General features: G+C 70.2%; 49 protein-coding genes (2 of these 49 only partly in view). 12 read left to right on the top strand and 37 right to left on the bottom strand.

The window, feature by feature from the left end; genetic code table 11:
• On the bottom strand, positions 1-1146 hold the 5' portion of the coding sequence (locus tag ID574_RS21110) for an acetyl-CoA C-acetyltransferase (protein WP_188190646.1). Its footprint begins 42 nt before the window's first position; only the first 1146 of its 1188 coding nucleotides appear in the window; it begins with the start codon at positions 1144-1146; its stop codon lies beyond the left edge, outside the window.
• Between the two features lie 85 nt (positions 1147-1231).
• Between ID574_RS21110 and mce the strand changes: the two genes are divergently transcribed.
• From mce to ID574_RS21095, 3 genes are all read left to right on the top strand, one after another.
• Complete coding sequence (gene mce, locus ID574_RS21105) at positions 1232-1657, top strand: methylmalonyl-CoA epimerase (protein ID WP_188190645.1); 426 nt, start codon at positions 1232-1234, stop codon at positions 1655-1657.
• Positions 1658-1849: 192 nt separating this feature from the next.
• Entirely contained in the window at positions 1850-3157 is a 1308-nt protein-coding gene (locus ID574_RS21100) for a DivIVA domain-containing protein (protein ID WP_188190644.1), read from the top strand.
• A 141-nt stretch (positions 3158-3298) separates the two neighbouring features.
• On the top strand, positions 3299-4558 hold the full coding sequence (locus ID574_RS21095; protein WP_223166917.1) for an AI-2E family transporter: 1260 nt from the start codon (positions 3299-3301) through the stop codon (positions 4556-4558).
• Here ID574_RS21095 and ID574_RS21090 read toward each other — a convergent pair.
• The 6 genes from ID574_RS21090 to ID574_RS21065 form a co-directional block, all read right to left on the bottom strand.
• A complete protein-coding gene (locus ID574_RS21090) occupies positions 4543-5337 on the bottom strand; it encodes an alpha/beta fold hydrolase (protein WP_188190643.1) in 795 nt (264 codons plus the stop codon). The genes ID574_RS21095 and ID574_RS21090 overlap by 16 nt on opposite strands.
• 314 nt (positions 5338-5651) lie before the next feature.
• Positions 5652-6410, bottom strand: a complete 759-nt coding sequence (locus tag ID574_RS21085) for an SDR family NAD(P)-dependent oxidoreductase (protein WP_188190642.1) — start codon at positions 6408-6410, stop codon at positions 5652-5654.
• Positions 6411-6595: 185 nt separating this feature from the next.
• The gene (locus ID574_RS61660; RefSeq protein ID WP_188190641.1) at positions 6596-12847 is read right to left on the bottom strand and encodes an RHS repeat domain-containing protein; all 6252 of its coding nucleotides are present in this window, start codon (positions 12845-12847) and stop codon (positions 6596-6598) included.
• 33 nt (positions 12848-12880) lie between these two features.
• On the bottom strand, positions 12881-16180 hold the full coding sequence (locus tag ID574_RS61655; RefSeq protein WP_188190640.1) for a LamG-like jellyroll fold domain-containing protein: 3300 nt from the start codon (positions 16178-16180) through the stop codon (positions 12881-12883).
• Positions 16181-16354: 174 nt separating this feature from the next.
• The gene (locus tag ID574_RS21070) at positions 16355-17059 is read right to left on the bottom strand and encodes an alpha/beta hydrolase (RefSeq protein WP_188190639.1); all 705 of its coding nucleotides are present in this window, start codon (positions 17057-17059) and stop codon (positions 16355-16357) included.
• Positions 17060-17070: 11 nt separating this feature from the next.
• A complete protein-coding gene (locus tag ID574_RS21065) occupies positions 17071-17361 on the bottom strand; it encodes an ATP/GTP-binding protein (RefSeq protein ID WP_188190638.1) in 291 nt (96 codons plus the stop codon).
• A 68-nt stretch (positions 17362-17429) separates the two neighbouring features.
• On the opposite strand from ID574_RS21065, the gene nucS reads away from it, so the two are divergent.
• The 3 genes from nucS to ID574_RS21050 all read left to right on the top strand — a co-directional run bounded on the left by nucS (position 17430) and on the right by ID574_RS21050 (position 20653).
• Positions 17430-18092, top strand: coding sequence for an endonuclease NucS (nucS, locus tag ID574_RS21060; RefSeq protein ID WP_188190637.1), 663 nt, complete (start codon positions 17430-17432; stop codon positions 18090-18092).
• A gap of 392 nt (positions 18093-18484) precedes the next feature.
• Positions 18485-19957 (top strand): aldehyde dehydrogenase family protein, encoded by a 1473-nt coding sequence (locus ID574_RS21055; RefSeq protein ID WP_188190636.1) that lies wholly within the window; start codon positions 18485-18487, stop codon positions 19955-19957.
• Between the two features lie 144 nt (positions 19958-20101).
• Complete coding sequence (locus tag ID574_RS21050) at positions 20102-20653, top strand: TetR/AcrR family transcriptional regulator (RefSeq protein WP_223166916.1); 552 nt, start codon at positions 20102-20104, stop codon at positions 20651-20653.
• Positions 20654-20792: 139 nt separating this feature from the next.
• Here ID574_RS21050 and ID574_RS21045 read toward each other — a convergent pair whose 3' ends face one another.
• The 4 genes from ID574_RS21045 to ID574_RS21030 are packed head-to-tail and all read right to left on the bottom strand — an operon-like array spanning position 20793 to position 24331.
• Positions 20793-21110, bottom strand: a complete 318-nt coding sequence (locus ID574_RS21045) for an STAS domain-containing protein (protein ID WP_188190634.1) — start codon at positions 21108-21110, stop codon at positions 20793-20795.
• A 51-nt stretch (positions 21111-21161) separates the two neighbouring features.
• Positions 21162-22328: a sensor histidine kinase gene (locus ID574_RS21040; RefSeq protein WP_188190633.1), complete on the bottom strand. Its 1167-nt coding sequence runs from the start codon at positions 22326-22328 to the stop codon at positions 21162-21164.
• Complete coding sequence (locus ID574_RS21035) at positions 22329-23438, bottom strand: ABC transporter permease (RefSeq protein ID WP_188190632.1); 1110 nt, start codon at positions 23436-23438, stop codon at positions 22329-22331.
• Complete coding sequence (locus ID574_RS21030) at positions 23435-24331, bottom strand: ABC transporter ATP-binding protein (RefSeq protein WP_188190631.1); 897 nt, start codon at positions 24329-24331, stop codon at positions 23435-23437. Before ID574_RS21030 ends, ID574_RS21035 begins: the two co-directional genes overlap by 4 nt.
• 130 nt (positions 24332-24461) lie before the next feature.
• Here ID574_RS21030 and ID574_RS21025 point away from each other — a divergent pair, with 130 nt between their 5' ends.
• Complete coding sequence (locus ID574_RS21025; protein ID WP_188190630.1) at positions 24462-25052, top strand: cob(I)yrinic acid a,c-diamide adenosyltransferase; 591 nt, start codon at positions 24462-24464, stop codon at positions 25050-25052.
• A gap of 241 nt (positions 25053-25293) precedes the next feature.
• On the opposite strand, the gene ID574_RS21020 is transcribed toward ID574_RS21025, so the two are convergent.
• The 19 genes from ID574_RS21020 to rpmE all read right to left on the bottom strand — a co-directional run bounded on the left by ID574_RS21020 (position 25294) and on the right by rpmE (position 41722).
• On the bottom strand, positions 25294-25674 hold the full coding sequence (locus tag ID574_RS21020) for a DUF2550 domain-containing protein (protein WP_188190629.1): 381 nt from the start codon (positions 25672-25674) through the stop codon (positions 25294-25296).
• A gap of 22 nt (positions 25675-25696) precedes the next feature.
• Positions 25697-26098 (bottom strand): F0F1 ATP synthase subunit epsilon, encoded by a 402-nt coding sequence (locus ID574_RS21015; protein ID WP_188190628.1) that lies wholly within the window; start codon positions 26096-26098, stop codon positions 25697-25699.
• Positions 26099-26164: 66 nt separating this feature from the next.
• Positions 26165-27613 carry a F0F1 ATP synthase subunit beta gene (atpD, locus tag ID574_RS21010; RefSeq protein ID WP_188190627.1) on the bottom strand — a complete coding sequence of 483 codons (1449 nt, stop codon included), beginning with the start codon at positions 27611-27613 and terminating at the stop codon, positions 26165-26167.
• Between the two features lies 1 nt (position 27614).
• The gene (locus ID574_RS21005; RefSeq protein WP_188190626.1) at positions 27615-28517 is read right to left on the bottom strand and encodes a F0F1 ATP synthase subunit gamma; all 903 of its coding nucleotides are present in this window, start codon (positions 28515-28517) and stop codon (positions 27615-27617) included.
• 3 nt (positions 28518-28520) lie between these two features.
• Positions 28521-30170 (bottom strand): F0F1 ATP synthase subunit alpha, encoded by a 1650-nt coding sequence (gene atpA / locus ID574_RS21000; protein ID WP_188190625.1) that lies wholly within the window; start codon positions 30168-30170, stop codon positions 28521-28523.
• A gap of 25 nt (positions 30171-30195) precedes the next feature.
• Positions 30196-31005, bottom strand: coding sequence for a F0F1 ATP synthase subunit delta (locus ID574_RS20995; protein WP_188190624.1), 810 nt, complete (start codon positions 31003-31005; stop codon positions 30196-30198).
• Entirely contained in the window at positions 31005-31562 is a 558-nt protein-coding gene (locus ID574_RS20990; RefSeq protein ID WP_188190623.1) for a F0F1 ATP synthase subunit B, read from the bottom strand. The genes ID574_RS20995 and ID574_RS20990 overlap by 1 nt, the downstream gene beginning before the upstream one ends.
• Positions 31563-31591: 29 nt before the next feature.
• Entirely contained in the window at positions 31592-31822 is a 231-nt protein-coding gene (gene atpE / locus ID574_RS20985) for an ATP synthase F0 subunit C (protein ID WP_188190622.1), read from the bottom strand.
• A gap of 73 nt (positions 31823-31895) precedes the next feature.
• Positions 31896-32693 (bottom strand): F0F1 ATP synthase subunit A, encoded by a 798-nt coding sequence (gene atpB, locus ID574_RS20980; protein WP_188190621.1) that lies wholly within the window; start codon positions 32691-32693, stop codon positions 31896-31898.
• A 67-nt stretch (positions 32694-32760) separates the two neighbouring features.
• Positions 32761-32976, bottom strand: a complete 216-nt coding sequence (locus ID574_RS20975; RefSeq protein WP_223166915.1) for an AtpZ/AtpI family protein — start codon at positions 32974-32976, stop codon at positions 32761-32763.
• 64 nt (positions 32977-33040) lie between these two features.
• On the bottom strand, positions 33041-33463 hold the full coding sequence (locus ID574_RS20970; protein ID WP_188190620.1) for a Cg1360 family ATP-synthase-associated protein: 423 nt from the start codon (positions 33461-33463) through the stop codon (positions 33041-33043).
• Between the two features lie 140 nt (positions 33464-33603).
• On the bottom strand, positions 33604-34887 hold the full coding sequence (locus tag ID574_RS20965; RefSeq protein WP_188190619.1) for a glycosyltransferase family 4 protein: 1284 nt from the start codon (positions 34885-34887) through the stop codon (positions 33604-33606).
• Positions 34888-34944: 57 nt separating this feature from the next.
• Entirely contained in the window at positions 34945-36210 is a 1266-nt protein-coding gene (gene glyA / locus ID574_RS20960; protein ID WP_188190618.1) for a serine hydroxymethyltransferase, read from the bottom strand.
• A 50-nt stretch (positions 36211-36260) separates the two neighbouring features.
• A complete protein-coding gene (locus tag ID574_RS20955; protein WP_188190617.1) occupies positions 36261-36647 on the bottom strand; it encodes a hypothetical protein in 387 nt (128 codons plus the stop codon).
• Positions 36647-38743, bottom strand: coding sequence for a hypothetical protein (locus tag ID574_RS20950; RefSeq protein ID WP_188190616.1), 2097 nt, complete (start codon positions 38741-38743; stop codon positions 36647-36649). The genes ID574_RS20955 and ID574_RS20950 overlap by 1 nt, the downstream gene beginning before the upstream one ends.
• A 108-nt stretch (positions 38744-38851) precedes the next feature.
• The gene (locus tag ID574_RS20945; protein ID WP_188190615.1) at positions 38852-39499 is read right to left on the bottom strand and encodes an L-threonylcarbamoyladenylate synthase; all 648 of its coding nucleotides are present in this window, start codon (positions 39497-39499) and stop codon (positions 38852-38854) included.
• Positions 39500-39509: 10 nt separating this feature from the next.
• Entirely contained in the window at positions 39510-40364 is an 855-nt protein-coding gene (gene prmC, locus ID574_RS20940; protein WP_188190614.1) for a peptide chain release factor N(5)-glutamine methyltransferase, read from the bottom strand.
• Entirely contained in the window at positions 40361-41413 is a 1053-nt protein-coding gene (prfA, locus tag ID574_RS20935) for a peptide chain release factor 1 (protein ID WP_188190612.1), read from the bottom strand. Before prfA ends, prmC begins: the two co-directional genes overlap by 4 nt.
• Before the next feature lie 90 nt (positions 41414-41503).
• Entirely contained in the window at positions 41504-41722 is a 219-nt protein-coding gene (rpmE, locus tag ID574_RS20930) for a 50S ribosomal protein L31 (RefSeq protein ID WP_188190611.1), read from the bottom strand.
• Between the two features lie 196 nt (positions 41723-41918).
• Between rpmE and ID574_RS20925 the strand changes: the two genes are divergently transcribed.
• Positions 41919-42965, top strand: a complete 1047-nt coding sequence (locus tag ID574_RS20925) for a hypothetical protein (RefSeq protein WP_188190610.1) — start codon at positions 41919-41921, stop codon at positions 42963-42965.
• Between the two features lie 346 nt (positions 42966-43311).
• Here the strand turns inward: ID574_RS20925 and ID574_RS20920 are convergent, their stop codons facing one another.
• The 5 genes from ID574_RS20920 to thrC all read right to left on the bottom strand — a co-directional run bounded on the left by ID574_RS20920 (position 43312) and on the right by thrC (position 49854).
• Positions 43312-43947, bottom strand: a complete 636-nt coding sequence (locus ID574_RS20920) for a response regulator (protein WP_188190609.1) — start codon at positions 43945-43947, stop codon at positions 43312-43314.
• A 10-nt stretch (positions 43948-43957) separates the two neighbouring features.
• Positions 43958-45220, bottom strand: a complete 1263-nt coding sequence (locus tag ID574_RS20915) for a sensor histidine kinase (RefSeq protein WP_223166914.1) — start codon at positions 45218-45220, stop codon at positions 43958-43960.
• Positions 45221-45431: 211 nt separating this feature from the next.
• Positions 45432-47405 carry a transcription termination factor Rho gene (rho, locus tag ID574_RS20910; RefSeq protein ID WP_188190608.1) on the bottom strand — a complete coding sequence of 658 codons (1974 nt, stop codon included), beginning with the start codon at positions 47403-47405 and terminating at the stop codon, positions 45432-45434.
• 457 nt (positions 47406-47862) lie between these two features.
• Positions 47863-48768: a homoserine kinase gene (gene thrB, locus ID574_RS20905; protein WP_188190607.1), complete on the bottom strand. Its 906-nt coding sequence runs from the start codon at positions 48766-48768 to the stop codon at positions 47863-47865.
• Positions 48769-48795: 27 nt separating this feature from the next.
• On the bottom strand, positions 48796-49854 hold the full coding sequence (thrC, locus tag ID574_RS20900; protein WP_188190606.1) for a threonine synthase: 1059 nt from the start codon (positions 49852-49854) through the stop codon (positions 48796-48798).
• A 156-nt stretch (positions 49855-50010) separates the two neighbouring features.
• On the opposite strand from thrC, the gene ID574_RS20895 reads away from it, so the two are divergent.
• Positions 50011-51483, top strand: coding sequence for a glycosyltransferase family 2 protein (locus tag ID574_RS20895; RefSeq protein ID WP_188190605.1), 1473 nt, complete (start codon positions 50011-50013; stop codon positions 51481-51483).
• A 216-nt stretch (positions 51484-51699) separates the two neighbouring features.
• Here ID574_RS20895 and ID574_RS20890 read toward each other — a convergent pair whose 3' ends face one another.
• Together ID574_RS20890 and ID574_RS20885 are read right to left on the bottom strand one after the other, a co-directional pair.
• Positions 51700-53352, bottom strand: a complete 1653-nt coding sequence (locus ID574_RS20890; RefSeq protein WP_188190604.1) for a glycosyltransferase family 2 protein — start codon at positions 53350-53352, stop codon at positions 51700-51702.
• A complete protein-coding gene (locus ID574_RS20885) occupies positions 53349-54422 on the bottom strand; it encodes a glycosyltransferase family protein (RefSeq protein WP_188190603.1) in 1074 nt (357 codons plus the stop codon). The genes ID574_RS20890 and ID574_RS20885 overlap by 4 nt, the downstream gene beginning before the upstream one ends.
• A 248-nt stretch (positions 54423-54670) precedes the next feature.
• Here ID574_RS20885 and ID574_RS20880 point away from each other — a divergent pair, with 248 nt between their 5' ends.
• The 3 genes in view from ID574_RS20880 to ID574_RS20870 are tightly spaced (each overlapping or abutting the next) and all read left to right on the top strand, a layout consistent with a single transcriptional unit that may run on beyond the window.
• Positions 54671-55108: a hypothetical protein gene (locus tag ID574_RS20880; protein ID WP_188190602.1), complete on the top strand. Its 438-nt coding sequence runs from the start codon at positions 54671-54673 to the stop codon at positions 55106-55108.
• Positions 55105-56613 carry a glycosyltransferase family 2 protein gene (locus ID574_RS20875; protein ID WP_188190601.1) on the top strand — a complete coding sequence of 503 codons (1509 nt, stop codon included), beginning with the start codon at positions 55105-55107 and terminating at the stop codon, positions 56611-56613. Before ID574_RS20880 ends, ID574_RS20875 begins: the two co-directional genes overlap by 4 nt.
• On the top strand, positions 56610-57671 hold the start of the coding sequence (locus ID574_RS20870) for a glycosyltransferase (RefSeq protein ID WP_188190600.1). 1167 nt of this gene lie beyond the right edge of the window; the window shows 1062 of its 2229 coding nt (coding positions 1-1062); its start codon is at positions 56610-56612; its stop codon lies beyond the right edge, outside the window. The genes ID574_RS20875 and ID574_RS20870 overlap by 4 nt, the downstream gene beginning before the upstream one ends.

Here is a 57671-nt window from a genome sequence, read left to right as displayed (position 1 = left end):
GCCGCCGCCGCAGAGGCCGGCTGCGCCCAGACCGCCGCCCCTGCGCTTCAGCTCATGGGCCAGCGTCAGCACGATCCTGGCGCCCGACGCGCCGATCGGGTGGCCCAGGGCGATGCCGCCACCGTTGACGTTCACCTTCTCCAAGGGCACGCCGAGTTCCTTGGCCGACTGCAGGACCACGCTGGCGAACGCCTCGTTGATCTCGATCAGGTCGAGGTCGTCGGCGGTCACGCCCTGCTTGGCCATCGCCTGCTTGATGGCGTTGGCCGGCTGCGACTGCAGCGACGCGTCCGGGCCGGCCACGTTGCCGTGCCTGCCGATCTCCGCCAGCCACTCCAGGCCCAGCTCCTCGGCCTTCGCCTTGGACATGACGACCACGGCGCAGGCGCCGTCGGAGATCTGGGAGGCCGAGCCGGCCGTGATCGTGCCGTCGGCGGCGAAGGCCGGGCGGAGCTTGGCCAGCGTCTCCACGGTGGTGTCGCCGCGTACGCCCTCGTCCTCCTTGACGACCACGGGCTCACCGCGCCGCTGCGGGATCTCCACCGGGACGATCTCGTCGTCGAAGACACCGTTCTTGATCGCGGCGGCGGCGAGCTGGTGGGAGCGGGCCGACAGGGCGTCCTGCTCCTCGCGGCCGATGCCGAGCCTGGCGTTGTAGCGCTCGGTCGACTCCCCCATCGCGCACTGGTCGAAGGCGCAGAACAGGCCGTCGTGGGCCATCGAGTCGATCACGTCGGAGCCGCCGTACTTGACGCCCTTGCGCAGCCCGGGAAGCAGGTGGGGGGCGTTGGTCATGGACTCCATGCCGCCGGCCACCACGATGTCGAACTCGCCGGCCCGGATGAGCTGGTCGGCCAGGGCGATCGCGTCGAGGCCCGACAGGCAGACCTTGTTGATGGTGATGGAGGGCACGGTCATCGGGATGCCGGCCTTGACGGCGGCCTGGCGCGAGGGGATCTGGCCGGCGCCGGCCTGCAGGACCTGGCCCATGATCACGTACTCGACCGCCTCCGGCGCCACTCCGGCCCGCTTCAGCGCGGCCTTGATGGCGATGCCGCCCAGCTCGACGGCCGACTGACCGGACAGGGCTCCCAGCAGCTTGCCGATGGGGGTGCGAGCTCCGGCGACGATGACGGAACCTGACATGACAACGGCCTCCTGTGCTCGCGCGTCGGTACTTTGACACGATACCCACGAGTAGAACGCCGTCCGCTATGGAGGTAGGCCACACATGTTCATGCGGATCGACCACATCGGTATCGCGTGCAGGAACCTCGAAGAGAAGATCGCCTTCTTCTCCGAGACGTTCGAGCTCACCGTCGTGGCCAGGGAGGTCAACGAGGAACAAGGCGTTAAAGAGGCCATGCTGCACATCGCCGACGGCGAAGGCGGGGGCTCCTACATTCAGCTTCTGGAACCTCTCTCCGAAGACTCACCTGTGGGAAAATTCCTCGCCAAGCGCGGCGAAGGCGTTCATCATGTTGCATTCGGTGTACGCGACGTCACCGAAAGCATGGCTAAGATCGGCGAGAAGGGTGTGAGGCTCCTGGACGAGCATCCCAGGCACGGGTCGATGGGCTCGCAGATCGCCTTCCTGCATCCCAAGGATGTGGGGGGAATGCTGACGGAGTTGGTCCAGGCGGCCAAGCCCCTGTAAATCGCCACAAAAGGTTCAAATGTAACTAGTCACGCAGAAACTTGGACGGGGCTTCGCAGCTGGCGGCAGCGGAGTACGCTTGACCTTCCACCGGACATGGAGCCTGCCGCGAGGCACAGGCTCCTGGCTCGGATGCCCCGAACCCCCCGTCCGGCCCGTGTAGCCGTCTCGACAACCCAGGATCGAGCCTCCATGCAGTCCGACATCGACGCCCAGCTCAACAACTTCTTCGAGGACGCCCCAGCACGCGAGTTCGACGTGGTGCTCCGTGGCTACGACCGTCATCAGGTCCACGATCACCTCAAGCAACTCGACCAAGAGCTGCGCCAGGCGCGCGAGCAAGTCGCCAGCCTGCAGCGCGATCTGTCCGACTCCCAGCGGCAGCTGCAGGAGCAGGAGCGCCCGACCTATTCCGGTCTCGGCGCCCGCATCGAGCAGCTGCTCCGCCTCGCCGAGGAGCAGGCCACGGAGCTGGTGCAGGCCGCCAGGTCCGAGGCGAACGAGATCAAGGCCGCCGCCAAGGTCGAGGCCGCCGACGTGCGCGCCGCCGCCGAGGCCGAGGCCGCCGAGAAGCGGGCGCAGGCCACGCGCGAGAGCGACGAGATGCGCACCGCCGCCGAGCGCGACGCCGACGAGATCCGCTCGACCGCTCGCCGCGAGGCCGACGAGCTCACCAACACCACCGAGCGCGAGGTCGCCAAGCTGCGGGCCACGGCCGACCACGAGGTGGCGGAGAAGCGGGCCGACGCCGAGCGCGAGATCGCCAAGCTCCGCACGACCACCGAGCGCGAGGTCGCCCAGCTGCGGGCCTCGACCAAGCGCGAGCGCGACGAGGTGCTGACCACCGCCAAGCGGCAGGCCGACGAGATGCGCGCGCAGGCTCAGCGGGTGCTGGAGGAGTCCGAGGCCAAGCGGGCGCAGGACGAGGCGGAGTTCGAGATCCAGCTGGCCGCCCGCCGCGAGGAGGCCGAGCGCCAGGAGGCCGAGCGTCACGCCACCGCCCAGGCCGCCACGCAGAAGCTGGTCGCCGAGGCCGAGCAGCGCGCCGCCACGGCCGAGTCCCGGGCCACCAAGGCGACCCAGCAGGCCGAGCAGACCCGCCGCGAGGCCGACCTGCACGCCAAGCAGCTCGTCGCCAACGCCCGCAAGAGCGCCGAGACCATCGTGGCCGACGCCAAGTCCAGCGCCGAGACGATCGTCACCGAGGCGAAGAACGAGGCCGAGCGCACCCGCGCGACGATGCAGCGCCAGGTCGACGAGCTCACCCGCCAGCGCGACAGCATCACCAGCCACCTCGCGCAGCTGCGCCAGCTGCTCGGTGGCGCCGCCCTGCCGGGCATGGACCCCGAGCCCGCGGTCACGGCGGCCCCGCCGAAGCCCGCGCTCGCCGCGCCCGCGCCCGCACCCGTGGTCGAGCCGCCCGCCCCGGCCCCGGCCGCGACGCCCGCTCCCAAGGTCGAGGCCAAGGCCGAGGACGACGCGGAGTGGTGGCAGGAGTAGACACCGGCTTCACGGGGGCTGAATGACGGCTGGGAGAGAGCCTGGCGACCGGATGGTCGCTAGGCTCTCTCCTTGTCGTCGGGCGGGTACGCACCGGAGCGCCGCCCGCCGAGTTCGTCGCCGACCATCCTGGGGGTTGCCTTGTCCACAGAAGCCGAGTCCACGGCCGCCGGACGAGATCGGGAGGAGCCGACGACCGAGGCGCGGGAAGAGCCCGGGACCGAGGCGCGGGAAGAGCCCGGGACCGAGGCGCGGGAAGAGCCCGGGACCGAGGCGCGGGAGGAGACGGCGGCCGCGGTCCCGGAGTCCCGGGGCGAGGCGGTGCCGGTCGAGTCCGAGGAGGACTCCGAGACCAGGCCGTACGGATTGCCGGGGAAGCCGCTCGCTCGGGGCCCGTTCCTGTTCGGGCTGGTCGGCGGGCTCGGGGTGCTGACGGCGATCGCGCTCGCGCAGATGGTCGTCAACTCGCTGAGCACGATCATCCTGGTCGTGGTGGCCATGTTCCTGGCCGTCGGCCTCAACCCGGCCGTCGAGGCGTTACAGCGCCGCGGACTGGCCAGGCGGGGCGCGATCTCGATCGTGTTCGCCGGGGTCATCGTGGCGTTCGTGCTGTTCGGCCTGGCAGTGGTGCCGCCGGTGGGCCAGCAGTTGTCGGAGTTCGTCGCGGCGGTGCCGGGGCTGCTCAACGAGCTCAGCAAACATCCGACGGTGCAGCAGCTCGACGCCGAATACAAGATCGTCTCGCAGCTCACGGCGTTCGTGACCGGCACGCTGGGGCCGTCGCTGGCCAGCGGGATCATGGGCGCGGGGCTGGTGGTGCTGGACGGTGTGTTCACCACCGTGACGCTGCTGGTGCTCATGCTCTACTTCCTCGGCTCGCTGCACACGATCAAGGACTACCTGCTCAAGCTCGTCCCGGCCTCGCGCCGGGCGCGCACCGGCGCGATCAGCGAGCAGATCCTCACCGGCATCGGCGGCTACGTCGCGGGCAACGTGCTGATCTCGGTCATCGCGGGCGTGCTGACGTGGATCTTCCTGTCGATCGCCGGCGTCCGGTACGCGCTCGCGCTCGCCCTGGTCGTCGCGCTGACAGACCTGATCCCGCTGGTGGGCGCCACGATCGGCGCGGTGCTGGTGACCGGCGTGGCGCTGCTGCAGTCGCTGCCCGCGGGCCTCGCCTGCGCGATCTTCTTCGTGATCTACCAGCAGGTCGAGAACTACCTCATCTACCCCAGGGTGATGAAGCGCTCGGTGGACGTGACACCCGCCGTGACGGTGATCGCCGCCTTGTTCGGCGGCGCGTTGCTGGGCATCGTCGGCGCGTTGCTGGCCATCCCGGTGGCCGCGGCGATCGCGTTGATCATCCGCGAGGTCGTCATCCCGCGTCAGGCGCGGGTCTGACGCACTCCGCCCAGCTCCGTACGGAGAAACTCGGCCACCGCCGCGTTGAACGCCTCCGGCTGCTCGACCGCGCTCAGGTGGCCGGCCTTCGGGATGATCTCCAGCCGGCCTCCGGGCACGGCGCGCGCCATCGCCTCGGCGTCGGCGGGCGGCGACAGCTCGTCCTCCTCGCCCACGACGACCAGCAGCGGCACCTTCAGCGCGGCGAGCGTGTCGAACGAGTCCGGACGCGCGGCCATGGCCCGCTGCGCCCAGGCGACGGCGCCCGGCGGCGCGGACTGCACCAGCCCTTTGACGCGGCCGAACACCATGGCGCGCCGCTCCTTGGTCGTGGGCCCGATGAGCGCCGGCAGCACCTCGCTGACCAGCACGTCGCTCCCTTCGGACAGCACGGCCTGCGCGATGCGCTCCCTGTTCTCCCTCGCCGGAGCCGGGTCGGGGCCGGCCTTGGTGTCGGCCAGGATGGCGCCGAGCAACCGGTCGGGGTGCCGGCGGCAGAACGCCATGGTGACGTAGCCGCCCATGGACAGCCCGCCGACCACCGCCCTGTCGATGCCCTCGTCGTCGAGCAGCCTGGCGACGTCGTCGGCCATGAGGTCGAGCGACGGTTCGTCCTCGCCCAGCCGGGAGCCGCCGAAGCCGCGCAGGTCGGGGGTGATGACCCGGCACGCCTTGGCCAGCCCTTCCCGCTGGGCCAGCCACATGGCCGACGACAGCGGAAACGCGTGAAGCAGCACAACCGGGAGTCCGGTCCCGGCCGATCTCGTGTAGAGCTGCACGGATCACACGGTAACCCGGTTCCCGGCGACAATCACTCAATGTCGTATGCCGATATACCCCCATAACGCGGACCGCTACTGCGCGCAGTCTTTCTCCGGCGCAATCTCCGACATGCCGGGATCCGTCTTCCTCCGGCGCGCCACTGTCGTCAGCGCCGTCCCGCCGCCACCGCACCGCGCCTTGCCGGGTCCGGTGGCTGGAACGGCTGGCCGGCCTGGGTCAAGACCGCCGCGGCAGACCGCGCGAGCTGAGCGGCACGACAGGGCGGGCGAGCCGGGACGGCATGGCCAGAGGGCGCGGTCAGGTGGCGCGGTCAGGTGGCGGTGGCTCCGCCATCGACGAACAGCACCTGCCCCGTCATGTACGCCGACGCCTCGCTGGCCAGGAACACCGCCGGCTGGGCCATCTCCTCCACGGTCCCCCACCGCCGCATCGGCACGGTGGCGACCGTGGCGGCGTTCGACGCCTCGTCCTCCCACAGGTTGCGGTTGAGCTCGGTGGCCGTCCAGCCGGGGCACAGCGCGTTCACCCGCACCCCGGACAGTGCCCACTCCACGGCGAGCGTCTTGGTGAGCGCCACCAGCCCGGCCTTCGCCGCGGCGTACGGAGCGAGGAAGGGCGCTCCGAGCGCCGCCACCGAGGCCACGTTGATGACCACGCCCGAGCCTCGCCCCAGCAGGTGCGGGGCCACCGCGTGGCAGACGACCATGGCGGAGTCGAGGTTGAGCCGCATGAGCTTGTCCCAGCCGGACAGCCGCAGGTCCTTGAACTCGACGAGGAAGTTCGACCCGCCGGCGTTGTTGACCACGATGTCGAGGTGGCCGAGCCCGTCGACGGCCGCCGCCACGGCGCCGCTGGCGGCGTCGCGGTCGGTGAGGTCGGCGGGGATGACCACGGCGCGCCGCCCCAGGGCCTCGACCTGCTTGCCCACCTCGGCGAGCGCGTCGGCGGATCGGGAGACGAGTGCGACGTCGGCGCCCGCCTCGGCGTACGCGAGTGCGATGGCCCGCCCGATGCCCCTCGACGCCCCCGTGACCAGGGCCTGCTTCCCGCTGAGACCGAACGCGCTCACTGCTGCCTCCTCCGCATCGGAACCGAACAAGATTCTATGGAGAGAGCGCGCGGGAACGCCACCGGGGCGACGGAGCTCCCGCACCGAACGGTGATCTTGGTCGACACCGTTCGGGCAGGAGCTCCGTTTTCTCTTTCGACTAACCTTGACTACGCCGTATCACGCTTGACCACACGGCATGGGTGTTAGTTGGGGGGGACCGCCGGCGGCCTGAAGATCTCCCAGATGCGATAGACGCGCGCCCACCCCTTCGAACGCGGAGCCTCCGACACGTATGGCTTGGAGGCCGGGCCGTGTGCGGTGCCCTGCCACGCGATGCCTTCCGTCTCGGTCCGGGCGCTCCTCGTGTACGCCCCGGTGGGCTGGGTCCTTCCCAACTGCTCGTCGATCGAGCGTCTCTGCGCGTCGGTCAGCCCGCGCGACTGAGGCCGGCCGGTGTTCGGGGGATTTCGCTGTGCCTTGGGCGGCGACTGCCGTTGGACCGCCCTGCGGCTGGTCGGACGGACGGCGGGCCGGTGCCTGACCGTGGCCTTGGAGGGCCTGCTCGCACGCCTGGTCACCGCCCTGCGCGCAGCTTCGGCTCGCCGCCTGGCCGCCGCGGCCCGGCGCGCTGCCGCTGCGGCTCGTCGCCTGGCCGCCGCGGCGGCCGCCCGCTGCCTGGCCAGCGCGGCCTTCTTCCTGGCCTGTTGCGCCGCCCTCTTCCTGGCCGCTTCCGCGGCTCTCTTCCTCGCCGCCTCAGCCGCCTTCTTCCTGGCCGCTTCGGCGGCTCTCCGCCTGGCCGCTTCCAGGGCACGCTTTCTGGCCGCTTCGGCGGCCCTGCGCCTGGCCGCGGCGAGCGCCGCCCGCCTGGCCGCGGCCTGCGCCGCCCGCCTGGCCGCGGCCTGAGCCAGCCGCCGGGCGATCGCCCGCGCCGCCAGCCTGGCCGCGATGCCCACGGCGAACCAGAACAGCTGCCCGTCGGGGTCGCTCATGGTGACCGGGCTGTTGTTGGCGTAGGCGTAGGCGTTGAGCTGCTGCGGATCGCCCTCGTCGATGATCGGGTCGACCGACAGGAAGCGGCCGTTCCCGGCGTCGTACTCGCGGGCGCCGAGGTGGACGAGCCCGGTGGTCGCGTCCTTGGTGCCGCCGACGAATCCGCGTTGTCCCGGCCACCAGGGTGGTGGTGTCCCGCGGTCCTCGCCGAACGGGGTCTGCCTGCGGATGGCCACGTCTCCGGTGCCGGCGTTCACCATGGCCTGCGCGGTGCCCTGGTGATCGTTGGCCATGAAGAAGACCTGGTTGTCCGGCGTGCGGACCGCGATGGCCTCGCCGCCGATGGTGTAGTAGCGGGTCTGCTCGACGACGTCCTTGGCATAGTCGAAGCGCAGTTCCATGTCGTCGATGTAGAGGGTGGCGTCGGTGGGGGTCTTGCGGAGCAGGCGGTCGCCGTCCGCGTCATAGATGAACGAGGTCGTCTTGCCGGCCTCGGTCACCGACTCCAGGTTGCCCTCGGCGTCCCAGACCAGGCTCTGGTCGGAGGTGCCGACCTTGCGCCGGGTGGTGTTGCCCGCAGCGTCGTAGGCGAACACGTCGGCTCCGACGGCCTGCAGCGCGTGCGGCTGCTTGCCGCCCGCCGCCGGGTAGGTGTAGTCGCGCACGGTCTCGGCCGCGCCGCCCCAGGCGTGCTTGGTCTCCTTGGTCCGGTTGCCGGTGACGTCATAGGCGTAGCTGACCGCGTACGGGGCCACGCCGCCGATCTTGTCGGACTGCGGGGCCCCGCCGGCGCAGTCGTCGGTGGCCGTCCACGCCGAGGTCAGCCGGCGCAGGTGGTCGTGCTTGAAGCACTGCGTGTCCTGGGCGGCCCTGTCAGCAATCTTGGTGATGTTGCCGACCGCGTCGTAGGTGTAATTGAGGTCCAGATCACTGGCGGCAGCACCTGCCCGGTCCAGCCGCATCGCCGTCAGCCTGCGGGTGCCCTCGTCGTGGGTGTAGGTGAGCCAGGTCTTCTTGGTGCCCTCGCCCAGCTCGTACTGGAGGGTCTCGCCCAGCTTGGAGTAGCGGGTCGCGCTCACGTACGCCGACAGCCCGGTGACCTTGGTCGGCTGGCTGAGCCCGTCGTAGGTGTAGACGACCGACTCGGCCGCCAGCCCGCCCGCGGCCGGGAAGCTGATGGACTGGACCTGGTCGTCGAGCGTGTAGCGGGTGTTGAGCTGGTAGGAGCCGGCGAGCTTGCCCTCCCTCGCCGGGATGGTGATCGTCTGGCGCAGGGTGCGGTAGTCGGCGTCGATGGCGTTGATCTCGGCCGTGTACGCCTGCCCGTCCACGTACCGGATGCTGGCGTTGAGCTCTCCCTTGGCCAGCGCGTCGTACTTCCACTCGGCCAGCAGCGGGCCACTCGCCGAGCCTTCGCGCATCTGCGTCTTGCGACCCAGGGCGTCGTAGCCGTACCACAGGGTCTTGCCGCGGGCGTCGGTGGTGGTGACGATCTCGTCCGCGTCGTTGTACGTGGTGGTCGTGACGCCCTTGTCCGGGTCTTCGGTCTTGATCTCCCGTCCGCGCAGGTCGTAGTGGTGACGCCACACGTTGCCCGCCGGATCGGTCACCGTGGACAGGCGCCCTGCGTGGTCGTAGGTGTACTTGGTGGACTCGTACTCGCCGGTCGGGGTGGCGCCCTTGTACTGGCGCAGCTCGATCAGCCGGTCCTGCGCGTCACCGATCCTGGTCGTCGCCGTACCGCCCGGCGGCGGTGTGACGTGGACCCGGTCGCCCTCCTCCTTGGCCGTCACCCGGTACTTCTCCACGCCCTTCACCTTGAGGATCTGGGCGTTGACCTCACCCGCGCCGTCGAACAACGACACGACCTGGTTGGGGACGGCGGCGTCGGCCACCGCCAGCAGCTCGGTGGACGGTGTGCCCGTGGCGAAGTAGCCGGTGTTGGCCTTGTACTCCTCGCCCTGGGAGTTGTGGAAGGTGTCGGTGATCGTGCGGCCGTCACGCAGGGCGGGATCGGTCGTCTGATCGTCCCTGGGCGCGGGTTCCTGGGTCTGGCGCTCGCGCATCAGGCCGTCGTACAGCTCGTGGCTGGTGGTGTAGCCGCCGTCCGCGTTCAACGTCTTGGTGGTGACGACGCTGGGGCCGTCGGTACGGACGGTGTAGGAATACTCGGTGCTGGGCGACTGCCCGGCCGCCTTGCTGCGGTCGGGCTGCCAGACCTTGATCAGGCGGCCGAGCGCGTCGTACTCCATGTCGACGCGGCGGTTGTTGGCGTCGATCTCGGCGATGGGCTCGCCCCAGGCCGGTTCGAGCAGGGTGCGCTCGACGTGGCCGAGCTGGTTCGTCTCCGTGGTCTCCGTCGCCGGGGCGCCGGCGGCCGGGCTGTAGGTGGTGACGGACTTGGTGCCGACCGGGTCGGTCTCGCTGGTCTCCCGGCCGTAGGCGTCGTAGGTGTGGGTCCTGTCGGTGATCGTCGCGCCGTCCGCCGAGACGAGCTCCTGGACCGCGGTCACGTCGCCCTTGGTCGGGGGCTGGCCGTTCGCCTGGCCGTCGTACTGGATCTTCTCGTCCGAGATCACCTCACCGGCGGCCAGCGTGGAGACCGCGGTGCCGCAGCCGGCGGCGACCTTCTGGACCCTGCTGGGGTAGTCGAGCATCCAGGAGGTGTCATTGCGGGCGTAGCTGTAGCGGACGCACTCGTCGTCATCGGCGCTGGCCAGGTCGCCCTTCTCGTGGACCTGGAGGAGCAGGCCCTTGGCGTCGTACGCGCGCTCTTCGCCGGTACGCCGCCACTCGCCCCCGGCCAGCGCGGTGCGGGTGACCATGGACTTGGGCTGGACCACGTGCGCGGCCTTGGTGACGCCGCCCTGCGTGGACTCGGCCGTCTTGACCGACCACGGCTCCTGCGCGGTCGCGGTCAGGACCGCACCGCCGTCACCGTCGAAGAGGATCTCCTCCCGCTCGAACCCGGCCAGTTGGTCGAGGTCGTCCAGCTTGACGCCCTCGGAGTCCTCCACCTGCGCGCTGCGCTTGGAGCCGTCGGCCAGCTTGTCGCCGTGCATGCCGCGGAAGAACCGGAACTCCGTCAGCGTGCGTTTGCCGTCCTGCCCGTCGCCCTCGCGGACGCGAACCCGGCCGTAGCCGCGGTAGTCGGCCCAGGTGCGGTGCTCGGGCTTGACCAGGATGTTGTCGGCGTAGTGCCAGCCGGCGCCATCCAGGTACTCGTAGTCGGTGACCACGTTCGGGGAGCCGGCGACCCGGTCCACCTCGATGGTCTGGGTGACCAGGTACTTGTGGAACCAGTCGGTGACCTCGGCCTCGTTCGGCGGGGCCCAGCGCTGCGGGAAGCAGCGCCTGGTGTTCTTGTCGGCCGTGGGGACGTCGCCCGGCTTGCAGTCGGCCGCCGAGTAGTTGATCCGCAGCTCACCGCCGGACTCGTTGTTGATCGCCTGCACCCGCCACTTGACCAGCGGGGCACGCCCCTCAAGGGCGTCCACCCGGTTGGGCAGCTGCACGCCGGTGAACTTCACCGGGGGCAGCGTGATCGTGCCGCCCACGTGACCGGTCTGCTGAATCGAGGCCAGCCACAGCGCCGGGCTCATGCCGTCACCCGAAGCGGGGAACTGGTGCGCCAGCGCCCACGAGTCCACCGCGCAGTACTGCGCACCCGAACATTTGGCGGTGTCGGTGTTGAGGATCTGAGTGGTGACCTTGGCCAGGCGCTTGCGGGTGAAGAACGTCGGAGCCAGGCGGTCGGTGCACTTCACGCCCGCGTCGCAGATCTGGTCGAACGGCACGTCCGGCCAGTGACTCGCGGTCTCCTTCTTGAGCTGGTCAGGGGCGCAGGTCACGGTGCCGCTGGGCAGACAGCGCTCGGCGACGTCGAAGACCACGCGGGCCGCGGGGGCCTTGGTGAACAGCTCGTTCTTCAGGTAGCCGTAGTCGATCCGGGTGAGGTACGCGCCGCGCACGTACGCGGTGCCCAGCTCCGGCTTCATGTTGCGGCCGTAGTGGTTGGTCTCGCGCTCGTACCAGTAGGTGGTGGCGTTGCCGTGGGTGTCCACCTCGTAGTCGAGGTTCCACCGGTAGCCCTGCTGGCACCAGGCGTTGGCCGGGGTGGCGTTGTAGCAGGGTTCGCCGCTGTTGTTGCCGAACACCGGCACCGTCTGCACCGACTTGGTCTCCGGCTTGCCGGTCGCCCAGCCGGGCAGCCGGTTCTGGCCGAAGGTGTACTGGGTGCCGTCGGGGGTGGTGACGCGCCAGTACTCGCCGTTGTTGTCCCCGTTCGTGGCGCCGGTCAGCGCCTCGATCCTGGTGCCGTCGTCCCGCTTGGGCCGCCACTGCTTCGTGGTGGCGTCCTTGACCAGCTCGACCGACGAGTCGCCCAGGGACATGGTGGCGTTGTCCTGGTCCCAGCACAGATCGCCGGTCTTCTTGCCGTCGATCATGCAGGACTTGTAACGGCGCTCGATGTAGCCGCCGGGGTTCAGCTCGAAGCCCTCCCCCGCCCATGACGCCTGGTTGTTGGTGGAGGCGGTGCGCCCGTCCACGCTCTGGGAGGAGTAGCCCAGCGACACGCCCGGCTCCTCACCACCCAGCGCCGGAGGCATGCGCAGCTCATAGCCCCAGGTGAAGTCGCCCGACTGAGGGCCCACACTCCAGTCGGACGAAGCCGCCAGAGAGGTGGCGGCATGGTCGCCCGACGGGCCGGACGGCGCCGCGGTCAGCGCGTACAGGCCGCCCGTCTCGACCTCGGCGGTCACCGTGCCGCTCTTGACGTTGTTGTCGCTCTTCACCGGCTGCGGCTGAGCGCAGCCGGCCGCGCCGGTGAGCGCGCACTCCTCCAGCTTCACCATGCGCAGCCGGGAGCCGTAGTCACCGCCGTAGGCGTACCGGAAGCTGGAGTAGTCCACCTCCAGGCGGGTTTTGGCCGGCTTGGCCTCAGCCGCCGTGGCCACGCCCTTCCCCGGCATGACCCGCATGGCCAGGCCGAGCAGGTCGGTGTCGAGCAGCTCGACACTGATCGGGGCCGTCGCCTGCGCCGCCTTGGCCGGGCCCGGCGCCAGCTTCACAGGAAAGCCGGCCGCCAGGGTGGACACGGAGCCGGAGCCGCCCAGCTCCGCCTTCTGCGGCTTGGGCCAGGTGACGGCCGGCGCCGCCTTCCACGCCTGCTTGGCGGCGGGATCCGCCAGCGGCGGCTTGACGGGGACCTTCCCGCCCGTCACCGGCGTTTCCTTCTGCACGGCCGGTGCGGGGCGCGGGGCCGCGTAGGCGGGCATGGCGTACACCATGGGCACGACGAGGACGATCGACAGCGCCGTCGCCAGCCGCCGGGGCCAGGGGGATTCGGGTTTGGGAGGGAGCGGGTCGTTCCAGGACGGGTCGGGGAGGTCGGGGGGTTCGTCGGGTGGCTGAAAACGATTCCAGCGGGATTCGGGCAGGTCTAACTCGTCCGGCAGGTCCATGAACCTCTCCCAGTCGGGGGTGCTGGTCAGGAATTACTGGGCTGCTAGCTGTGCGATCTGCTCGGCGCTCAGGACGCCGTCGTACGTGCGGACGTCGTCGACGGTCCCCGGCCAGTAGCCGGTGAGGGCGCCCGCGGTTTTGGTGCGGCCTAGGTGAAGCGGGCCTCCCGCGCTCCATTTGCTGACGTGGTCGGTGACGGTGGTGGTGGACAGGCGGCCGTTGACGTAGATGCGGAGCTGGCCGGCGAGGGGGTCGTACACGCCGGCCAGGTGAGTCCATTCGAGCGGGTTCGGGATGGCGTCGGAGCGGGTCCGTACGAGAGTGGCCGCGTCGGTGTCGTCGGCGGCCATCCCGAACACCCACCTCTGCTGGGCCTTGTCGAAGCCGAGCTGGAACCCGGCGGCCCTGCTGCCGACCTGGGCCACCGCGGCGGTGTCGGCCGTCGGCAGGTAGTCGAGCTGGGTCCAGAGGGCGACCGTGAAGCCGGTGGCCGTGGACACGGCCGGCTTGGGGGTCTGGGCGGCGCCGCTGGCGCCGTCGAGCGCGAGCGCGCCCTCCAGCCAGCCCGGTGTCCAGGAGGCGGCGCCGGCGAGCGTGGCGGCCGTGGCCCGGCCGGATGAGTCGGCGGCGGTGGTGCCGGACTCCTCGTCCAGCGTCCAGTGGCCGACCAGCGTGGCCGCGCTGTTGACCAGGTCGGCGACCTCGTCGGCGAACATGGCCCGGCCGTAGACGCGCACGTCGTCGACGTCACCCGTCCAGAACTCGGCCGCCGCGCCCGCGACCTTGCCGCGGCCGATCGTCAGAGGGCCGGTGGCGTTCCACGGCTGGGTGAAGGCCACCGTGGACTCCAGGTGGCCGTTGACGTAGAGGGAGAGGGTGCCGGCCGCCGCGTCGTACACGCCTGTGAGGTGGGTCCATTCGTTCAGGCGCGGCGCGGCGGCCGACAGGGCGCGCGCGGACGTGGCAGCGTCCGCGTCGGCGCCGGTGCGGGTCAGGGCCCAGCGGTTGTCGGGCTTGGAGTATTGCAGCGCGAACGCCCCCGTCCTGGCGCCCTCCTGGGTGACGAGGGTGGCCGTGCCGGTGGTGGCGGTCAGGCGGGCCCAGGCGGTGACGGTGAAGTTGCGGGTGGTGTCCACGACGGGGCCGGAGGTCTGGGCGTGGGCGTTGGCCAGTCGCAGTGCCCCGCCGGTCTTGCCCGTCGTCCACGTGGCTCCGTGCAGCGTGGCGGGGTGGGCGTTCGCGGTGTCGGCGGCCACGGTGCCCTGGCCCTCGTCCAGCGTCCAGTGGCCGCTCGCGGGCCGGCCGGCGTTGACGTTGAAGACGTAGGTGCGGATGGGGCCGAGCTGGCCGGCGCGGTCCTTGCTGCGTACCGACAGGACGTTGGGACCGTCGTGGCGCGGCGTGAGCTGGACGGTCGCGGTGCCGTCGGGGCCGGGTGCGACCTCGGTGGCGGGCGTCGTGTCGAGCCCGTAGAGGTAGGCGGCCACGTCGGTGACGCCGTTGGGGGCGAACGTGAACGAGCCCGCCAGGCCCACGCCGTCGCTCCAGGCGTTCTCCGCGAACTGGGGCGAGCCGACCTCCGGCTCCCTGCCGGGGGCGGTGGCGTCCACGGTCGCCTCGCACCAGGGGCTCCACGCGCTGCTGGCCCTGCCGTCCTCGGCCCGCACCCGCCAGCGGATCAGCGCGCCGTCGGCGTACGCGCCCGCCGGGATGGCCGCGGAGAACGCGGTGCCGCTCGACCCCAGGGCGGTGACGTACTCGCCCAGCTTCACCCCGGCGGCCGACCACCACTCGAACCGGCCCTTGACCGAGTTGTCGGCGTCCTTCAGCCTGGCCCACACCTTCGGCGTGGTGCTGCTGATGATCGGCCGCGTGTCGCCGGAGGCGCAGGCGCCGCCCGGGTCGGACCACGCGTCGGCGGCGAGGGGCGCGGTGGGGATGGAGTTGTACTCGATGACCACGCTCGGGTTGTTCCTGAACTTCTTCCAGGCCCAGAGGTCGGTCTCGCTGGTGGCGTAGAGGCCGATGGTCATGGTCGGCCATTTCTTGGCGGCGGCGTCGGCGGCCCACGACGTGACGTCGAACTCCACGCCGCCGGGCAGGCAGGACGAGCTGTAGCCCTTGGCCACGTTCACCGTGGAGAGCAACCTGGTCTTCGACGGCGGATTGCTCCAGGTGGTGCTCTTGTTGATCGCGCTGGTCCCCCAGGCCTCCACCTTGCGGGCGTCGCACGAGTACGACCACGTCTCGTACGTGCGCAGCGTCGCCTTGATGATCTGTTTGCCGTGGATGGCCGAGCCGGTGCCCATCTGGAAGAACGAGCGGTTCGTCTGGGTTGAGCTGATTTTGCCGACGCGGGCGACGTCGCTGGAGTTGAGGTAGTTGGAGTTGGGCCAGTTCTTCCAGATCGCCGTCCACGCGGCACGCGAGGCCGAGAAGTACGGGTCCAGATAGACGGGGAACTTCGTCTCAGGGTCGGCCAGCATCTTCCGGTCCGGCTTGAGCCGCAGGTGCCTGCCCGCGAGCTCCACGCCCATCGCGGATTCGCGGGCCTCCGGTGAGCGGCCTTCCCTGAGCGCCTTCGGGCTGGTGATGCCCTCGGAGTCCCACATCTTCGGGGTGGGCGCGATGAAGAGCGTTCCTCCGCTCTCGTCGACGGCCTCCAGGTTGCCGGCCTTGTCCGTCTTCACCGACAGCCCCCGGGTGGCGAGCGGGTAGGTCAGCTCGGTCAGGCCCGCCGCGGCGGCCCGCGACTTGACCACCAGGACGTGGGAGAAGCCGTCCACGTCGGCGGTGACCTGGAGGTCCACGCCCGGCATGACCTCGGGGTAGGTCGCGGTGTCGCCGTTGAGCACCGGCTTGGGCAGTGCGCCCGTCCAGCCCAGCTCCAGGGCCTTGGCGCCGCGCGACAGGCGGGCCAGCGGGGCGTCGCCGCCGCCGGAGAACGTCAGCCCCGCCGCCGTGGCGACGGGCTCGACCGCGCCGTCCGGGCGCAGGCGGAGCGTGGTGTCCACGGGGACCCATCGGCCGTCCTTGCGGACGCGTACCGGGCGGACGTGCTGCTCCATCGTGTAGGTGCCGTCGGGCTTGACGAAGACCTGCCGGGTCTCGCTCCGCATCGACTCGACCTCGACGGGCCGCTGCTCGCGCTTGGCCAGGGCGAGCGCGTCCTGCTCGGGCTTCGTGGGTTTCTCCGGTGCGGCCGCCACCGCCGGGGGTTTCTCCGGTGCGGCCCCCACCGTCGGGGGTTCCGCGACGGCGGCCGGGGTCGTAGGGATCGTCAGGATCGGGAGCGCCAGCGCCGCCGCACCCAGTACACGCACAACCCGCATCTTTCCTCGCCGACGGTTGAGCTGAGGTTACGCGCGGGACGGAGGACCGCCCGGCGTCTCCACGATCTTCGGTTGACGATCGGATTCTCACTCTGTGTCAGGGGTCAGGTCCAGACTTCTGCTCATTCTGCTCAAAGATTTCCTTCAACGCCCCGATTCACGCGGAGGTATCCGTCAGGTCTCCGTCGGCAGCGGCCACGCGGCCGGATTGACCCGCTTGACGATCTCGTCGAGCGCGATGCGCACGTACGGCTCCCCCACCCACAGGTGCTTGGCGCCGTTCACCCCGATGACCTCCGCCTGCGGCACCCGGGCGAAGCGCCGGCGGGCCTCCTCCGGCCGCAGGTAGTCGTCGAACTCCGGCACCAGCGCCACGAGCGGCCGCCCGAACCGCGCCCACGCGTCGAGGTCGTCGTCCGTCGCCCTGTGCAGCGGCGGCGAGAGCAGGATCGCGCCCTCGACCAGCGGGTCGTGGGCCCACTTGAGCGTCAGCTCGGTGCCGAACGACCAGCCGACCACCCAGACGCGCGGCAGGTCGTGGTATTCGGCGTACTCCAGCGCGGCCGCGACGTCGTACCGCTCGCCCTCGCCGCCGTCGAACGTGCCCTCCGAGGTGCCCCGCTCCGACGACGTGCCCCGGGTGTTGAAGCGCAGCACGGCCAGGTCGGCGAGGGCGGGCAGGCGGTTGGCGGCCTTCTTGTAGACGTGGCTGTCCATGAAGCCGCCGTGGGTGGGCAGGGGATGCAGGGTCACCAGCGTCGCCACGGGGGGACGGTCGAGCGGCAAGGCCAGCTCGCCGACGAGGGTCAGGCCGTCGCCCGTATGCAGCTCGATCGGCTCCCGCCGGGCAGGCAGCACGGTCGCAGCGCGAATCTCCACCTTGGATCCTCTCAATAACGGCTGCGGCCGGGGCCGCGGTCGAGTCTCTTACGCCAGCACGCCTGATGCCAGTGGCGGCGCTCCTCGTCTCCTCCGGCCCAGTTGGGCCAGGCGACGAGGTGCGGCTGGCCGCGGCGGATCTCCTGGTCGCAGCCGGGGCAGCGGTAGTCCTTCGTCGAGGACGCGCCGGTGAGCATGCGGACCTTCCACTCGCCGTCCGGCCATTCCTCCACCTTGTCCAGGCCGGTCGGGAAGCCGAAGGGGCGGGAGGACTCCCTGCGGCGGGCCCGTCGAGGGCTCATCCCGTGCTGTCTCCAGACCCTTCGAACGCCATGCGTCCAGTTTTCCAGAGCCGCTAAGGTGGGTCGTCATGCGGCTGGTCATCGCGCGATGCAGCGTGGATTACGTAGGACGGCTCACGGCACACCTGCCGATGGCGCCGAGGCTCGTGCTCATCAAGGCGGACGGCAGCGTGAGCATCCACGCCGACGACCGCGCCTTCAAGCCGCTCAACTGGATGAATCCGCCGTGCAAGCTCAAGGAGGACGGCGACACCTGGACGGTCACCCACGGCAAGACCGGCGAGAAGCTGGTTCTGACCATGGCCGAGATCCTCCACGACTCCAGCCACGAGCTCGGCGTCGACCCGGGGCTGATCAAGGACGGCGTGGAGGCCCACCTCCAGGAGCTGCTCGCCGAGCACATCACGACGCTGGGCGAGGGCTACTCGCTCATTCGGCGGGAGTACATGACGGCGATCGGGCCGGTTGACATCCTGTGCCGCGACGCGATGGGCGCGACCGTGGCGGTGGAGATCAAGCGCCGGGGCGAGATCGACGGCGTCGAGCAGCTCACCCGCTACCTGGAGCTGCTCAACCGCGATCCGCTGCTGGCCCCCGTCCGGGGTGTCTTCGCCGCCCAGGAGATCAAGCCGCAGGCACGAGTGCTCGCCACGGACAGAGGCATCGACTGCGTCACCCTCGACTACGACGCCCTCCGCGGCATCGAGCCCGAAAATCCCACCCTCTTTTGATCCTTTACGCGGTGCCGTGGTCTCCCACCCGCCATACTCCGGCTGAGGGCCCTCCAGGGGAACGGCCTCTGACCCTTCACCGGTGACCCGCCGTTACGCGAGCCCAGCTTGACCGATTACCCGGTTTGGGTCGCAGTTGCCCGGCGCCGCCCGCCTCCAACGCTCGCTCGGCCCCCGTCACCGCCTGACCCGACACCCGCTGCCCGCCCAGCACCTTACGCACCGGCACCCCATCCGCTCCGGGCACCCCTCACCCTTCCGGCGCCGGGTCGGCGGGAAGTGGGACGGTGGGGATCGGCGCGATGGGGGCGGTGACCAGCCATGGCACACGGGCACGACGCACGATGCACGCGCGCCTGGTAAGCGCTGGCTTACCGGTTTATCGTGGCGACATGACGACGCTGACGTTCGACTCGCTCAATCCGGCCACCGGCGAGGTCATAGGCAGTCATCCCAAACAAGGGCCTGAGGCCGTGCGGGATGCCGTGGGGCGGGCCGAGGAGGCCGCTGCCTGGTGGGCCGGGCTGGGGCACGCGGAGCGGAGGCGCCGGCTGCTCGACTACAAGGCCGTCATCGCCCAGCACCTCAAAGAGCTGGCCGAACTGGTTCACCAGGAGACCGGCAAAACGGTGGGCGACGCCACGCTGGAGATCGTGCTGGCGATCACCCACATCGACTGGGCGGCCCGCAACGCACAGAAGGTCCTCGGGCGGCGCCGCGTCTCGACCGGCATGATCGGCCTCAACCTGGCCGCCACGCTCGAATACCTCCCGCTCGGCGTCGTCGCCGTGATCGGTCCGTGGAACTACCCGCTCTTCACCCCCATGGGCTCCATCGCGTACGCGCTCGCCGCCGGCAACGCGGTCGTGTTCAAGCCGAGCGAGCTCACCCCGGGCGTGGGCGTGCGGATGGCGGAGCTGTTCGCCGAGTCGGTCCCCGAACACCCGGTGTTCCAGACGGTGACGGGCCTGGGCGAGACGGGTGCGGCGCTGGCGGGTGACCCCCGGGTCGGGAAGGTCGCGTTCACCGGCTCGACCGCCACGGCCAAGCGCGTCATGGCGGCCTGCGCCGAGAACCTCACGCCGATCGTGGCCGAGTGCGGCGGCAAGGACGCGTTCATCGTGGACGCCGACGCCGACGTGGCGAGGGCCGCCGACGCCTGCCTGTGGGGCGCGATGTCCAACGCCGGGCAGACGTGCGCGGGCGTCGAACGCGTCTACGTCGTGGACGCCGTCTATGAAAGTTTCATGCGCGAGCTGTCCGAGCGCGTGGCGAAGGTGCGGGCCGGCGAGGACTACGGTCCGATCACGATGCCGGGTCAGGTGGACATCATCAAGCGGCACATCGACGACGCCGCCAAGTCGGGGAAGGTCGTCGCGGGCGGCCCCGACGCGGTGCGGGCGCCGTACGTCGACCCGGTGATCGTGGAGGACGTGCCCGAGGACTCCCCCGCCGTGCGCGAGGAGACGTTCGGGCCGACGATCACCGTCCGCCGCACCCGCGACGCTCAGGAGGCGCTGGAGCTGGCCAACGCGTCCGCGTATGGCCTGGGTGGAACGGTTTTCTCCAGGAACGTACGCCGGGCGATGGAGATGGCCCGCATGATGCGTACCGGGATGACCGCCATCAACTCGGTCATCTCGTTCGCCGGCGTCCCGGCTCTGCCGTTCGGCGGCGTGGGCGATTCCGGGTTCGGGCGCATCCACGGAGCCGACGGCCTGCGCGAGTTCGCCCGGCCCAAGGCGATCTCCCGGCAGCGCTTCGCCATGCCCGGGATGAACCTGACCTCGTTCGCGAGAGGACCGGCGGAAGTTGAGCGACTGATCAGACTTGTCACGTTCTTGCACGGCCGACGTAAAAGATAATCTTCTTGCCCTTTCCCAAATCCGATCATCCGTCCATAATTGTGTGCTCTGGGGGCCACGATCATGTTGGACGGGTGGAATGTGAACCGGTCTTACCGGGGAATGTCGGCTGAACAAAGGCTGGCGGACAGACGCGAGCGGCTGATGACGGCCGCGTACACGCTATACGCGAAGCCGGGTTTCGCGGCGACGACGATCGAAAGGCTGTGCTCGGAGGCGCGGATCTCCAACCGCGCCTTCTACGAATGTTTCGGCGGGCGCGAGGAGCTCCTTCAGGCGTTGCACGAGCGCTGCGTGGAGGAAAGCCTGGCCGTGGTGGCCAAAGCGGTGCAGGAAGCGCCGAACACGCTCGAGGGAAGGATCCAGGCGGGGATTCGCGCCTATATCGAGTTCACCACGGCCGATTGGCGCAGAGCGCGCATCATGCACGTGGAGGTACGCAGGTCAGGGGATGTCCTGACGATGTCGCGGCAACGCGCCGTAGACGCCTTCGCCCGCCTCATCCAGGAGGCCTCCGCCGATTTCCTGCAGGTCGCGCCGCTGAATCGGCGACTGCTGGCACTCGGCGTCATTGGCGCGTTACAGGAGTTGCTCATCGAATGGCTGCTGGCGGACGAGCAACCGGACATCGACGAGCTCGTGGACGCGGCGGCGCACATCTTCATGCGCAGCCTGGGCAGCCCCGAGCCGGCGTGACGACCCACCCGGCAGATAAATCGGCATTTCGCGTATTGAGTGTCATAGCTCACAGATCCGCGCCGACCATAATCTCTATTTTGTCTAAGTCAGGAAAGAGCGGGCGACGGCTGATCGTCGCCCGCTCCGATATGTCACCTCAGGCCACCGCTGCTGCCGGAACCTCCACGTGCAGCACCCGATTCAGCCGGGTCACCGCCAGGATCCGCATGATCCGCGGTGGCACCCCCCGAAGAACGAGGCGGCGTTGCACGCCCAGCGCGCGCCGATGCGCCCCCACGAGCACGCCGAGACCGGTCGCGTCGATCATCTCCAGCTTGGAGAGATCGAGGATCAGGTCGCCCTGGCCTGAGTCGAGGGCCTTGTGCAGCCGCTCGCGCACCCCCGCCGACGTGCCGGCGTCGAGCCTGGCTCCGATCCGCACCACCTGAGCCCTCGGATTGCCGCGGACGCGCATGCCACCTCCTCAATCACGCACACAGTGAGGTGAACCCCCTGCATGACACTCCTACCCACGGATCGGCAATGACACGACAGCCGTGAGCACGAACTCTCCGTCGTCCGTCGGATGGGCGCTCAGCTTGCCCCCCACTGCGGCCACCCGCTCATTCATGCCGGCCAGGCCGCTCCCCAGGTCGGCGACCTGCCGCCGGGCCACCCCGTCGTTGCGTACGCGCAGCTCCGCCTCCTCCTCGGTGAAGCGGATGGTGATATCGCAGAACGTCGCTGTGCTGTGCTTGAGCACGTTGGTGACCGCCTCGCGGACCGCGTAGGCGAACACGGGGGCCACCCCGTCGGGCAGGTCGCGATAGGGCAGGTGCACCTCGCAGCGGACGCCGGCCGCTTCGAGCACTCCCTTTACGCTGTTGAGCTCCGCGGCCAGGTCGAGCTCGCGATAGCCGCGCACGGCCTCGCGCAGCTCGCGCAGCGCCGTCCTGGTCAGCGTGTTGATCTCGGACATCTCGGCCTTGGCCGCCGCCGGGTCGACGTCAGACAGGCGCACGGCCAGCTCGGTCTTCACCGCGATGGCGGACAGCTGGTGCCCCACGAGGTCGTGGAGGTCCCTGGCGAAGCGCAGCCGCTCCTCGGCCAGCGCCAGCCGCGTGTGCGCCTCACGCCCCTCGTGGGCCTGGACGGCCAGTTGCCAGATCCACATCCAGACCCGGCCGGACGGCGGCAGGATGGCGCACCAGATCCCGTAGAGCGCCACATAGTAGCTCACCGCCCCGAGGGGGGTCAGGTCGATGGCGCTGACGCTGAGCCCGGCCAGCACCCCGAGCAAGCCGAGCCCCACCGACGCCACGAACGTCCCGAGCGCCTGCAGGAAGGCCGTACGCCGGGAAACCCCGAGCGTGGCCACGGACAACCAGCACATGAGTACGAAGCCCCAGCTGAACGGCTCGGCCCCGCCCATGCCTGCCGCGACCACGGCGAGCACCCCCGCCACAACCACCTGCCGGGTGGGATAGCGGCTGTCCAGCACGGCGCTGACGATCCGCACGGAGAGCCCGCTGAAGGCCAGCACAGCGATCAGCGCGAGCACGACGCGCCACGTCTGGAGCTTCCCCGCGCTGATCCCGATCGCGGTGCCCATGGCGATGAGGAGCCACATCACCGCGAAGCCGGAAAGCAGCATCACCCACGTGAGGCGTCGTGCCCGCTGGATCTCGTTCATCTACTTGGCGCGCAGCACTTCAACCAGCTTGAGCCGGGCGCCCGTCCGCAGCACCGCCCGCTCGTACACCTTGGCCCCGAAGGCCAGCACCGCCAGCACGGCCACGACCATGGCGGCCATGGAGGCGCCCACCTGCCACAGCGGCACCTCGGTCGCGGCCATCCGCACCGGCATGACCATCGACGAGAACGGCGGCACGTACGACATGACCGTGGCCAGCGTGCCCGTCGCGTCGTTGGTGGCATAGAAGGCCACGAAGTACGTCACCATGATCAGCATGGTAAGCGGGGTCATCACGGTGTTGACCTCCTCCTGGCGCGAGACCAGCGAGGCGAGGGCGGCCGACAGTGTGGCGAAGAAGGCGTACCCGAGCACGAACCAGACCAGCACCCCTGCCACCACCCCCGGAATGCCGGGCGGGAAGTCGGAGGCGATCCCGGAGGCCGTGGCCGCGCCCAGGCCCACGGCCAGGATGGTGACCAGGTTGATCAGGCCGAGCACGCCCAGCCCGAGGATCTTGCCGCCGAGCAGCTGCCACGGCCGCAACGTCGAGAGCAGGATCTCCACGATCCTGCTGCCCTTCTCCTCCACCACGCCCATGGCGACCATCACGGCCTGGCCGAGGAGCATCATGAAGAGCACGAGGACGAGCACCACCGCGATCCCGGTGCGCGCGGACTCGTAGCGGGCGTCGGGGTTCACCGACTCGATCTGCAGCGGCGGGATCGAGGTGCCGATGGCGCCGAGCCGCACCTCCCGGTTGACGGTCTGCATGAGCACGCCGAGCTCAGGCTCGATCTCGCCGTCCGTGAGCACCTTCGTGCCGTTGACCAGCACCGCGTCCACGTCTCCCGCGAGCACGGCCTGCTTGGCCGCGGCCTCGTCGGGGAGCGAGCGCCACTCGAACTTCGCCTCCGGCGCGGCCGCCTGCAGCGGGAGTTGCTGGGAGTTGACGGTGCCGAGAGTGTAGACGTCGGGGGTGTCGAACACCTTGGGCGCGTAGGAGAGCGCCGCCACCAGCACGGCCGAGATCAGCAGGCCGATGACGAACGCCCTTGTGCGGATCTGCGTCATGATCTCCCTGCGGGCGACCAGCATCAGTCCGTTCACGCCACGGCCTCCTTGAAGATCTCGGTGAGGGTGGGCTGCTCGACGCCGAAGTGCTCGACGTGCCCGGCCTTGACGGCGCGACGCAGGATCTCCTGGTCGTCGCCGTCCGTCGTACGAAGGATGTGCCGGTCGCCGTTCACGCTGACCGTGCCCGGCAACCCCTCCGCCCAGCCCGGGGCGGGGTCGCGCACGACCACGCGGAGCGTGTTGCCCTCGGCCGCGCGCAGGTCGGCCACCGTGCCCGTGGCCACCATCCGGCCGGCCGAGACGATGCCGACCGAGTCGCACAGCCGCTCGACCAGCTCCAGCTGGTGGCTGGAGAAGATCACCGGCACGCCGCCCCTGCACCGCTCCTGCAGCGCGGTGGCCAGCGCGTCCACCGCGATCGGGTCGAGCCCGGAGAACGGCTCGTCCAGCACCAGGACCTCGGGGTCGTGCACCAGGGCCACCGCCAGCTGCACGCGCTGCTGGTTGCCCAGCGAGAGCGCCTGCACCGCGTCGTTCCTGCGCTCGGCCACCCCGAGCCGCTCCATGAGGTCTTCGGTGGCCTTCTTGGCGGCCGCCGCGCCCAGGCCGTGCAGGCGGCCGAAGTACTCTATCTGCTCGGCGACCCGCATCTTCTGGTAGAGCCCACGTTCCTCCGGCATGTAGCCGAAGTGGCGCCGGGTGTCGCGGCCGAGCTCCCGGCCCTGCCAGCTCACCGAGCCGGAGTCGGCCTGGAGCACGCCCATGATGATGCGCATCGTCGTGGTCTTGCCGGCGCCGTTCGCGCCGACGAACCCGAACATCTCCCCCGGGCGTACGACGAAGCTGATCCCGTCCAGGGCGACCTTGCCGCCGGGGGCGTCGGGGCCGCCCGCGAAGCGCTTGTGCAGCTCGCTGATCTCGAGCATCAGGTCCTCTCCTTCATCATGGGTCAATCGTGGCTTTCACGCCGTTCGCCCTGGTAGTCGCGTAAATCACGACCCTGATGTGGATCCCGCGTCCGATCCGGATGACATTTGTCATGAGTAGGCTGAGCACATGACGCGCGCCGACAAGGACAAGCCGGTCGTCCTCTCCCACATCTACACGCGCACCGGCGACGACGGCACCACCGCTCTGAGCGACATGAGCCGCGCCTCGAAGACCGACCCCCGGCTGGCCGCCTACGCCGACGTGGAGGAGGCCAACGCCCAGCTCGGCGTCGCCCTGTCATACCGTACGTTTCCCGCCGATCTCACCCAGGTCCTTGCCCGGGTCCAGAACGAGCTCTTCGACGTGGGGGCGGACCTCGCCACGCCGGTCGTCGAAAACCCGGAGTTCCCGCCGCTGCGGGTCGAGCAGTCGTACATCGACTGGCTGGAAGAGCAGTGCGACCGCTTCAACGAGGGTCTCAAGCCGCTGCGCAGCTTCATCCTGCCCGGCGGCGATCCGGCCACCGCGGCGCTGCACGTGGCGCGGGTCACCGTCCGCCGGGCCGAGCGCTCGACCTGGGCGGCCCTGCACGTCCACGACGACATGAACGCGCTGACGGCGAAATACCTCAACCGCCTGTCCGACCTGCTGTTCATCGCCTGCCGCGTCGCCCACGCAGGCGAGGAGATCCTCTGGAAGCCCGGCGGCACCCGCTGACCCGATCCCCGCCGCGCCACTGCCACCGTCGGCGCCCGGTCAGGTCACGTCCCCTCTCACGCACGCGCCACCCCACTCCTCCGAAGGGCCCGCCCATTCCCTGAGAGCACTGTCGGTCCCCTTCGCCCCCAAAAGCCCGACATTCCCTTGGCCCTCACGGGAGCCGCCGGCCCCTTCTCCCGAAGGACCTCAGCCGAAATGCGGAGGGACGTGGGGCATCAGGCAACGCGGAAGACCGCCGCTAGGCGACGTCCAGGTACGCACTCGGCGGAGCCGACTCCAGCCAGGCCAGGAAGCCCGTCATCGCGTCCGCGCTCATCGCCAGCGACACGTCACGCGTGCTCCCGCTGCAATCCACCGCATAAAGCCCGTCACCGATGTCACGACGGGCAGAAACAACAAGGCCGCGCCTCGCGATCGCGTGGCGCGGCCTCAGTCGGACGCCCATGAGCGGAATCCAGTGGAGCTCCCCGTCGGCGTAGCGGGCCACCCCGCTCTGCCAGCCCCGGTTGCCTACCTGCAGGCGACAGGGAACACTCCCACGCGAGCGGCCCAGGATGACCGCGCGCAACACCACGAGGGCGGCAAGGAGCACCACGAATGTCAATACCGTCGCCGCCATGCCGCCCCCTGAACGTGTTCTGCTATACCTCTTCGCCTGCCGCGCGCAGCCGGGCCCTGGCACGCTTGGCCTCGATTGCCGCGTCGGCGTCTTCCTGGTTGGCCTCGATCGAGGCCTGGGCCCGGTCGAGAGCGTCGCGGGCAGCCGCGATGTCGACCTCGGAACCGAGCTCGGCGACCTCGGCGAGCACGGACACCTCATTGTCGGCCACGGAGATGAACCCACCGTGAACCGCCGCCACGAGGTCGCCCTCGCCCTCCCGCTTCACGCGCAGCACACCGCCCTCGACGAGGACGCCGAGTACAGGTGCGTGTTGCGGCATAATACCGATCTCGCCGTCCACGGTCTTGGCAATCACCATGTCGGCCTCGCCCGACCAGATCTCACGCTCGGGTGAGACAACCCCTACTCGCAGCTTCGCCACTTGTGTAGGTTCCTTTCCGATCAGATGGTGGCGCGGTTCCAGGACCGCGCCACCATCATGGGGCGATTACCGACGCTCGAGTTCCTTGGCCTTCGCGATGGCCTGGTCGATGCCACCCACCATGAAGAACGCCTGCTCGGGCAGGTGGTCGTACTCACCTGCGCAGAGGCCCTTGAAGGAGGCGATGGTCTCGTCGAGCGGGACGGTCTCGCCCGGCTGGCCGGTGAAGGCCTCGGCCGCGTACATCGGGTGCGACAGGAAGCGCTCGATGCGGCGGGCCCGCTGGACGGTGACCTTGTCCTCCTCGGAGAGCTCGTCGATACCGAGGATCGCGATGATGTCCTGGAGCTCGCGGTACTTCTGGAGGATCCGCTTGGTCTCCTGGGCCACCCGGTAGTGCTCCTCGCCCACGATCTGCGGGTCGAGGATCCGGGAGGAGGAGTCGAGCGGGTCCACCGCGGGGTAGATGCCCTTCTCCGAGATCGGCCGCGACAGAACGGTCTGCGCGTCGAGGTGCGCGAACGCGTTGTGCGGGGCCGGGTCGGTGATGTCGTCCGCGGGCACGTAGATCGCCTGCATGGAGGTGATCGAGTGACCGCGCGTCGAGGTGATGCGCTCCTGGAGCACACCCATCTCGTCGGCCAGCGTGGGCTGGTAACCCACGGCGGACGGCATACGGCCGAGCAGCGTGGAGACCTCGGAACCGGCCTGCGTGAAGCGGAAGATGTTGTCGATGAACAGAAGCACGTCCTGCTTCTGCACGTCGCGGAAGTATTCCGCCATCGTCAGCGCCGACAGCGCGACCCGCAGACGGGTGCCCGGCGGCTCGTCCATCTGGCCGAAGACGAGGGCGGTGTCCTTGAGGACGTCCGCCTCCATCATCTCGAGCCAGAGGTCGTTGCCCTCACGGGTGCGCTCACCCACACCGGCGAAGCACGAGGTGCCACCGAAGTTGCGGGCGACGCGGCGGATCATCTCCTGGATCAGAACGGTCTTGCCGACGCCGGCGCCGCCGAACAGACCGATCTTCCCACCCTGCACGTACGGGGTGAGCAGGTCGATGACCTTGATGCCGGTGACCAGCAGCTCGGTGCGGGACTCGAGCTGGTCGAAGGCCGGCGACGGCCGGTGGATGCCCCACCGCTCGTCGATCTTGAGCGACGAGGTCTCGACGTCGAGCGTCTCGCCCAGCGCGTTCCACACGTGGCCCTTGACCACGTCGCCGACCGGCACCTGGATGGGCTTGCCCGTGTCGGCCACGGCCTGGCCGCGGACCAGGCCGTCGGTGGGCTGCATGGAGATGCAGCGGACGAGGTTGTCGCCCAGGTGCTGGGCGACCTCGAGCGTCAGGGTCCTGGTCTGGCCGCCGAGGGTGACCTCGACCTTGAGCGCGTTATAGATGTCCGGCATCGCCTCGACGGGGAACTCCACGTCGACGACGGCGCCGGTGACACGTGCCACACGGCCGGTGCCGGCCGCGGGCGTCTCTACAGTTTCAACAGCCTCTGCAGTCATTTCACTCTTTCCCGGCTGCGGCGTCAGCGAGCGCGTTGGCCCCACCGACGATCTCGCTGATTTCCTGGGTGATCTCGGCCTGGCGAGCTTGGTTCATCTCCTGCGTCAGCAGCCGGATCAGCTCGTTGGCGTTGTCGGTCGCGGACTTCATCGCGCGACGGCGCGCGGCCTCCTCCGAGGCCGCCGACTGGAGCAGCGCCGTGAAGATGCGGGACTCCACGTACCGCGGCAGCAGCGACTCGAGAACGTCGCCCGCGGTCGGCTCGAACTCGAAGTACGGCGGGATCACGGTGGTGTCCGTCGCCTCGGTCTCCTCGACCTCCAGCGGCAGGACCCGCTTGACCACGACGTTCTGCGAGAGCATCGAGACGAACTCGGTCGAGACGATGTGGATCTCGTCGATCCCGTTGTCGTCCTTGAACGAGTCGATCAGCGTGGTCGCGATCTCCTTGGCGTCGGCGTAGGCCGGCTTGCGGGAGAACCCGACCCAGTTGCCGCCCATCTCGCGGTTGCGGAAGGTGTGCCAGGTGACACCCTTCCGCCCCGTGACGAACGGCACCACGGTGAGCCCGCGGCTCTGCAGCAGCCCGCGCAGGGCCTCGGCCTCGCGCAGCACGTTGGCGTTGAAGCCGCCGCAGAACCCGCTGTCGCTGGTGACGATGAGGACGCCCGCCTTGGCGGGGTTCTCCTTCGCCACGGTCAGCGGATGGTCGACGCTGGCCGCGTTGCTGACGACGCCGGTGACGGCGCGAGTGATCTCACGCTCGTACGGCAGCGCCGCCTGCATCCGCTGCTGCGCCTTCACGATCCGTGAAGAGGCGATGAGCTCCTGGGCGCGCGTGATCTTCGCGGTCGACTTGACCGAGTTGATCCGCCGCCGCAGCAGCCTTAGCTGGGCACCCATGTCCTACTTCTCCGCCGCCGGACGGACGACCTTCTTGATCTTCTCCTGGCCGACCTCGCCGGCCTCGAGCGGCGCCACCGGCTCGTCCTTGACCAGCAGCTCGCCCGAGGAGGTGGTGAAGCCCTTCTTGAACTCCGTGATGGCGTCCTTCAGAGCGGTCACCGCGTCGTCGGACAGCTCGTTGGTCTCGCGGATGCCGTCGAAGATGCCCTTGTGCGAGGACTGCAGGTAGTCGAGGAACTCCGTCTCGAAGCGGCGGATGTCCTCGACCGGCACCTCGTCGAGCTCACCGGTGGTGCCGGCCCACACCGACACGACCTGCTTCTCGACGGGGAACGGTGAGTACTGCGGCTGCTTGAGCAGCTCGACCAGACGCTGACCGCGCTCGAGCTGAGCACGGGAGGCGGCGTCGAGGTCGGAGGCGAACGCGGCGAACGCCTCCAGGTCGCGGTACTGCGAAAGCGAGAGCTTCAGCGTGCCCGCGACCTTCCGCATCGCCTTGACCTGCGCCGAACCACCGACTCGGGAGACCGAGATACCGACGTTGATCGCCGGGCGGACGCCGGCGTTGAACAGGTCGGTCTCGAGGAAGCACTGGCCGTCGGTGATGGAGATGACGTTGGTCGGGATGAACGCCGACACGTCGTTGCCCTTGGTCTCGATGACCGGAAGGCCCGTCATCGAGCCGCCGCCCATGTCGTCCGACAGCTTGGCGCAGCGCTCCAGGAGCCTGGAGTGGAGGTAGAAGACGTCGCCGGGGAAGGCCTCGCGGCCCGGCGGGCGACGCAGCAGCAGGGACACGGCGCGGTAGGCGTCGGCCTGCTTGGTCAGGTCGTCGAAGATGATGAGGACGTGCTTGCCCTGGTACATCCAGTGCTGGCCGATGGCCGAGCCGGTGTAGGGGGCGAGGTATTTGTAGCCGGCCGGGTCGGAGGCGGGGGCGGCGACGATGGTGGTGTACTCCAGCGCGCCTGCCTCCTCCAGGCGGGCCTTGACCTGCGCGATCGTCGAGCCCTTCTGGCCGACGGCGACGTAGACGCAGCGGACCTGCTTCTGCGGGTCGCCGGAGGCCCAGGCCTCGCGCTGGTTGAGGATGGTGTCCACGGCGATCGCGGTCTTGCCGGTGCCGCGGTCACCGATGATCAGCTGGCGCTGGCCGCGGCCGATCGGCGTCATGGCGTCGATCGCCTTGATGCCGGTCTGCAGCGGCTGCTTCACCGGCTGCCGCTGGACGACCGAGGGGGCCTGCAGCTCGAGGGCACGCGTGCCCTCGGCCTCGATCGCGCCCTTGCCGTCGAGCGGGTTGCCCAGGGGGTCGACCACGCGGCCGAGGAAGTTGTCGCCGACGGGCACGGACAGGACCTCGCCCGTCCGGCGGACCGTCTGGCCCTCCTCGATGCCGCTGAACTCACCCAGGATGACGACACCGATCTCACGGGTGTCGAGGTTGAGTGCCAGGCCGCGCGTACCGTTCTCGAACTCGAGCAGCTCGTTCGCCATCGCCGAGGGAAGGCCGGAGACATGGGCAATGCCGTCGCCGGCGTCGACGACGGTCCCGATCTCCTCGCGCGCGGCGCCTTCCGGTTCGTACGCCTGGACGAAGCGCTCAAGCGCGTCCCGGATCTCGTCCGGCCGGATCGTAAGCTCCGCCATCTCTACTCTGTCTCCCTATTTCGCCTTAGCCGGCCAACCGGCGGCGGACTTCTTCGATTCGTCCGACAATCGTGGTGTCGATGATCTCGTCGCCGATGCGGACCGAGAACCCACCGAGCACTCGCTTGTCCACCTCGACGTTCAGGTGCACGTCACGGCCGTACGAGGTGCGCAGCCACGCCGTCAGGCGCCGCTTCTGCTCCTCGGACAGCTCGACGGCGCTGCGCACCACCGCCACGAGGCGCTGGCGCTGCTGGGCCACGAGCTGGCCGACCTCTTCCAGGCCTGTCTCCAGGCTACGCCCTCTCGGGTGCACAACCAGCTGCGTGATGAGACGCAGGGTGGTCGGCGCGACCTTGTCGCCGAGCAGGTCGCTCAGCAGCTGCCGCCGGCCCGGCTCGGGCGCGGCCGCGTCGGCCAGCGCGCGGCGCAGCTCGGGGTTGGCGGCGACGATGCGGCCGAAGCGGAAGAGCTCGTCCTCCACGTCGTCGAGCCTGGACTGGCTCTCGGCCTCCGCGGCCGCGGCGATCACGCCGAGCCGCTCGAGCACGTCGGCCAGGTCGCCGGCGCGCGACCACCGCGCCGAGACCGCGGCCTCGGTGGTGGCGATCGCGGCCTCGCTGACCTTGCCCCCGAGCAGCGCACGCGCGGCGCGGGCCTTCTGCTCGGCGGGCCTGGCCTGGTCGGACAGGGCCCGACGCAGGCCGTGCTCACGGTCGAGCAGATCCGCGACCGCGAACAGCTCGTCGGAGAGCGTACCGAGGTCGGCACTGCCGGCGACCGCGTTGAACCGCTCCTCGACCTCGGCCAGCGACGTCCTGCTCAAACCACGCATCAGCGCACCGCCTGCGCGCTGCCGGCTTCGAGCTCGTCGAGGAACCGGTCGACGATGCGGCTCTGGCGGACCTCGTCCTCGAGGGACTCGCCGACGATGCGGCCGGCCAGCTCGGTCGACAGGCGACCGATCTCCGCGCGGAGCTGGGCGAACGCCGCCTGCCTGTCGGCCTCGATCTGCGCGTGCGCGGCCTCGATGAGGCGGCGGGCCTCGGCCTGCGCCTCCTCGCGGAGCTCGGCCTTGATCTGCGCGGCCTGCTCGCGGGCCTCCTCGCGCAGCCTGGCCGCCTCACGACGGCCCTCTTCGAGCTTGGCCTGGAACTGCCGCTGGAGTTCCTGGGCCTGGGCCTGAGCCTCTTCCGCCCTCTTGATGCCGCCCTCGATCGCGTCGGTCCGCTCGGCCAGCGTCTTCTGGATGCGCGGGACGAGGATCCTGCCGACGACGAAGAAAACGACGAGGAACGAGAAGATACCGACGACGAGCTCGTAATCGTGCGGGAGGAGCGGATTGGCGTGCGCCTCCGGCGCGGCAAGGAGCGTAGCTGCGATGTACGTCATAGGTGCAGCCTTTCGTCAGAAGGGCGTGGTCAGATGCCCGCGAAGATGAACGGCGCGACCAGACCGATCAGGGCGAGGGCCTCGGTGAGGACGAAGCCGAGGAGCATGTTCTGGCGAATCAGGCCGTACGCCTCCGGCTGGCGCGCGATGGCCTGCACGCCCTGACCGAAGATGATGCCGACGCCGATGCCGGGGCCGATGGCGGCGAGACCGTAACCGATGGCGGTGACGTTGCCGGAGACCTCAGCGAGAACGCTCATTATCTGTATTCCTTTACTGAACGGCCGGTGAACTCGGGTTGTCACCGGTCATGGACATTCCGGTATGGGGTTCTCAGTGCTCGGGGTGCAGCGAGCCGCCGATGTACATCGAGGCCAGCATGGCGAAGAGGAACGCCTGCAGGAACTGGATGAACATCTCGAAGCCCGTGAGGATGATGGTCATGACCACGCCGATGACGCCGACCGGCGCCCCCAGCGGGCTGAGCTTCTCGAAGAGGAACCAGAAGCCGACCATGCTGAAGAAGGCCAGCAGCATGTGGCCGGCGAACATGTTGGCGAACAGTCGGACCGCGTGCGTGAACGGCGCGATGATCAGGTTCGACAGGAACTCGATCGGCGACAGCAGCACGTAGATCGGCTTCGGCAGCCCCGGTGGGAACATCATGTTCTTGAAGTAGCCGACCGCGCCCTGGGTCTTCATGCCGAGGTAGACCTTGAGCACGTAGATCGAGATCGCGAGCACGGCGGGGAAGGCGATGTGCGAGGCCACGGGGAACTGCAGCACCGGGACGACGCCCATGAGGTTCCAGACCAGGACCAGGAAGAAGAGCGTCACCAGCAGGCCCATCCACCGATCGGCGTCCTTGCCCAGGAAGGGCCGGGCGATCTGGTCGCGGACGAACATGTAGCCGTATTCGACGACGTTCTGCACGCCCCTCGGCACGACCTTGGGGTTGCCGAAGGCGGCCCAGCACAGGCCGATCACGATGATGGCGCTGAGCAGCGCGAGCAGGACCGGCTTGGTGAACCAGTCGACCCCCGGGATGATGGGCGGCAGCTGGAACAGCTCGTCAGGCGTCGGCGCCCCGAACTGGTCGGCTGGTGGAGCGAGGACCGTCAGCGCATTCACGCGGCGTTCCCTTCAACGTCGTAGTAGATCACAAGGGTTTCCTCAGAGAAGCGATCGCTGCGTTGGGCTAGCGACCGTACTTCCGGTAGACCAGGTAGCCGCCGAGCACGACCCCAAGGACGATGCCTATCGGGAAGAACGCGGACATGTCCAACCAGCGGTCCAGCAACCAGCCGATACCGCCGTAGAAGGCCATCCCCGCGAGCAGATAGCTGGGGACTGACCACATGGCGTCGGCGAAGTCGCGACCGTCTTCTTCCGGTCGGCGTTCCTTTGCGCTCATCGCGGCCCCGACGATAGCAGGCGAGTAGAGGACTAGTCATATCGGACCCCGTCCAGCGCCAGCCTCATGAGTCGCCCTTTCCGGGCACCTTGGCTTCGGGGTCGACGTAGAGCAGCTTGGTCTTCATGAAGGCGCGGACTTCGAAGCCCGTCCACACGAGCGTGCAGATCACGACCGACCAGGCGAAGGCCATGGTGTTCCAGGCCGTGGTGTCGCGGAAGGCGGACAGCACGACCATGATGACGACGACCTTGACGAGATAGCTGACCATCGCCGCGATCGCCATCATCTGGGGAGAGATCCTGGCGGCATAGGACACCGCTACCACGCTGATGCTGAAGAAAACCCCGACCAGCACGGTGCCGAGCGCCGCACCCAGCGCGCCCTTGCCGCCTGCCGCGAGGAGCGACACGATCACGGCGACCACCCCGACCGCAACGGTCGGAATCGCGGCGCTCTTGAGTACGCGCACGTCGTTGGCCTGCATCGGTGCTCCATCAGCATGTTGTCAAGCGAGCGTTTGCTACCCCCCGAGCATGTGCGTCTGAGGGGCCCTGCTCGTGAAAGATATCACAAGCTCACGGAAGACCGCTTTTACCTGCCGTTTCTAGTTCGCGATCAAGAAGGTCATGAACGGCTCGGAAATGCAGGAATGACCGGATTTCCCTCGGCTGACGCGCGTTCGGGCGAGGTGCCGTCCGGCGGCATCCGCCGCCTGGCCTCGGGATCCGGCGGGATCGGCGGCATGGGACCGGTGGGCGGGCCGTCGTCGTCGGGCTCCCCGCCGCGCGGGGCCGCGTGCGCGCCGCCCTTGCCCCGCCAGCGCGGCAGCGCCATCACCACGAGCACGGCGAGGGCGAGCGCGATGACCGCGGGGAACAGCAGGACCGGCACACCGATCATGGACATCCCCACGACGCCGAAAGCGAACAGGAACGCCCACGCATACATGATCAGCACGGACCGGCGATGTGAGTGGCCGATGTCCATGAGCCGGTGGTGCAGGTGGCCGCGGTCGGGCGCGAAGGGCGACAGGCCGCGCGAGGTGCGCCGCACCACGGCGGTGATCAGGTCGACCAGCGGCAGGACCAGCACCGCGGCGGGCAGGAGCAGCGGCAGCACCACGGGGAACTCGTTCATGTCCCTGATGGCCGTCGTGTCGACCGGCGTCACCGTGACGATCGAGGAGGCGAGCACCAGGCCGATCAGCATGGCACCGGTGTCGCCCATGAAGATCTTCGCCGGGTGGAAGTTGTGCGGCAGGAAGCCCAGGCACGCGCCGATGAGGACCGCCGCGATGGCGGCCGTGGCGGTGATGTTGCTGCCGGTGATGTCCTGCGAAATGATGATCGAGTAGGCCCACGTCGCCATGCTCGCGATGCACACCACCCCGGCGGCGAGCCCGTCGAGCCCGTCGATGAAGTTGACCGCGTTGATGGTCACGACCACGACCATGATCGTGATGATCGTGCTGAGCGTGGGGTCGAGGCTGGTGGAGCCGCCCCAGTCTTCCGGCAGTGGGATCGAGGTCAGCCGCAACCCGAAGAAGACCAGCACCCCGGCCGCCGCGATCTGACCGGCCAGCTTGATGAAGGGGTCCATGCCCCACCAGTCGTCCAGGAACCCGGTGAGCGTGATGAGCCCGCCCGCCACGATCAGCGCCAGGACCGGCTCGACGCCGTTGTCTCTCAACGCCGCACCCGAGTAGGTCAGGCTGCTGGCCACCAGCAGACCGACCACCAGCCCGCCGTACATCGCCAGGCCGCCCAGCCTGGGCGTCGGCGTGGTGTGCACGTCGCGCTCGCGGACCTCCGGCATGGCCCCGATGCGGATGGCGAAGCGGCGCACCAGCGGAACGAGCAGGTACGTCACCGCTGCCGAGACGAGCGCCATGAAGAGGTATTCGCGCACGGACCTAGTTTCCCGGATGCTCCGGCCGACTGTGACCGGAAAACGACACAGACCAGCTTAATATTCGCTGAGATATGGCCGATGGATGGCGAGAAGCGCTGCAACTCTTTCCCTGACCTCGGCCGCGCTCCCCGGCCGACGCACCGCCCGGGTCACGAGCGTGCCCACCTCCTTGAGCTCCTGGGGGCCCATCCCCTGGGTGGTCACACACGGCGTGCCCACGCGGATGCCCGACGTGACCGACGCCGGCTCCGGATCGTACGGGATCACGTTGCGGTTGAGCGTGATCCCCGCCGCCGCGCACCGCCGCTCGGCCTCCGCTCCCGACACCCCCACGTCACGCAGGTCGATCAGCGCCAGATGCGTGTCGGTGCCGCCGGACACGGCCCGCATCCCCTCCACGGCCAGCGCCTCGGTGAGCGCCTGCGCGTTCACGATCACCCGCTTGGCGTAGTCGGCGAACTCGGGGCTCATCGCCTCCCCGAACGCCACCGCCTTGGCCGCCACCACGTGCATCAGCGGCCCGCCCTGGATGAACGGGAACACCGCCCGGTCGATCTTCTTCGCCAGCTCCCCGGTGCACAGGATGGCCCCGCCGCGCGGCCCGCGCAGCGCCTTGTGCGTGGTGAAGGTCACCACGTCCGCGTACGGCACCGCCGACGGGATCGCACCGCCCGCCATCAACCCGATCGGGTGCGCCACGTCGGCCATCAGCCACGCCCCCACCTCGTCGGCGATGCCGCGGAAGGCCGAGAAGTCGATCAGTCTCGGGTACGCGGTCGCGCCGCACACGATGAGCTTCGGCTGGTGCCGCAGCGCGAGGTCACGGACCTCGTCGTAGTCGATGAGCTCGGTGTCGCGACGCACGCCGTACGACACGACGTCGAACCATCTTCCCGAGAAATTCACCTTGGAGCCGTGGGTGAGGTGGCCTCCGTGCGGCAGCGCCATGGCCAGCATCGTGTCGCCGGGCTGCAGGAGCGCGGCGTAGGCGGCCAGGTTCGCGGAGGCTCCGGAGTGGGGCTGGACGTTGGCGTGCTCGGCGCCGAACAACTTCTTCGCCCGCTCGATGGCCAGCCGCTCGGCCCGGTCGACGACCTCGCAGCCGCCGTAGTAGCGGCGGCCCGGGTAGCCCTCGGCGTACTTGTTGGTGAGGGTCGAACCGAGGGCCGCCAGGACGGCGGGCGAGGTGAAGTTCTCGCTCGCGATCAGCTGGATCCCGCCGCGCACCCGGTCGAGCTCGTCTAGCAGCACCTGCGCGAGCTCGGGATCCTGCCGTTGCAGGAGCCCGAAGTCCGGACCGTAATAGGGCTGCGTACGCATTTCCCCACTGTACGACCTAATGTCCGGTTCTCCCAGGGCCGGGCCCCGCCCTACTGGGCGCGCAACGACCCGGCCGGGATGCGGATCCAGCGTGGGGTGTCGGCCGCCGCGTCGCTGATCGTGGTCAACACGGAGTGGCGGTAGGCGATCAACCTGTTGCGCCATTCGCGGATGTCCTGGACGTAACGCTCCCCCACGGGGGCGTCCCACGTCTGAGGGCTCACGGCCATTCCGTAGGCCTTGTCGAGGACCGTTCTGAGCCTGTCCAGCTGGGGCTTGACGGCGTCCCACGCATCGATGAGCTCTCCGTACTCGGGATTGAACCTGTAGGACGTCGGCATGTCATCCAAGGGACCGGCGGAGTGGCCGTCCGGGCGCTCTTCGGCGATGGTGTCCTTGGTGGGCCGTGGTTTCGGGGGGTCGGGGTCGGCGTACATCAGGCACTCCTTTCCGGCGTATCGGGATCGATCGCACCGGGTGGGCCGTCCGGCTGGATGTCCTCGGGCACCCATGCGCCCTTGCCGTACTCGCCGGGCGGGACCTGTACGGATGGCATCTCCTGGGGCTGGATCTCGCGGTGGTTCTCGATCAGCGACCGGATCGCGTCCATGTCGGGTGGTGCGACGTCCACGGACACGACGTCACTGCCGTCGTTCGCCCACACGTCGGCTGCTGCCCTGCCACCGCCCGCTCCACCGCCCTGGACTCCGCCGTCCTGCCCGGCCTCGGCGCCTCGGTCGGCGCCGTCGTGCCGGGCCCCGGCGCCCCGGTCGGCGCTGCCGTCGTCGTCTGCGGCCGTGACCGTGCCGGGCGCATCGGCCTGGGGGCTGCCGATGCCGGCTTCAGGCTGCGGGCTGTCACACGTGCCGGCGGGCGTCGCGCCGTACGCGCCGGTCCGCGCGTCCCCCGGCGAAGTGCCGGGCTGGCCGGACGTGCCGGTGCCGGATGCGCCGGGTGTGGTGTCGCTTTCCGGCGTGGCGGCCCCCGCCCCGGTGCCGGCCTCATCCGCGGGCGGCGTGGGCGGAACCGTCACACCGCCGCGGTCCGACGGGGTGTCGCCCGGTCTCGGATCTGCGCCGCCGGGGGTCGGACCTGTGCCACCCGGTGTCGGATCGGTGCCGCCGGGCGTCGGGCCCGTGCCACCCGGTGTCGGATCGGCGCCGCCGGGCGCCGAACCCGTGCCGCCCGGCGGCATGTCTCCGTCCCTGGGCGTGGTGCCCCTGCCGTCCGGCGTCGGGTCGCCGGGGGTGCGATCCGTGCCACCCGGTGTCCGGTCCGTGCCGGAGTCGCAGGCGTCGTCCGTTCTGGGAGTGGTGGACGGGTCGTCGATCGGCGTGACACCTGCCGGGCCATAGCCGTCCGAGGCCGTTGACGTGGGCGGGAGGGTCGCCTGCCCGCCGGCGGCCGTGGTCGGGCTGCCCGGGGTGATCGAGCCGGGGTCGCCGTCCGGGCGGATGACGCGTTCGGCCCACTCCCCTTTGCCGTACTCGCCCGCAGGCACCTGCACTCCGGGCATCTCCTGCGGCGGGATGTCCCGATGGTCCTCGATGACCGTCTTCAGGGCGTCCAGGTTGGGCGGAGTGGTGTCGGCGGAGACGACGTCGCTGCCGTCGTTGGCCCAGGGGTTGACCTCCGAGGCGATGGCGGTGGTGGTGTCGGCGGGCATCTTGGGCATTTCCGCCGGCTGGACCTTGTCGGTGTTCTCGAGGAGGGCCTCCACCTGCTCGGCCGTCGGCGGGTCGAGGGGGATCTGCAGGACCTTGACACCGTCGACCTCCACGACCTGCGGCTTGGTGGCGTCGGTGTCGTCGGGGTGGTCCTTGGCGGGCGTGTCGGTCGCGCCCCCGTTGTTGTCCGGCTCGGCCCCGCGATCGCGCCTGCTGTCCAGGCCGTCATCCTTGGGCTCGTCGCCAGGCTGATCCCCGGCCCTCCCGTCGGTCCCGGTGCCGCGGCCCCGGTCGTCGTCATCGCACGTCTTCCCGTCGGCATCGGGCTTACCGTCCGGGACCGTCTTGCCGTCCGGGACCGTCTTGCCGTCCGGGACCGTCTTGCCGTCCGGGACCGTCTTGCCATCGGGCTCGGTCTTACCGTCCGGGACCGTCTTGCCGTCCGGCTCGGTCTTGCCATCGGGGTCGGTTTTACCGTCCGGCTCGGTCTTGCCATCGGGGCCGGTTTTGGGCTCATCGCCCTTCTTGCCGTCGTCGTTCTTCGGGGGAACCTCGTCGGTGCCGGTCTTGTCGCCGGCGCGCGGGTTCTCGTGCCGTTCCCGTTCCCCGCGCGTTTCCTTGGGCTCGTCCCGGGGGCTCTCGACCCTCTTCTCCAGCACGTCGAGCCGGACGTTCACGTCCCTGATCATCTCTTGTATCGCGTCGGCGACCTGGGCGGGACGGTGGGTGGTATGGGTGGACAACCCGGCCCGGGTCAACTCGAGCCTGACCCGTTCCTCGATCGCCCGCATCTCCTTGGCGGCGTGCCTGACGTCGGTCAGCAGCTCACGGACGAGCTTGGGATCCATACCGTCGTACTTGCCCATGAACCACTCCCGGACGTGTCGCCGCTCCGGGCCTCACCGTAATCTTGGCCGGAGGGCCGACGCAGCCGGGATAAGCAGACGGTATACGTCTGCCGGCGAGTCAACCGATCAGTCGTCCGTGGCGACGTAGCCGATGATGCCGCGCAGCTTCTCGATCGGGATCGCGCCGCGCCGCAGCATCCTGGGCACGGCCGTGGTCAGGTCGAGGATCGTGGAGGGCGTGTTGTCGGTGGTCTTGCCGCCGTCGAGGTAGACCTCGACCGTGTCGCCGAGCTGCTCCTCGGCCTCCTCGACCGTGGTGGCGGCCGGGGCGCCGGAGCGGTTGGCGCTGGAGACCGCCATGGGCCCGGTCTCCTTGAGCAGATCGAGCGCGACCGGATGGAGCGGCATGCGGACCGCCACCGTGCCCTTGGTGTCCCCCAGGTCCCAGGAAAGGGCCCTGTTGGCCTTGCAGACGAGCGTGAGCGGCCCCGGCCAGAAGGCGTCTATCAAGTCCTGCCCGTACGGTCCCATGTCGTCTATGAGCGCTGTGGCGGCTCTGACGGTGCCGACGAGCACGGGCGGCGGCATGCCGCGGCCGCGCCCCTTGGTGTCCAGCAGCGCGGTGACCGCGGACGGTGTGAAGGCGTCCGCCCCGATGCCGTAGACGGTGTCGGTCGGCAGCACGACGAGCTCGCCCCGGCGCACGGCCGCGGCGGCCTCCATCAGGCCCACGGTGCGCTGCTCGGGGTCCGAACAGTCAAAACGTCTGCTCACGGCGTGCATCCTAATCCTGGCCCAGCCTGGCCGTGACGAAGCGGTCTCTTCTCGTGAGGTCCTGGCGCAGCCGTACGTCGCGCCAGCCGTTGTCCTCGGGGAACGTGAGGTAGACGGCCCGGCCCTGCTCGTCGGCGTGCTCGACGGCCACCCAGCCGCCGGGACGCAGCAGGCGGCGGGCCGTGCGCTCGACCGCCCGCACCTCGCCGAGCCCGTCGTCGCCCGAGCCGTAGAGCGCGCGCCCGGGGTCGTAGTCGCGCACCTCGGGGTCGCGCGGGATGGCGCCCGGCGGGATGTAGGGCGGGTTGGAGATCACCAGGTCGACCTTGCCGTTGAGCTCGGGCAGCGCCTCGGCGAGGTCTTCCGGGTGAAGGTGGGTGCGGCCCTGTCCGAGCTCGGAGATGTTGCGCTTGGCCCAGGTGTACGCCTCGGGGTCCACCTCCACGGCGTGGACCTCGGCCAGCGCCACCTCCTGGGCGATCGATAGCGCGATCGCGCCCGAGCCGGTGCCGAGGTCGACCACGAGCGGCGCGGTCACGTCCATCTCACGCAGCGTCTCGATGGCCCAGCCGGTCATGACCTCGGTCTCGGGCCGCGGCACGAACACGCCGGGACCGACCGCCAGCTCCAGGTAGCGGAAGTAGGCGTGCCCGGTGATGTGCTGCAGCGGCTCGCGGGCCTCGCGCCGGGCGATGCCCTCCCAGAACAGCGCGTCGAAGTCGCCGTCCTTGACCGTGTGGAGCTCGCTTCTGCGCACGCCGTGGACGAACGCCGCGATCTCCTCCGCGTCGGTGCGCGGTGAGGGCACGCCTGCCTCGGCCAGCCTGGCGGTGGCGAGGGCGATCTCGTCCAGCAGAAATGTCATGAGTGTTGTGCGAGCTTCTCCGCCATCTCGGCGTCGATGAGGGCCTGGGTGACGGCGTTGAGCTCGCCGTCGAGAACCTGGTCGAGGTTGTACGCCTTGAAGCCGACGCGGTGGTCGGAAATGCGGTTTTCGGGGAAGTTGTACGTGCGGACGCGCTCGGACCTGTCGACCGTGCGCACCTGGGACTTGCGCTCCGCCTGCGCGGCGGCCTCGGCCTGCTCCTGCGCCATCGCCAGCAGCCGGGCCCGCAGGATGCGCATCGCCGACTCCTTGTTCTGCAGCTGGCTCTTCTCGTTCTGGCAGGAGACGACCACGCCCGTGGGCAGGTGGGTGATGCGGACCGCGGAGTCGGTGGTGTTGACGCTCTGGCCGCCGGGGCCGCTGGAGCGGTAGACGTCGATGCGCAGGTCGTTGGGGTCGATCTGGACGTCGACCTCCTCGGCCTCCGGGTAGACGAGCACGCCCGCGGCGCTGGTGTGGATGCGGCCCTGCGACTCGGTGACGGGCACCCGCTGCACGCGGTGCACGCCGCCCTCGTATTTGAGCCTGGACCACACGCCCTCGTCGCCCTTGGCCTTGATGCCGACCGTGACGTCCTTGTATCCGCCCAGGTCGGACGGCTGCGCGTCGATGACCTCGGTCTTCCAGCCGAGCCGCTCGGCGTAGCGGAGATACATCCGCAGCAGGTCGCCGGCGAACAGCGCGGACTCCTCGCCGCCCTCGCCCGCCTTGATCTCCATGATGATGTCCTTGTCATCATTCGGATCGCGCGGGATGAGCAGGTGCTTGAGCCGCTCCTCCAGCTGGGGGATGCGCTCTTCGAGCTCGGCGGCCTCGGCCGCGAACGACTCGTCCTCGCCGGCCAGCTCCTTGGCGGCGGTCAGGTCCTCTCGGACCGACTCCAGCTCGCGGTAGGTGGTGATGATCGGGGTGAGCTGGGAGTAGCGCCTGCCGAGGGCGCGGGCCTTGCTCTGGTCGGCGTGCACGGCGGGATCGGCGAGCTGAAGCTCCAGCTCGGAATACTCCTTGAGCAACTCGTCGAGGTTCACCGTGGGTCCTTACAGTCTTGGGTTCGGCCGTTACACCAACAACGCCGGCCCGGCGCACGCAGGCGCGCGCCCGGGCCGGCGTGAGTGGAGCTACTTGCCCGCGGCCTTCTTGCCGAAGCGCTTCTCGAAGCGCGCCACCCGGCCGCCCGTGTCGAGGATCTTCTGCTTGCCGGTGTAGAACGGGTGGCAGGCAGAGCACACGTCGGCGTGGATCACGCCGTTCTTGGCGGTGCTGCGGGTGGTGAACGTGTTACCGCAGGAGCAGGTCACCTGGGTCACGACGTAGTCAGGGTGGATGTCGGGCTTCATCGCTGTCCTTTCGGGCTGCGGCCGCCGGGTCGCCTTCACGCATGGCGTGAACCGGAACCGCAAAATGGTCAGCTACCAGTGTGCCAGATCGTCCAACCATCCCAGGCCATCAGGCATTCCCGTGATCTTACGGCAGACCGGCTTGCACCACACTAGGCTCCCTTGCACCATTCGTCACTTACCAAAAGGACCACGGATGAAGAGAAGGGTGCGGTTGCTGCTAGCGACCGCCACGGGGGCCGCCGTTCTCCTCGGAGGCACCGGCCTGACCGCCGCCGGTGCATACGCCTCCACCCAGGCGCTGGCCATGGCGGACGACTTCACGGGAGAGGCCTCCGCGAGCGCGTCCATCCCGCTCGAGGGCGACGTCCAGGGGACCGTCACGCTCAACCTCAAGGAGCCGGCCAAGGTCACGAGCGTCACGGGCAGCATCGAGCCGCCGGGCAAGGCGGCCAAGACGGTGACGTTCGACTTCAGGACCGGTGACACCGCCGCGACGCAGAAGATCACCGGCAAGTGGACGGTCAGCAAGGACGACCCGGCCGGCGACTGGAAGCTGAGCGTCGTGGTCACCCGCGACACGGGCGCGAGCACCACGCCGTTCGTGGTCCAGGTCTCCGGCAAGCAGGGCATCAACGGCGCCAAGGTCAGCCCCGACCCGGTCCGGCTCGTCAAGGGCAAGGACGTCCAGGTCTCGGTCGAGGCTTCGGTGAAGGACGCGACCTCGGTGTCGGCCAAACTCGTCAGCGACGGCGGCGGCGAGTTCTACAACCTCGGCGAGCTGGCCAAGGAGTCGGACGGCTACTACCGCGGCTCCACCTACTTCGCCGACGACACCGTCCCGGGCGACTGGACCCTCGAGGTGTACGCCCACAAGGGCGACCAGACGCTCAAGGGCGTGGCGGCGTTCACCGTCGTGGCGCCCGAGGGCGGCGCGTCCAAGAAGACCAAGACCAGGGTCACGATCGCGGCGCCGAACAAGGTCGCCAAGGGCAAGACGTTCAAGGTGTACGGCAAGGTCTACCTGGGCTCGAAGGCGTACAAGGCCAAGACCGTCGAGGTGTACTTCAAGGCCAAGGGCACCAAGACGTACAAGCTTTTGGGCTTCGCCAAGTCGACCTCGACCGGCAAGTACTCCAAGACGTTCAAGGCCAAGAAGGACGGCTACTACCGGGTCAAGGTGCCCGGCACAAGCAAGACGCGGAGCTCGCTGTCGCCTCAGGAGTTCGTGGACGTCAAGTAGCCCGGCCTCCCCGCCGCCACCACGAGCGGCCCTCGCCGTACTCCGGCGCGGCCCCTTCAGGGGAAAAAGGCCCGGCTGGGGTCCTTGAGGGGAAGGGGCCCCGGTGGGGTCCTTGAGGGAACGGGCCCCGCTGGGGTCCTTGAGGGGAAGCGGTCCGGCTGGGGTCTTGAGGCGAGAGGGTGACTCCGGCCCCGGTCCTTGAGGGCGAGAGAGGGCTCCCGCCCGTGTGGCCCGAGAAGGAGAGCCGGGAGGAGTGGAACAGGCCGCGGCGGCGCCGATCAAGCACGGGGTCGGCGTGCCACGACGCTGACCTGCGACGAAGCGGCACGCGCAGCGCGCCGGGCGGCTAACGTCCCAGGTAGGTCAGCACGGCCAGCACGCGCCGATGGTCCTCGGGCGCCGGCCCGAGGGCCAGCTTGGCGAAGATGCCGGAAATGTGTTTCTCGACCGCCCCTTCGGTGACGACGAGGCGGGCGGCGATGGCGGTGTTGGAGCGGCCCTCGGCCATCAGGGCGAGGACCTCGCGCTCCCGGGGGGAGAGCGTGTCGAGCGGGGCGCCGCGGCGCTGGCGGCTGAGCAGCTGCACGACGACCTCGGGGTCGATGACCGTGCCGCCCGCCGCCACCTGCCGCACCGCCTCCAGGAACTCGGCCACGTCGGCCACCCGCTCCTTCAGCAGGTAGCCGACGGCCTTGCCGATGAGGTCGCCGGCGTAGCGCTCCTCGACGTACTGCGACAGGACCAGGATGGGGAAGTCGGGGCGGGCCGCGCGGAGCCGCAGCGCCGCCCGCAGGCCCTCGTCGGTGTGGGTGGGCGGCATGCGTACGTCGACGATCGCCAGGTCGGGGTCGTGCTCGAGCACCGCGGCCTCCAGCGCGGACCCGTCGGAGACGGCCGCCACGGTCTCGATCCCGCCGTCGGCGAGGAGCCGGGCGAGCCCCTCGCGCAGCAGTACGGAATCCTCGGCGATGACCACGCGCATGGCCCCATGCCTACCACTCGCAGGGCAGCTCCGCACGCACGATGGTGGGCCCGCCGATGGGGCTGTGCAGAACGAGCACGCCGTCGATGGTGGCCGCCCGGTCCGCCAGTCCCGACAGCCCGCCGCCGGGGGTGACGACCGCGCCGCCGACGCCGTTGTCCCACACGTCGACGATCACACCCCGTTTGTCCCTGAACACCGACACCGACGCCTCCGTCGCCGCCGAGTGCTTGGCCATGTTGGCCAGCGCCTCCGCGACGATGAAGTACGCGATGCTCTCCACCGCCGCCGGCGGCCGCTCCTGCAGGTCAACCGAGACGTCCACGCGGATGGGCGCCCGCGCGGCCAGCCCCGACAACGCGGCGTCCAGGCCGCGGTCGCTCAGGATGGCCGGATGGATGCCCCTGGCCAGGTTGCGCAGCTCGGCGATGGCGGCCTTGGTGCCCGCGTGGGCCTGGGCGATGAGCATCCGGGCCTCCTCGGGCTCGGTGTCGAGCTTGGCCTGTGCCCGCCCGAGATCCACCGCGACGGACAGCAGGCGCTGCTGGGCGCCGTCGTGCAGGTCGCGCTCGATCCTGCGTCGTTCGGCCTCCGCCGCGTCGATCCCGCGGGCGCGGCTGGCCCGCAACCGCTCCTCCTCGCTGCCGCCGAGCAGCACGACCGCGAGCGTCCCGTGCAGCCAGGCCATGCCCCGCACGCAGTACGCGGTCAGCACGAGCATCGCCACGCCGAGGACCGAGAACACCCAGGCGGCCGTCCAATCCTCCACGACGTACTCGCGGCCCCCTGTCGCCTCTTCGATCACGAGGATGAGCGGCGCGAACAACGACATGCCCGTGGCCACCCACAACGCCGCGGACAGCGCCGCCTCGACCAGGCCGAGCGGCAGCAACATCAGCAGGTAGCCCAGATCCTTCCAGGTGGCCGGGTCGGTCACGAGCCAGTGGATGTGCGCCCCCACCCCGCGCTCGGGCCGGCTCCGGTACGGGTCCTGGATCCTGATCCCCAGGGCCGCGCCGAGCATCCTGCGCTCCAGCATCGCCCCGCCGCGCCACATCAGCACGGTCGCCATCGCCAGGGGCACGCCGACCCAGACGATCGTGAGCGTGACCGAGGTCGGCACCGCGAACGACAACACGACGAACCAGCCGAGCCCGAACACCACGCTGACCAGCAAGTACGGTGCCGCACGCCAGGTCATCGGATCGACCAGGACACCCAGCGGACCCTTCGGCCCGAGCGGCACGCGGTCTTTCAACGCCACGGATCGCATGCCATAAGCGTGCCGCCGGAGACGACCGGAGTGAATGCGGCCAACATCCGTCGCAGGGTAGGGCTACCCCCACCGTTCCCGCCGCCCCCGGCCACGACGCCGCCCACCTCCGTCAGCGGCAATCCGGCGCGGTCCGGCGCCACGCCCCCGGAACAGACGAAAGGGGCGGCAGGGGAAAAGTAACCCCTGCCGCCCCTTTCGGACGGAGCCGCTAGTCGCGGTCGTTGCTCACCGTGGTCTTCTGGACCTGCAGGAGGAACTCCGCGTTGGACTTGGTCTCCTTCATCTTCTCCAGGAGCAGCTCAAGCGCCTGCTGCATGTCCAGCGCGTGCAGCACGCGCCGCAGCTTCCAGACGATCTGGAGCTCTTCCCTGGCCATGAGGATCTCTTCCTTACGGGTGCCGGACGCGTCGACGTCCACCGCCGGGAAGATCCGCTTGTCCGCCAGGGACCGGTTGAGCTTGAGCTCCATGTTGCCGGTGCCCTTGAACTCCTCGAAGATGACCTCGTCCATCTTGGACCCGGTCTCGACCAGGGCCGTGGCGAGGATCGTCAGCGAGCCGCCGTTCTCGATGTTGCGGGCGGCGCCGAAGAACCGCTTGGGCGGGTAGAGCGCCGTGGAGTCGACACCACCCGACAGGATGCGACCGGACGCCGGGGCCGCCAGGTTGTAGGCGCGGCCGAGGCGGGTGATCGAGTCGAGCAGGACGACCACGTCGTGGCCCAGCTCCACCAGGCGCTTGGCCCGCTCGATGGCGAGCTCGGCGACCGTGGTGTGGTCTTCGGCGGGACGGTCGAAGGTCGAGTGGATGACCTCGCCCTTGACCGACCGCTGCATGTCGGTGACCTCTTCAGGCCGCTCGTCCACGAGCACGACCATCAGGTGGCACTCGGGGTTGTTGCGGGTGATCGCGTTGGCGATCGCCTGCAGCACCATCGTCTTACCGGCCTTGGGCGGCGAGACGATGAGGCCGCGCTGGCCCTTGCCGATCGGCGAGACGAGGTCGATGATCCGCGTGGTGAGGATGTTCGGCTCGGTCTCGAGGCGCAGGCGCTCCTGCGGGTAGAGCGGCGTCAGCTTGTTGAAGTCGGGCCGGTTGCGGGCCTGCTCCGGGTCCATGCCGTTGACGGTGTCGAGGCGGACCAGGGCGTTGAACTTCTCGCGCCGCTCGCCCTCGCGGGGCTGCCTGACGGCGCCGGTGATGACGTCGCCCTTGCGCAGGCCGTTGCGGCGGATCTGGGCGAGCGAGACGTAGACGTCGTTGCTGCCCGGCAGGTAGCCGCTCGTCCTGACGAACGCGTAGTTGTCGAGGATGTCGAGGATGCCGGCGATCGGGATGAGCACGTCGTCGTCGCCGATGACGGGCTCGCTGCTGTCGAAGCGGTCACGGCCACGGCCGCGGTTGCGCTCCCTGAAGCGGCCCCTGCGACCGCGTCCGCCGCGCTCTTCGTCGTCGCCGCCGCCGCTGCGCGGCTGTTCGCCGCGCGACTGCTCGCCACGCTGCTGGTCGCCACGCTGCTGGTCACGCTGCTGGTCACGACCGCCCGCGTCGGCGGCGCGCTGGTCGGCGCGGCCGCTCTCAGCACGGCCGCCCTCACCGCGGTCGTTGCCCGAACGGTCGCCGCCGCGCTCGCCGCGCTCACGGCGCTCGCCACGGCTGCGACGCTCGCGACGGCTCTCGCCGCGCTCGGCGCGTCCCTCGCCCTGCGCGGCGTCGGCGGCCTGGGGCTGCTGCTCCACGACCGGCTCGGCCGGGGCGGCGACGGGCTCGGGAGCCGCGGCCACGGGCTCAGGGGCCTCGGCAGCGGGCTGCTGCGGGGCGGGCTCCTCGGCGGTCTTGGCTCGGGAACGTTCCCTGCGCGTCCGGGTGGGCCGCTCGGCGGCCGGGGCCGCCTCCGCCGCGGCGGCGGGCGCCTCGGCGGCGGCCGCGGGAGCCTGCGTGCCTTCTCCGGAACCGCCACCCTGCTTCTCCTGGATGGCCGCGATGAGCTGGCTCTTCCGCATGCGCCCGGTCCCGCTGATGCCCAGCTCCGCCGCGATCTTCTGCAGCTCGGGCAGCACCTTGGCGGACAGGCCGGTGCCGGAGCGACGCGCACGCGGCTTGGCCGGAGCGCGGGTGGGGGTGTCGCCGGACGCCGGCTCTGCGCCTGATGCGTCGGAGAGGAGTTCGGTGGTGTCGCTCAACTAAAAGGTCCTTCCCAGGGGTCGGGCGCCGGTTTTGTTATGCCGGGCGTCCCGGAGGTGCTTGCGATCCGGCGGGACAGACCGGGTCGGGGTGCACTCTGCGATCTTCGGCTGTCGCTGGAGACGGCCGCCACTCTTGGGGAGGGGCTCGTCCACGCCGCCAATGGGCCGTGGCGCGTGGCTGACACCCCCCAGATTGCTGTCGCCAACCAGATGTCGAATTGAATCGAACGCGCAGGTCCCCGTCGTCGCCGCCTCGTTTCGAGCCAACCGGGTGTGGGCCAACCGGAGGCATTCGATTCCGGGGAGACAGCCGCGCTGCCCACGCCTCGCGACGTGAAGCATGATGCAGCGATGTATGGCTGACAAGCACGCACCCACCAAGGGGGCATCTGGTGCGGCTATCAGCCTAACATCACCAGCGCACACGGCTATTCCCTGAAGGTCTAAAGAGGCATCAGCGTGTCTCGGGGAACTGAACGTTCGCACCAACCGGGTCGACGTCCATTAGCTGGATGTGCCAGTCATTACCCACTTCTGGCGCGATCAAATCCTGCGTATCCGATGTCGAAAACGCAAGAACCGTGGGACCCGCTCCCGAAACGACTGCGGGCACGCCCACTGCACGGAGACGTTCTACCAGATCCACGCTGTCCGGCATCGCAGGCGCGCGGTAATGCTGATGGAGTCGATCTTCAGTGGCGGCGAGCAGCAGCCCCCGCTCCGGCCGCTGGGTCAACGCGGCGATCAGCAACGCGGCCCTGCCGGCGTTGAAGGATGCGTCCTTGTGGGGCACGTCCTTCGGCAGCAGCCCCCGTGCGGCCTCCGTGGACAGCCGCGTCGACGGAACGACGACGACCGGGCGGACCCGCTGGTCGGGGACTAGTTTCACCATATGCGGCGCTCCGGTGTGGTCGGACCACGCCACGGTCAAACCACCGGCCAGACATGGCGCCACGTTGTCGGGATGGCCCTCCATCTCGGTGGCCAGGGCGAGCACGTCGTCGTCGGAGAATTCGGCCTCCGCGAGCGCCCGCGCGGCGAGGATGCCCGCGCAGACGGCCGCCGACGAAGAGCCCAGGCCGCGCGCGTGCGGGATCCTGTTGCGGCAGCGCAGACGGATCCCCTCCGGCTGGGCGACCCCCATACGGCCGAACGTCTCGCGCATCGCCCTGACGACCAGGTGTCCCTCACCGAGAGGGACCTCCCCCGCGCCCTCGCCCTCCACGGTGACATGCACGCCGCGCTCTTCGGTGAGCGTGGCCTCGACATCGTCGTGCAGGCTCAGCGCCAGCCCGAGCGCGTCGAACCCCGGCCCCAGGTTGGCCGACGTGGCGGGCACGCGGATGTCAACGGTCCTCAATCATTCCTCACTCCCTGTTCGCCCCCGTCAGGCGAGGTTGAGCGCCGCCGCGGCGGCGTGGACGTCGATGGGGATGACCACCGGCGCCGGCGCCCCCGAGATGGCCCAGTCCGGGTCCTTGAGCCCGTTGCCGGTCACCGTGCAGACGATCGTCTGCCCCGGCTGGACCATTCCCTGCGCATGCGCCTGCAGGAGGCCGGCGACACTGGCCGCGGAGGCCAGCTCCACGAACACGCCCTCCTCCTGCGCGAGCAGTTTGTACGCCGCCGCGATCTGCCGGTCGGTCACCGACTGGATGGCCCCGCCGGACTCGTCGCGCGCCGCCGTGGCCAGGGCCCACGACGCGGGGTTGCCGATGCGGATGGCGGTGGCGATCGTGTGGGGACGGGCCACCGGCGCGCCCTCGACGATCGGCGCCGCCCCGCTGGCCTGGAACCCGAACATCCGGGGCCGCTTGGTGGCCACGCCGTCGGCGCAGTATTCCTGGTATCCCATCCAGTAGGCCGAGATGTTGCCCGCGTTGCCCACCGGGATGCAGTGGATGTCCGGGGCGTCGCCCAGCGTGTCGACGATCTCGAACGCGGCCGTCTTCTGCCCCTGCAGCCGGAACGGGTTGACCGAGTTGACCAGCGCGATCGGATAGCTGGACGACAGCTTGCGGGTCATCTCCAGGCAGTCGTCGAACGACCCCTCGACCTGCAGCAGCGTGGCGCCGTGCACGAGCGCCTGGGCCAGCTTGCCCATGGCGATCTTCCCCCGAGGCACCAGGACGGCGCAGGTCAGCCCCGCGCGGACGGCGTAGGCCGCGGCCGAGGCCGAGGTGTTGCCGGTGGAGGCGCAGATGACCGCCTTGGCCCCCTCTTCGACCGCCTTGCTGATGGCCATCGTCATGCCGCGGTCCTTGAAGCTGCCGGTCGGGTTGGCCCCCTCGACCTTCAGGTAGACGTCGCAGCCCGTCAGGGCCGAGACGCGGTGGGCCGGCACCAGCGGCGTGCCGCCCTCGAGCAGCGTGATGACGGGCGTCTTCGGCGTGACGGGAAGACGCTCGCGGTATTCCTCGATGAGGCCACGCCACGACCTGCTCATGATGACTCCCTACCTGCGGTGTTGGGCACTGAGTGTACGGGGTGCGAGGGGTCGGCGAGGATTCGCCTCCGCCCGTGGGGCGGATCCGTTGGACAGGGCCACTATTCAGGAAATTCTCAGCATCTCCCGATAAGGTCTCGGCAGGGGGTCACGACCATGAACGCGCGTCCTGCTTTGAGGCAGAACGACTATTCACCGATCGAAGCGCCGCAGCTCGGCGCCTGGTCACCCGCCCTTTCCGTGAGCGTGGTGATACCCGCGCACGGCGGGCAGGACAAGCTCGACCTGACGCTGGCGGCGCTGGCGGCGCAGACGTACCCGGACCACCTGATGGAGGTCCTCGTCGTCGACGACGGCAGCGAGCCGCCGCTCCGGCTGCCCGAGATCCGGCCGGTCAACACCCGCGTCGTACGCGTGCGGGACGGCTGGGGCATCTCCAACGCCGTCAACACCGGCGCCAAGGCCGCCGACGGCGAGATCATCCAGCGCCTCGACTCGGACATGGTGGCCTGCCGCGAGCACATCGAGGCCCTGGCCCGCTGGCACCACGTGACGGACTACCTGGTCACGATCGGTATGAAGAAGTTCGTCGAGGCGCCGCCCCTCACGCCGCGCCAGGTCTTCCGCGCGGGACACCTGGGAGAGCTGTTCAAGCTGGACGAGGCCGTGTCCAGCTCCACCGAGGCGACGATCGCCAAGACGGACGGGCTGCGCAAGAGCCGCAATCCATACCACGTGTGCACGGGGCCGACCTTCGCCCTTCCCAGAGAGGTCTTCCACGCCGTGGGCGGCCTCGACCCGACCGTGGCGCGGGGCGAGGACACCGAGTTCTCGTACCGGCTGGCGATGCACGGCGTGGTGTTCGTGCCCGACATGAACGCGCAGGCCGTCCACCTGGGGCTGCCCGCCCAGCACCGCGACCGGGAGCGGGCCGTGCGGGCGGTGGAGCCCTATCTGGCGCACCGGATCCCGCTGCGCAGGGACCTGCGCAAGGATCGCGGACGGCGGTGGCTGGTGCCGTACGTCGAGATCGTCCTCGACGTCACCGACACCTGCGAATCGGTGGTTCGCGAGGCCGTGGCGGCGGCGCTGGACGGCAAGCAGCAGGACGTCGTGGTGACGCTGGTGGGGCCGTGGTCGCGGCTGACCGACTCGCGGCGGTCGGTGCTGTCGGATCCGTGCTTCGAGCTGCGGCTGCTGCGCGACCTGTTCACGCACGACGAACGCATCCGCCTGATCGACGAGGCCGCGCCGACGCCCGCGCCCACCCCGTTCCGCTACCGCGGGCCCGTCGACGTGCCGCTGCACCGGGTGACGTTGGAGCGGATGATCGAGTCGATGCAGAAGGACCTCGCCGGCGTCCTGGTCGTGGACCTCCCCGACGGGCGCACCGCGCGCCTGGAGCGCACGTCGGCGCTGGGCCGCGCCGTGCTGCTCACCGGCCCGGGGGCCGACCTGGACGCCGTCATCGCCGACACCCACGGCGTACGCCACGAGCCGCCGGACCGCTACTGGCCCGCTCCCAAACAATCGGAACCGGTCACCATCCCTGCCCCGGTGACGGTCCCCGTGGAAGTCCCGGAGAAGACCCTCCTGAGGCGCCTGAAGTCCGCCCTCCGCCCCAACTGACCCCGTTCCAGGGCGTCCACCCCCGCCACACCCGCGCCTTCCACCCGCACCGCGGCGTCGCGCCCGCCTACCGCGCCGTCCGCCCATGGCAGGTCGCATCCGGCCGGCCGACGCGCCGTCGACGGAAGGCATGCCCTCGGCGAGACGGGCGCTCGGGAGAACCGGCGAGCCGTTCGACGAGGCCGAAGCAGCCGAAGCGGCCGGCCGTAGATGGCGTCAGCCGCGTAGGCGTTTGCCCAGGGCGCGTCTCATCGTGGCGGACACCAGGGCGCGGAGGCTCTTCTGTGCACGGGTGGCGGCGGAGAGCTGGCGGCGCAGGGTGCCGACCTCGCGCCGCAGGTCCACGGCCGACTTGCGCCAGCGCCCGGCCTCCTCCTTCCACTTGGCCACCTGCCCCCGCAGCCGCTCGGCCTCCTTGGCCAGCCGGGCGGCCTCGGCCTCCGCCTCCATGCGGGCCCGGTACGCGCTCCGCCGCCCCAGCGGCGGCGCCGGCTCGGTGGTGAACCCGTAGGTCTCGCCCTCGACCCAGGACACGCCCGACACCGCGTCCACCACGTCGTCCAGGTCCTCCCCCGGCTCGGCCACGATGCGGGCCCTGGCGAAGGCGGACACGCGTTCCAGCCGGGCCGCGACGACCCCTTGGGACGACTCCTGGAGCAGCACGTTCACGAGCCCCAGGCCTTCGTCGCGGGCCAGGTCGAGCAGGCGGGCCAGGGTGTCCTCGCCGGGGACCCAGCCGACGGGCAGGCGCAGCACGAACGGCACGGCGGGATCGACGTCCTCGGCGGCGGACAGCCGCACCCGGCCCTCGTACCGGTAGTGGCCGTGGACCAGCACGAGGTCCAGGCCGGGATCCAGCAGCGGGGAACGGTGCTCGCGCCGGAGAGTGTCCCAGGGGCCGAGGAGGAGTACGGAAATGTCGGGAACGGTGCCGGCGAGCAGGGAGTCCACCGTCGTCCGCACCTGCTCGTAGCCCGCCGTCCCGTCCACCACCACGGTGACGTACGGCACCTTCCACTGCCGCCCCGGATGGCCGCGCAGCCACCGGTAGGCCGGGATGCGGTCGGCCACGAACGCGTGGCTCACCCGGTCGATCGGCCGCTTGTCGCGCATCCGCATCGTCGGCCCGAGATGGTAGGCGCGGGCCGCGGGCTCAGGTACGAAGACCGCGCCCGCCTGCGCGAGCCGGTAGCCCATCTCGGTGTCCTGGCCGAGGATCAGCTCCTCGTCCATCGGTCCCGCCGCCTCGATGAGCCGGGCGTTGACCGAGGTCGCGCCGCCGACGTGCAGGCTGAACGGGCGTTGCGGGTTGTCGGTGAGACCGTTCGTGCGCTCGACGAGGTCGACGATCCAGGCGTGCGGCTCGGCCGGCTCGAAATGCCGCTCCAGGTCGTCGGGCAGCTCCGCGGGCACCTCGGCGCCGGTGAACCTGATGTAGCCGGTGACGACGAGGTACGGCGCCGTGTGGTGCCAGCGCATGTGGGCCTCGATCGCGCCCGGGGTGAGCACCACGTCGGAGTCGAGCCAGTGGATCACGTCGCCGGTGGCCTGGGCCAGCCCGGCGTTGCGGGCCGCGGCCCGGCCCGGCACCGGGCAGACGACCAACCGGGTACGGGCGGGACGGACGGCGGGCAGGCGCAGCGGCGGCGTGCTGCCGTTGTCGACGACGATGACCTCGGTCAGCTCGGCCGGGTAGGTCTGCCTGGCCAGCCCGGCCAGCACCAGGTCGAGCTTGTCCTGGCCGCCGTACGCGGGAATGACCACGCTGACCGTCAGCTCCGGCGTGACCCGCTCGGCGGGCTGGAGCACGCGGTAGTCGTTGCCGCGCACCCGCCCGCGAGCGGCCGCACGGCTGCCACGTGCGCTCATGCGGCTTCCATCAGCAGGCTCGGGCGGAAGCCGCGCCACTGGTTGGCGGCCACCTTGAGGAAGTGGGCCAGCGGCAAGCGCCACGTGTGCTCGTCGCTGAGCCCTCGGCGCAGGACGTAGCCCAGCCCGTGGGTGCGGTAAATGCGCGCCCCCGACTTGTGCGCCGCCTTGAGGAACTCGAGATCCACAGCCCGGGAAACCCCGGGAAATCCGCCTATTTCACTAAATTTTGATAAAGAAACCATGATCGTGCCGCCGGCCACGTGATCGGACCAGACCTCGCTCGGATAGCCCGCCCCGCTGGCGAACGTCGTCCGCCTGATCGTGGCCTTCAGCGGCTCCAGGTAGAAGAACTCGGCCGTCGTGCCCACCACGTCGGCCCCCGCGTACGTCAGGGCCATGAACAGGTCGGCGAGGTGGCGCGGGCCGTACCAGTCGTCGTCGTCCCATTTGGCCAGGTAGTCGCCGCTCGCCGGGGCCGCCGCCCGGTTGAGCACCTCGCCGAAGGGCACGGAAGCGTCCGCCTCGACCCAGGTGACGGGCAGCGTGCAGGCCTCGACCGCCGCGCGTACCTGCTCGAACGCCACCCCGTGCAGCCCCAGCAGCACCTCGGCCTCGACGTCGCGCTGCCGCTCCATCTGCTTCAGCGCCGCGCCCACCAGGCCGGGCCGCTTGGTCGACATGACGATGCTGACCTTGGGCGCGGGCGTCGGGTGCGCCAGGCGGCGCAGGCGTACGCTGTGCTCCTCGCGCCGCAGGTCGGCGAGGCAGCGCGCGGTGCCGTCGGGGGCGTGGTCGAGCCAGGCCCGGTCGGTGAGCAGCGCGGCGAGGCCGGCGGGCACCCAGGGCGCGGCCCGGCCGGCGGTCAGCGGGATCCCGGCGGCGGCCAGGCGCAGCAGGCCGTCCAGGGGCACCGGCGCGTCGGGCCATTCGATCTCGAGCCCGCGCAGCGGGCGCAGCGCGGGCACGTCGGGCGGCTGGCCTTCGACCGCCCATCCGGAGTCGTCCCAGTGCAGGCGGGCCAGCCCCTTCTCCGGCGTACGCGCGAAGCCGCAAGGGGTGACGGACATGGATGCGTGCTCCTCGACCGCTGGGGATCAGTCGGCGCCTACCTTACGCCGGTTTTACTGACGAGTAGACGCGGGTGGCACTTTCGGCAGGACAGCCTTCGCAGGTCGAGGGGGAGAAGATTGCCAGTTATCCTCCAGGAACTTATGGCACGGTAGTGGCCAATGTTTATTAAGGTGTCAATAATCCCGACTCAGTCCATGATGCCTGCGATGTCCAACTAGAAGTGATCTACGAAAGGTATGCGCGGATGCTCTCGCCCCGCCGACTGGCAGCGACCGGCGCACTCCTCTCGGCCGTGGTAGCCGGTGTGCTCGTGGTCCTCGTCCTCACCGGCCTCATCACCTTGGGCGCGGCGGCGGCCACGGTGGCGTTCCTGGTCGCACTGGCGGCCCTCGCCTACCTCGTGCTCATCGTGCGCCGTCTCGACGGCAAGGCCCACCGCATCGACCTGCGGATCAAGAAGTACGAGGCCGAGCTGGCCCGCACCACCGCGGCGCTCAAGAACATCGAGACCAGACTGGACCTGCTGGTGCAGGCCGTGGAGGAGTCCGCGGCGCGGCGGGCCGACGACCTCGGCGCGATCCTGGCCTCGCTCGGAGAGGACCGGGTGAACGCCATGGCGCGGGCGCGAGAGGTGGAGGAACTGCGCGCGGAGGTCCGCGCGCTGACCAGGGACGCGGTGTGACGGGCACGCGGGTCAGGCACAACGACTACGGCGTGCTGCGGCCGCCCGCGATCGGCGCCTGGGAGCCCTCGCTGACCGTCTCGGTGGTCATCCCCGCCTACAACTGCGCGGAGGCGCTGGAGCGCACGGTGGCGGGGCTGGCGCGGCAGACGTACCCGGCCGAGCTCGTCGAGGTGGTCGTCGCCGATGACGGCAGCGAGCCGCCCCTCGACGTGCCGGGCGCCCGCGTCGTACGGGTGGCCGAGGGCTGGGGGCGCGGCGCGGCCAGGCAGGCCGGGCAGCTCGCCGCCGCAGGCGCGGTGATCCACTGGCTGGACTCCGACATGCTGCTGGCCGAGGACCACCTCGAGGCGCACATGCGCTGGCACCACCTCATCGACTACGCGGTGGTGATCGGCGACACGCGGTTCGTGGACACGCCGGGTGAGGAGGGCGTCCAGTCCGAGTACACGCGCAAGACGCTGGAGTCCACCCGGCGGCTCAAGAGCGCGGGATCCAGCGCGTACCTGCTGCATACGGGCGCCTCGACCTCCGTGCGCGCCGAGCTGCTGCGCGCGGCCGGCGGCGTGGACACCGGGCTGAACATGGCCGAGGACACCGAGCTGGGATACCGCCTGTCGCAGGCCGGTGCGGTGTTCATCGCCGACGCCGAGGCCAGGGCGTGGCACGTCGGGCCCTCCACCGTGATGCTGCGGGAGAAGGAGGTGCACCGGCACAACTGGTCCTATCTGGGCGACCTGATCCCCGACCTGCGCTGGCTGCGCAGCCATCCGCGCCGCCACTGGCTCGTGCCGTACGTGAAGGTGGTCGTGACGGCCACGACGTACGAGCAGACGCGGGCGAGCGTGGACTCGGCGCTGGCCGGGACCCTCGCGGACGCCGCCGTCACGCTCGTCGGCCCGTGGGGCAAGCTCACCGGCGAACGCCGCTCCAACCTCGACGATCCCCTGCTCGACCTGCGCCTGCTCCACAACCTCTACGCTCACGAGCCGCGGGTCGCCTTCGCGGAGAGCATGCCCGTCTCCGCCGCCCCCTCCCCCTTCCAGCTGCACCTGCCCACCGGATGGGTGCTGGGCGCCGACACGCTCGCCCGGCTCGTCGAGCACGCCGACAAGGACCTGCTGGGGCTGGTGAGCGTGGCGCTGGCGGAGGGCTCGGACGGGGTGGTCGCCGCCCGCCTGGAGCGCACGGCCGCCTTCTCCCGCGCCGCCCTCTTCGAGGGCGCCGTCGACGACCTCGTGGACGAGATGTACGGGTCCGAGTGGGTCGGCGGGAACGAGTACGGCTTCGCGGTGGCCGAGGAGGCCGAGCCGCTGACCGGCGACGCCGCGAAGTGGCGGGCGCTGGCGGGGCGGCGGCTGGGCGAGATCAAGGAGCTGCGGGGCGAGGTGGAGCGGCTCCGCGCCGAGGTCGAACGCCTCTCGACGGCGGCCGAGCCCGCCGCGGAGGACGGCGCGGGCGGCCCGTTGCGCTCGCTGATGAGGCATCTGAGGAGCGCCGGATGATCCGGGAGCTGCTGGCGGAGCTCGGCGGGGCCCGCGTCTTCTTCGCCGGGATCGACGACGTCGCCCCGATCCACGCCGCGACGGGCGAATCCGACGAGGTGGTGGATCTCGATCGGGATCTGCTGGAGCCGGTCGCCGAGCCCGAGCAGGTGCGTGAGGTGCTCGTGCTGGCCAGGACGCCGGCCGACCTGCGGCGCGTCGCCACCCTGCACAAGCTGTTGCCGCAGGCCGGGCGGGTGGTGGTGGCCGTGCTCGACACGCCTGCCGCCCATCCGGCGCCCGTGCCCACGCCGACGCCCGCCCACCGGTGGCGGTCGCTGACGGACCTGCGGGTGTACCAGCCCAGGAACCGGGTCTGGGTGGTGGACGCCAGCTTCTCCGCGCCCACGCCGGCGGGTCGTACGGTGACGGCCACGGCCCGGGCGTTCGCCGGCCACCGCCTGGACGTGATCGCCGCACCCGCCGCCGCGATCGCGGGCGTCGGCGCCGCGGACTGGCGACCGGGCGACCCGAACGCGACGCCCGCCGAGGTCACCGGGCCTGTGCCGGAGCGGGTCGGCGCGCCGGGCAGCGACGTGGTCCTGCGCACCATCCCCGCCCCCGACCGCATCGACCTGGCCCCTCACGGCGTACAACGCGACGGCACGCACCCCGACGGACACGCCCCCACCCGGACCGAGTCGGCCGAGAGCGCAAGCGACGCCCACCACCCCCAAAGCCCCACTCTGACGGCGCCGCACACCGATGGCTCAGGCGCGGCGGCCGCGCGGAGCGGGGCAGAGGGCTCAGGGGCCGCAGCCGGTGGAAAGACGGCGGACATCGACGGCTTGAGGGCCGACACCCCGTGGGGCGAGGAGATGAGCGACACAGCCCACACCGACGGCTCCAGGTCCGCCGCCGCGTGGAACGGGGAGGTCGCGGCGGTCGAGTGGGCCGGGGAGGAGACGCCCATCGAGCGGCCCACCATCCAGGCCGTCAGCTGGGAGCGGCTCGGCCGCCCCGGGATGACCCACTCCCCGCTGGCCGATCCTGACGTGCTCGGCGAGCCGTCCATGGTG

It is taken from the genome of Nonomuraea sp. SYSU D8015 (genome assembly GCF_008065375.1).
Lineage (GTDB): Bacteria > Actinomycetota > Actinomycetes > Streptosporangiales > Streptosporangiaceae > Nonomuraea.
Note: the sequence above shows the minus strand (reverse complement) of the source record. Positions and strands in the feature narration are given on the sequence as shown.

Bases quoted from the DNA above. Each gene is read 5' to 3' on its own strand.
- ID574_RS21045 (WP_188190634.1), bottom strand. From the start codon at position 21,110: ATGCGCGTCCGCGGCAATCCGAGGGCTCAGGTGGTGCGGATCGGAGCC.
- ID574_RS20885 (WP_188190603.1), bottom strand. From the start codon at position 54,422: ATGTCCGTCACCCCTTGCGGCTTCGCGCGTACGCCGGAGAAGGGGCTG.
- prmC (WP_188190614.1), bottom strand. From the start codon at position 40,364: ATGACATTTCTGCTGGACGAGATCGCCCTCGCCACCGCCAGGCTGGCC.
- ID574_RS21030 (WP_188190631.1), bottom strand. From the start codon at position 24,331: ATGCTCGAGATCAGCGAGCTGCACAAGCGCTTCGCGGGCGGCCCCGAC.
- rpmE (WP_188190611.1), bottom strand. From the start codon at position 41,722: ATGAAGCCCGACATCCACCCTGACTACGTCGTGACCCAGGTGACCTGC.
- atpA (WP_188190625.1), bottom strand. From the start codon at position 30,170: ATGGCGGAGCTTACGATCCGGCCGGACGAGATCCGGGACGCGCTTGAG.
- ID574_RS20915 (WP_223166914.1), bottom strand. From the start codon at position 45,220: ATGCGATCCGTGGCGTTGAAAGACCGCGTGCCGCTCGGGCCGAAGGGT.
- ID574_RS21065 (WP_188190638.1), bottom strand. From the start codon at position 17,361: ATGAGCCCTCGACGGGCCCGCCGCAGGGAGTCCTCCCGCCCCTTCGGC.
- ID574_RS21040 (WP_188190633.1), bottom strand. From the start codon at position 22,328: ATGAACGAGATCCAGCGGGCACGACGCCTCACGTGGGTGATGCTGCTT.
- ID574_RS20880 (WP_188190602.1), top strand. From the start codon at position 54,671: ATGCTCTCGCCCCGCCGACTGGCAGCGACCGGCGCACTCCTCTCGGCC.
- ID574_RS21050 (WP_223166916.1), top strand. From the start codon at position 20,102: ATGACGGCCGCGTACACGCTATACGCGAAGCCGGGTTTCGCGGCGACG.
- ID574_RS21020 (WP_188190629.1), bottom strand. From the start codon at position 25,674: ATGGCGGCGACGGTATTGACATTCGTGGTGCTCCTTGCCGCCCTCGTG.
- ID574_RS61655 (WP_188190640.1), bottom strand. From the start codon at position 16,180: ATGCGGGTTGTGCGTGTACTGGGTGCGGCGGCGCTGGCGCTCCCGATC.
- thrC (WP_188190606.1), bottom strand. From the start codon at position 49,854: ATGAGCAGGTCGTGGCGTGGCCTCATCGAGGAATACCGCGAGCGTCTT.
- ID574_RS20890 (WP_188190604.1), bottom strand. From the start codon at position 53,352: ATGAGCGCACGTGGCAGCCGTGCGGCCGCTCGCGGGCGGGTGCGCGGC.
- glyA (WP_188190618.1), bottom strand. From the start codon at position 36,210: ATGCGTACGCAGCCCTATTACGGTCCGGACTTCGGGCTCCTGCAACGG.
- ID574_RS21025 (WP_188190630.1), top strand. From the start codon at position 24,462: ATGACGCGCGCCGACAAGGACAAGCCGGTCGTCCTCTCCCACATCTAC.
- ID574_RS21005 (WP_188190626.1), bottom strand. From the start codon at position 28,517: ATGGGTGCCCAGCTAAGGCTGCTGCGGCGGCGGATCAACTCGGTCAAG.
- ID574_RS20970 (WP_188190620.1), bottom strand. From the start codon at position 33,463: ATGCAGGCCAACGACGTGCGCGTACTCAAGAGCGCCGCGATTCCGACC.
- ID574_RS20955 (WP_188190617.1), bottom strand. From the start codon at position 36,647: ATGTACGCCGACCCCGACCCCCCGAAACCACGGCCCACCAAGGACACC.
- atpD (WP_188190627.1), bottom strand. From the start codon at position 27,613: ATGACTGCAGAGGCTGTTGAAACTGTAGAGACGCCCGCGGCCGGCACC.
- ID574_RS20995 (WP_188190624.1), bottom strand. From the start codon at position 31,005: ATGCGTGGTTTGAGCAGGACGTCGCTGGCCGAGGTCGAGGAGCGGTTC.
- ID574_RS20950 (WP_188190616.1), bottom strand. From the start codon at position 38,743: ATGGGCAAGTACGACGGTATGGATCCCAAGCTCGTCCGTGAGCTGCTG.
- ID574_RS20925 (WP_188190610.1), top strand. From the start codon at position 41,919: ATGAAGAGAAGGGTGCGGTTGCTGCTAGCGACCGCCACGGGGGCCGCC.
- ID574_RS61660 (WP_188190641.1), bottom strand. From the start codon at position 12,847: ATGGACCTGCCGGACGAGTTAGACCTGCCCGAATCCCGCTGGAATCGT.
- ID574_RS21100 (WP_188190644.1), top strand. From the start codon at position 1,850: ATGCAGTCCGACATCGACGCCCAGCTCAACAACTTCTTCGAGGACGCC.
- ID574_RS20990 (WP_188190623.1), bottom strand. From the start codon at position 31,562: ATGACGTACATCGCAGCTACGCTCCTTGCCGCGCCGGAGGCGCACGCC.
- mce (WP_188190645.1), top strand. From the start codon at position 1,232: ATGTTCATGCGGATCGACCACATCGGTATCGCGTGCAGGAACCTCGAA.
- ID574_RS21055 (WP_188190636.1), top strand. From the start codon at position 18,485: ATGACGACGCTGACGTTCGACTCGCTCAATCCGGCCACCGGCGAGGTC.
- nucS (WP_188190637.1), top strand. From the start codon at position 17,430: ATGCGGCTGGTCATCGCGCGATGCAGCGTGGATTACGTAGGACGGCTC.
- atpE (WP_188190622.1), bottom strand. From the start codon at position 31,822: ATGAGCGTTCTCGCTGAGGTCTCCGGCAACGTCACCGCCATCGGTTAC.
- ID574_RS20920 (WP_188190609.1), bottom strand. From the start codon at position 43,947: ATGCGCGTGGTCATCGCCGAGGATTCCGTACTGCTGCGCGAGGGGCTC.
- ID574_RS20975 (WP_223166915.1), bottom strand. From the start codon at position 32,976: ATGAGCGCAAAGGAACGCCGACCGGAAGAAGACGGTCGCGACTTCGCC.
- ID574_RS20895 (WP_188190605.1), top strand. From the start codon at position 50,011: ATGAACGCGCGTCCTGCTTTGAGGCAGAACGACTATTCACCGATCGAA.